This window comes from Streptomyces sp. NPDC014891 (genome assembly GCF_043081085.1).
Lineage (GTDB): Bacteria > Actinomycetota > Actinomycetes > Streptomycetales > Streptomycetaceae > Streptomyces.
Genome location: NZ_JBIBWF010000007.1, coordinates 108797 through 164546, shown reverse-complemented (window position 1 = coordinate 164546; position 55750 = coordinate 108797). Strand labels below are relative to the sequence as shown.

Sequence of the window (55750 nt, the reverse complement as noted above, 5' to 3'; positions counted from 1 at the left end):
CCGTCCACGCCTCCCAGACCCGGTCCGGCGGGGCGTCGAAGGTGCGGGTGATGACCAGCTCGCGGTCGGCCGGGGTCGTCAGGAGGGTGACCATGGTCCGTTCCCTTCACGCAGGGGCCCTTCCAGGATCGCCCCACCGCCCCCGCCCAGCACGTCCGGCACCTCCTCACGGGCGACACCTTCCGTAAACCAAGTGAACACGTTCAACAGTCGAGCGCTACAGTTCTGCCCACGCGGCCGTCTCGACCATGACGCAGCCGCCGTCTTCAGACCTGTGGGGGGTCCCTTTGCCGCGCTCAACGCGCAGGCTTCCGCACGCCTTCGTGCGTGCCGCAGCCGTCTTCGCTCTCTCGGCGGGCGTCATCACACCCGCCGTCGTCCACGCCCCGGCCGCACACGCGGCCGACGTGTCCGCCGTCTTCACCACCGACGACGCCCGGCTCGGCGTCCAGATCAGCGGAAGCCCGCTGTGGATCAAGGTCAGCGTGCTGGCCTCCACCGCCCCCGGCGCCGCCGTCCTCGCCTCCACCGACGATCTGCGCTGGCAGGACGGGAACACGGACGCGGGACGGCCCTACGGCTACGTCACCGACACCGCGCCGCGGATGCCGGAGGGCACCGCGTACGGCACCTACCCGGTCCTCGTCGAGTACCGGCAGTCCGGCGGCACCGTCCAGAAGTGGACCGGCGGCACGTACGCCCACAAGCTGCACACCGGCGTCTCGGACCTGTCCTTCGACCGGAAGACCACGAGCCTCACCGCCCGGAAGGTCGTCCTCTCCGGTCGCGCCACCACCTGGGACCCGGTCACCGGCACCGTGACCCCGGCCCGCGCCGGAACCTCCGTCAAGGTCACCGTCCACACCTACACCGACACCTGGAAGGAGCTGACCGGCACGGCCACCACCGGCTCGGACGGCTCCTTCACCCTGCCGTTCACCCCGAACGGCGCGATCACCCGCGGCACGGCGACCGTCGTCGCCCCCGCCGCCGACACCGTGCCCGGCGCGCCCGCCCCCGTCCCCGAGGTCGGCATCGAGAAGACCACCTACCGGATCGCGGCCCGGCTGGACAAGTACCGCGTCGCGAAGGACACGAACGTCACCGTCACCGGCCGCGTCGAGCAGCTGACCCCGGACGGCTGGAAGCCGTACCCCGGCGCCCCGCTCGTCACCACGAGCAGCCGGCCCGACTTCACCCTCGCGGTGAACGGGCTGATGGGCCGGGGGGTTTCGGCCGCCGACGGCACGTTCTCCTACGGGGCGCGCGCCACCTACGCGACGGGGGTCTACACCTCCCTCGCGCCGTCGGTCTACTACCGGTCCCGCGCGTACGACGAGGGGACCATCGCGGTCCCCCAGCCCTTCTCCTTCACCCACTGGGGCATCACGCTCGACGAGTACGGCAGGGTCCGCGGCACCGGCCGCATGACGACCCAGGCCTCCTGCGGTGACCAGACCGTCTCCCTCCAGGCCTCCCTGGACAACGGCCGCACCTGGCGGAACCTCGCCGGAGCCCGGGCGAGCGGCGGCACCGCCGGCTACTGCCCCTTCGAGGTCTCCTCCCAGGGCTACGTCAACGCGCTCTACCGGCTCCACCACGCCGAGACCGACCAGATGACCGCCCGGACCACCGGCAGCATCCGGCTCGGCCGCGTGCCGACCCGGTTCTCCGCGTTCGCCATCAGCCCCTCCCGCCCGTACGTGAACGCCAAGATGACCGTCTCCGGCACCCTCCAGCAGCAGAGCGGCGGCGTCTGGAAGCCCCTCAGGGGAGCCAAGGTCACCCTCCTGTTCAAGCCCAAGGGCGAGACCGAGTGGTACTGGGTCACCCGGAACGTCGCGACCGGCGCCGACGGGAAGTTCAGCTTCCGCGCCACCAACTACGGCGACGGCTCCTGGGCGTTGGTGAAGCAGTCCGCGAACGGCTACTTCTACAGCGAGACGAAGGCGAAGTACATCGATGCGCGCTGACCACCGGCGGACCACCGCCCCTCTCGCCACGGCCCTCGCCGCGGTCCTGCTCGGCGCAGGCGGCGCGGCCGCGACCCCGGCGCAGGCCGCCGGCACCCCCTCCTCCCTCGGCATCGGCCCCGCCGTCACCGACAGCCACCAGCGCGGCGCCTTCGGCGTCTCCGCCTGGACCGACACCCCCGGTGCCACGGTCACCAAGGTCTCCGCGACGCTCCGCAGGGGCGACACGGTCGTCGAGATCCCCTCGGTCCCCGCGTACGCGTGGGACAAGGGCCGCTTCGGCCTGGGTCAGGCCCCGCTGAAGCTGACCGAGGACGGCGGCACGATCCCCGCCCTCGGCCGGTACGCCATCGACGTCACGGCCACCGACTCCCTCGGCAACACCCTGACCCGCACCGACGCCGGCGTCCTCGACTTCACACTCAGGCCGCAGCTCGAGTTCGCCTTCTCCGCCCCCGGCTGGGACGACCGCACCACGGTCCCCACCGGCACCCTGACCGGAGTCCAGCCCGGCTCCGGGGACATCGTGCCGATCACCGGGCGGACGGTCGACGTCCAGCGGAGGACACCCCCGGCGAGCCCGGTGCAGTCACCCGTCACCGACGCCACCGGCACCTTCACCGGCGAGGCGTACCAGGACGTCCGCCCCGGCGACGAGTTCCGCGTGGCCTACACCGAGGACAGCGAGGAGGTCCACGGCAGCGCCGGATACACCCGCACCCTCTACACCTGGCGCCCGCACGTCGTGACCGTGAAGGCCGCCGCGGACCGCACACGGGTCCTCCCCGGGCAGCAGGCGACCGTCACCGGGCGGATGACCGACCCGGCCCGCGGCGCCGCACCGCTGGCCGGCCAGCAGCTCCAGATCGGCCCGGCCCGCGGCGGTTCCCTCGACCCGGTGTTCGCCAAGGTCGTCACGACCGACGCGGACGGCCGGTTCACCGCGAGGATCCCGTCCCTCCCCGGGCAGTACGTCGACAGCTGGACGGCCGTGCCGGTCGACCCGTACCAGAGCTTCGGCACCGCCTCGGTCGGGGGCCGGCTCGCCATGCCGCAGGAGGCACGGGTCCTCCTCAACTCCCGCTCCCTGGCGGCCGACGCCACGGTCACCGCGACCGGGACGCTGCGCGCCACCTACGACCCGGAGGCCTCCTTCGGCGCGGAGCCGCTCCTCCTGGAGGTCTCCTCCGACGGCCGGTCCGGCTGGCGGCGGATCGGCTCCGCCACGGCGGACCGCTCCTACGCCACCACCGTCCGGGGCAGCAGCCGCGGCGGCTGGTACCGGCTCCGGCACCCGGCGACGGACGCCCTCGGCGACGCCGTCAGCAACACCTTCCGCCTCGTCCGCACCGAGACCCGGATCACCGGCGCGAACGCCGGTCCCGAGCCGGTCCGCAAGGGCGCCTACGTCACCATGACGGGCACCCTCCAGCACTACACGAACCACAGCTGGCGGACGTTCGGCAGCGGCTCCGTGGCCCTGCAGTTCCAGGCCAGGGGCTCGACGACCTGGCGGCAGGTCGCCACCGGCCGGCCGGCCGCCGACGGGAGGATCTCGCTCCGGGCGAAGGCGACCGTGGACGGCACCTGGCGGCTCCGCTCCTACGGCGACGCCACGCACTTCACGTCGCCGTTCTCCTGGGCGGACTACCTCGACGTCCGCTGACCACGGGGCCGGGACCCGTTTCCGGTCCCGGAGGCCCCGGAAGCGCCCGAGGGCGGCACCCCCCTGCAGGGGAGTGCCGCCCTCGTTCCGTTCTCTCGCGGCCCGCTCACGCGTTCCGCGGTGAACCGCCGATCCCGGAGGATCAGAAGTCCATGTCACCGCCCGGCATGCCGCCGCCGGCCGGCGCGGCGGCCTTCTCCGGCTTGTCGGCGATGACGGCCTCGGTGGTGAGGAACAGCGCGGCGATCGACGCGGCGTTCTGCAGCGCGGAGCGCGTGACCTTCGCCGGGTCGATGATGCCCTCGGCGATGAGGTCGACGTACTCGTTGGTCGCGGCGTTGAGGCCGTGGCCGACGGGCAGGTTGCGGACCTTCTCCGCCACGACGCCGCCCTCGAGGCCGGCGTTGACGGCGATCTGCTTGAGCGGGGCCTCCAGGGCCAGCTTCACGATCGCGGCACCGGTGGCCTCGTCGCCGGCGAGGTCGGCCTCGAGCTTCTCGAAGACGGTCGACGCCTGGAGCAGGGCCACGCCACCGCCGGCGACGATGCCCTCCTCGACGGCCGCCTTCGCGTTGCGCACGGCGTCCTCGATGCGGTGCTTGCGCTCCTTGAGCTCGACCTCGGTCGCGGCGCCGGCCTTGATGACGGCCACGCCGCCGGCCAGCTTCGCGAGGCGCTCCTGGAGCTTCTCGCGGTCGTAGTCCGAGTCGGAGTTCTCGATCTCGGCGCGGATCTGGTTCACGCGACCGGCGACCTGCTCGCTGTCACCGGCACCGTCGACGATGGTGGTCTCGTCCTTGGTGATGACGACCTTGCGGGCGCGGCCCAGCAGGTCGAGGCCCGCGTTCTCCAGCTTCAGGCCGACCTCCTCGGAGATGACCGTGCCGCCGGTGAGGATGGCGATGTCGTTCAGCATGGCCTTGCGACGGTCGCCGAAGCCCGGGGCCTTGACCGCGACGGACTTGAAGGTGCCGCGGATCTTGTTGACGACCAGGGTCGACAGGGCCTCGCCCTCGACGTCCTCGGCGATGATCAGCAGCGGCTTGCCCGACTGCATGACCTTCTCCAGGAGCGGGAGCAGGTCCTTCACGGAGGAGATCTTGGAGTTGACGATCAGGAGGTAGGGGTCGTCGAGCGACGCCTCCATGCGCTCCATGTCGGTGGCGAAGTACGCCGAGATGTAGCCCTTGTCGAAGCGCATGCCCTCGGTGAGCTCCAGCTCGAGCCCGAAGGTCTGCGACTCCTCGACGGTGATGACGCCTTCCTTGCCGACCTTGTCCATCGCCTCGGCGATGAGCTCGCCGATCTGGGTGTCGGCGGCGGAGATGGAGGCCGTGGAAGCGATCTGCTCCTTGGTCTCGACATCCTTCGCCTGCTCGAGCAGGGCGCCGGAGACGGCCTCGACGGCCTTCTCGATACCGCGCTTGAGGGCCATCGGGTTGGCACCCGCGGCGACGTTGCGCAGGCCCTCGCGGACGAGCGCCTGGGCGAGAACGGTGGCGGTGGTCGTACCGTCGCCGGCGACGTCGTCCGTCTTCTTGGCGACTTCCTTGACCAGCTCGGCGCCGATCTTCTCGTACGGGTCCTCGAGCTCGATCTCCTTGGCGATGGAGACACCATCGTTGGTGATCGTGGGGGCGCCCCACTTCTTCTCGAGGACGACGTTGCGGCCCTTGGGGCCGAGGGTGACCTTGACGGCGTCAGCGAGCTGGTTCATGCCGCGCTCGAGACCGCGCCGGGCCTCCTCGTCGAACGCGATGATCTTGGCCATGTGAAGTGGTCCTCCCGGACATGGGGTGGATAACGCTCCAGGACCGCGCCGACGCCCGCGACGGACGGCCTCCGCGACTCCGCGTGGTTCCTTGCCCCACCCGGCCGGCGGCCTCGTCTGCCCGATCCTCGTAGCACTCTCACCTTCCGAGTGCTAACGCCAATGATTAGCACTCGCCCTATGAGAGTGCAAGCGACTCTCGATGATCGGGATACGGGGAGGGGGGTGACGGGAGGGGCGCGCGGGGGGCGTGGAACGGCTCCGGACCAGGCACGGAGCGGTGCGGGGGGGGCCGGGGAACGCGCGAGGGGTCCGCATCCCCTCAGGGATGCGGACCCCTCGACGGCGTTGCGTCGGTGGCCGATCGCGCCGCGCTCAGACGGCGAGCTTGACCATGTCCGCCTGCGGACCCTTCTGGCCCTGCGAGATCTCGAACTCGACTCGCTGTCCCTCTTCGAGGCTGCGGTAGCCATCCATCTGGATCGCGCTGTAGTGGACGAAAACATCCGCACCACCGTCGACCGCGATGAAGCCGTAGCCCTTCTCCGCGTTGAACCACTTGACGGTGCCCTGAGCCATGCCTAACTCCCCTATTACTGGCCCTTGCGCGGGACCCGCACTTCGCGGAACCCGGGTCAGACCCTGCGCCGGAACGCGTCGACCGCGGCTGAATGTATCTGCCCAACTGCCCTCTGCAACAGGTCATTCGAGCGAGAATTCTGGGCGTCCTGGAAAGACGAATTGGGGAGATTCCCTTGGATGACCGGGCAAGTCGGGCCCGGCAAAGCGCGCAGAAGGTACACAACGCGCACACACTTTGGCTGCTTCTTGTCGTGCGGGGACGCATTCTCATATGCGCCCGGCATGGGCAGCGGAGGGGACTTCCCCAACTCTACCGCGCTCAACCATGCAGAATTGCCCCTTCCGCTTTTACGCGCGGAAGGGGCAATTCAAGAGAGACGGGACGACCGGTGGTCCCGGAGGGGCTCAGCAGCCTCCGGCGACGGCCGGGATGATCGAGACGCCGGCGCCGGCCGGGGTGGCCGTCTCCAGGCCCTGCTCGAAGCGCACGTCGTCGTCGTTCACGTAGACGTTGACGAAGCGGCGCAGCTTGCCCTGGTCGTCGAGGACGCGGGCGGCGATGCCCGTGTGGTTCTTCTCCAGGTCCGCGATGACCTCGGCGAGGGTCGCGCCCTCGGCCTGGACCTCGGACTGCCCGCCCGTGTACGTGCGGAGGATGGTGGGGATGCGGACGTTCACGGCCATGTCTTCGTAACCTTTCAGTGGGCCTGGAGTGCGGACGGGCTCAGTGGGCGAGGCCGGCGTCGCGGAACGCGTCCAGGCTCGGGCGGATGGTGACGGTCGCCTGAGAGGTGTCGGCCACCGCGTCCAGGGTCTTGAGCCCGTCGCCGGTGTTGAGGACGACCGTGGTGAGGTTCGGGTCGATCAGGCCGTTCTCGACGAGCTTCCGCGTGACGCCGACGGTCACGCCGCCCGCGGTCTCGGCGAAGATGCCCTCGGTCTGCGCGAGGAGCTTGATCGCGTCCACGACCTGCTCGTCGTTCACGTCCTCCACGGCGCCGCCGGTGCGGCGGGCGATGTCGAGGACGTACGGGCCGTCGGCCGGGTTGCCGATCGCGAGGGACTTGGCGATCGTGTTCGGCTTCTGCGGGCGCACGACGTCGTGTCCGGCCTTGTAGGCCGCGGACACCGGGGAGCAGCCCTCGGCCTGGGCGCCGAAGATCTTGTAGGGCTTGTCCTCGACGAGGCCCAGCTTGATCAGCTCCTGGAGGCCCTTGTCGATCTTGGTGAGCTGGGAGCCGGAGGCGATCGGGATGACGAGCTGGTCGGGGATGACCCAGCCGAGCTGCTCGCAGATCTCGTACGCCAGCGTCTTGGAGCCCTCGCCGTAGTACGGGCGGAGGTTGACGTTGACGAAGCCCCAGCCCTCGCCCAGCGGGTCGCCGATGAGCTCGGAGCAGAAGCGGTTGACGTCGTCGTAGTTGCCCTCGATGGCGACGAGGTCACCGCCGTAGACACCGGCCATGACGACCTTGCCCTGCTCCAGGTCGTGCGGGATGAACACGCAGGAGCGGAAGCCGGCGCGGGCGGCGGCGGCGCCGACGGCGCCGGCCAGGTTGCCGGTGGAGGAGCAGGAGAGGGTGGTGAAGCCGAAGGCGCGAGCGGCCTCGATGGCCTGGGCGACGACCCGGTCCTTGAAGGAGTGGGTCGGGTTGCCGGAGTCGTCCTTGACGAAGAGCCTGCCGGGGGCGACGCCGATCTCGCGGGCGAGGTTGTCGGCCTGGACGAGCTTGGTCCAGCCCGGGTTCAGGTTCGGCTTGTCGGCGACGTCGGCGGGGACGGGCAGCAGCGGGGCGTAGCGCCAGATGTTGGCGGGGCCGGCCTCGATCTGCTTGCGCAGCGCCTCGGGGTCGCCGGTGGGGAGGTCGTAGGCCACTTCGAGCGGTCCGAAACAGAGTTCGCAGGCGAAGATCGGACCGAGCGGGAAGACTTCACCGCATTCGCGACAGGAGAGTCCCGACGCGGGACCGAGGTCGACCGAGGTGGCGGCGGGGGAAGCAGTCTGTACAGCCATGGAGGCGAGGCCCTTTCTCCTCATCTTTCCCATGACGAATTTTTCGCCATGAGACGGATTTGGCACCTTCCCTAGCCGGGGGCCTCGATGGAGTACGAGACGAACCGACTGGAGGGTTGCCGGGGCTTCAACGGGCCGTTTCCCTCTGCCCCTCTGGATGAGCGGTATTCGATTGTGAAGCGCGGTGGACTTTCGTTCCTGCGCTCCGACGCGGTCGGCACCCCGACGTGCATCGGGCATCCGCGTTGTTCAAGACTGTAACCGAAGGCCCGGACGCTTGGACCGGCCGTCCGAACCGCGAGATGGAGATCACGTGCTGGAAGAGGTGGAACGCTGGCTGGACCGGCGGTCCTGGTCCGTGGCGGACCGGCCGCTGGAGCGGATCCTCGCCGCCAAGCGGAACACGAAGGTCAGCGTCGTCCTGCCGGCGCTGAACGAGGAGGCGACGGTGGGGGACATCGTCGCCGTGATCCGGCGCGAGCTGATGTCGGAGGCGGTGCCGCTCGTCGACGAGCTGGTGGTGGTCGACTCGGGTTCCACGGACCGCACGGCGGAGGTGGCGGCCGCGGCCGGGGCGCGGGTGGTGGCGCGGGACGCGGTGCTCCCGCGGATACCGGCCGTGCCGGGCAAGGGCGAGGTGCTGTGGCGGTCGCTGATGGCGACGACCGGGGACGTGGTGTGCTTCGTCGACGCGGACCTGCGGGACTTCTCGGCGGACTTCGTGTCGGGGATCGTGGGTCCGCTCCTGACCGACCCGGACGTGGACTTCGTGAAGGCGATGTACGACCGCCCGTTCGGGGACACCCCGGGCCAGGGGGGCCGGGTGACGGAGCTGGTGGCCCGGCCGCTCCTCAATCTGCACTGGCCGCAGCTGGCCGGTTTCGTGCAGCCGCTGGGCGGCGAGTACGCGGCCCGGCGCTCCCTCCTCGAACGGCTCCCGTTCCCGGTGGGCTACGGGGTGGAGCTGGGTCTGCTCGTGGACGCCCTGCACACGGTGGGGCTCGACGCGCTCGCACAGGTGGACGTGGGGGTCCGCAAGCACCGGCACCAGGACGGTCTCGCGCTGGGCCGGATGGCGGCGGCGATCTACCGGACGGCGCAGCTGCGGCTCTCGCGGGGGCATCTGGTGCGGCCGCGGCTGACGCAGTTCGAGCGGGGCGAGAAGGGCTTCGAGCCGCGGACGTACGCGGTGGACACGGAGGAGCGGCCGCCGATGGCGGAGATCGCGGAGTACGCCCGGCGCCGCGTCGCCTGACCCCGCGGAGCCCCCGACCGACGCGCGGCCCCCGTGGCGCCGTCGCGCCGCCCGCCCCGCTGCCGCCGCCCCACGCCGCCCTGCCCGCGTGGCGAAACGCCCCATGATGATCCGTTTTGCATACATTCCTCTTTTATGCGCTTCAGACACCATCACCTGGGCAGGGGGCTCGCGGCCGCCGTGGCCGTCGGACTGGCGGCGGGCTCGCTCGCGTTCACCGCGGCGGGGCCGGCCGCCGCGGACGCCGTCGAACCGTTCGGCAAGCGGTACGACGCCTCCCTGTACGGCGACTTCACGATGACCGGCAACACGGTCATGGGCCGCCCGGGCCCGGACGGCGGCGGCACCTCGGTGACGCGGCGCACCGGCGCCGCCGGCCCGGGCGGCGGCCACGGCTCCAGCACCGCCCGGGTGCACGTCCCGGCGGGCGCCGAGGTGGCGTACGCCCGGCTCTTCTGGGGCGGCGACGACGGCACGTACCGGGCACCGGACGGCACGCGCCTGAAGCGCTGCGCCCCCACCGGCGCGGACGCCGGGCGCTCCCCCGGCGATCCCACGACGACCGCTCCGGTGATCAGGGTGGGCACGGGCGCGGCGACCCCGGTCTCGATCGACAGCATGGCGGCCGACCCGGCCGGCACCGACGGCCCGCACCACTACACGGGCGAGTCGGACGTGACGGCCGCCTTCGCGGGCACGACCGGGACGGACCGGCAGGTGACCGTCGGCAACATCTGGACGGCCGAGGGCCCGGGCTGCGAGGCGGGCTGGTCGCTCACCGTGGTCCACCGGTTCCCCGGCCCCGACCCCGTCCGCGCCCCCGAGCGGCGGAACGTGTACGTCTACGGCGGCCACGTCGTCCAGCGCCCGGGCTCCCCCGCGACCACGGTCACCGTGGACGGCTTCCGCCGGAGCGGCGGCGCGGCGCGGGCCGGCTTCGCCACGTACGCGGGCACCCTGAACCCCCCGGGCGACGCCCTCCACGTCGGCGGCGCCGGGATCCCCGGATCCCGCACGGGCGGGACCCACGGTGCCGGCGCCCCCCGCCGGGCCGACGGCCCGGGCGGCGGAGCGACGGCCCTCGCCCTGCCCGAGGACGCCGTCCCGCAGGGCGCCGTCTCGGCCGACCTGGCCCTCTCGGCGCGCGGCGCCGCCTTCGTGGCCTCCTCGCTCGCCTTCTCCGTGCCGGTCCCCGACCTGGAGATCACCAAGACGGTCAGCCCGCGCACGGCGAAGCCGGGCGACACCCTGACGTACACGATCACCGCGCGGAACACGGGCACCCTGGACCACCCGGATGCCCGCTTCGGCGACGACCTCACCGGGATCCTCGACGACGCCGACTACCGGGGCGACGTGCGGGCGGACCTGGGCACGGCGGCGTACACGGCGCCCCGGATCGGCTACCGGGGGACCGTCCCGGCCGGGAGGACGGCCACCGTCACCTACTCGGTGAAGGTGCGGAACCGGCCGGCCGGCGACGGCCGGCTCCTCGGCGGCGTGACGGCCGAGACGCCCCGCTCGACCTGCGGCGACGGCAGCACGGACCCGGCCTGCGCCGCGACCGCCGACCTCGACCGCCCGAAGCCCGCGGCGAAGCCGACGCCCACGCCGACCCCCACTCCCACGCCCACTCCCACGCGGACGCCGACGCCGACGCCGACGCGAGCGGACCCGACCCCGGCCGCCGAGGACCCCTCGCCCACCCCGGCGGACCCGACGCCGCCCCCCGCCGAGCCCACTCCGGCCGCCGCCGACGAGCCGGACTTCGCGCCCCCGGCCCCGGGCCCCCGGGGCACCGGCGGCGCGATGGCCGAGACCGGCGGCAACGGCGAACGCCTGTGGCTGCTGGGCGCACTGGCCCTCGCCCTCGCCGCGACCGGCGCGGTGGCCAAGGCCGCGATGCGCGGCCGCCGCGAGGGCTGACGCCCCCCGGGGAGGTCCGGCCACCGTCCGTGGCCGGATCCCCCCGACTCGTATACGTACGTTTGAGCGTTTACCGGACGGGCTAGGTTCGCCCCATGGCATCTGTGCTCGTGGCATCGAACCGTGGACCCGTCTCGTACGTGCGCGGCGAGGGCGGAGAGCTCGACGCCCGCAGGGGCGGCGGCGGCCTGGTCTCCGGGCTGAGCGCCGTCTCCTCGCAGGACAGCCTGTGGGTCTGCGCCGCCCTCGGCGAGGGCGACCGGGAGGCCGTCCGGCGCGGGATCGGCGAGCCGGGCGTCCGGATGCTGGACATCGACCCCGAGGTGTACTCCGACGCCTACAACGGCATCGCGAACTCGGTCCTCTGGTTCCTCCACCACCACCTGTACGACATCCCGCGCGAGCCCGTCTTCGACGCGGCGTTCCGGCGCCGCTGGGAGTCCTACCGCGCCTACAACCGCGCCTTCGCCGAGGCCCTGGCCGCCGAGGCGGACGACGGCGCCGCGGTCCTCGTGCAGGACTACCACCTCGCCCTGGTCCCCGGCATGCTCCGGGAGCTCCGCCCCGACCTGCTGATCAGCCACTTCACCCACACCCCCTGGGTGTCCTCCGCCTACCTGCGGATGGTGCCGGACGACATCGTCGAGGAGCTCCTGTGGGGCATGCTCGGCGCCGACGAGCTCGGCTTCCACACCTGGGGATGGGCCTCGGCGTTCATCGGCTGCTGCTCCCCGCTCGACGACTCGACGGGCACGGCGCAGGGCGTGTGGCCGAGCGGCGACCCCTGGCACGGGGTCACCTGGCGCCGGAACGGGGTCGGGAAGGGCCGCACCCGGGTCCGCGCCCACCCGCTGGGCGTCGACGGGGACGAACTCCGGGCCCTGGCCCACCGCCCCGTGGTCGACGAGGCCCTCGCCCGCCTCCGCGCCGAGGTGGGCGACCGCCGCACCATCGTCCGCGTCGACCGCACGGAGCTGTCGAAGAACATCCTGCGCGGCCTCCTCGCCTACCGGGAGCTGCTCACCACCCGCCCGGAGTGGCGCGGCCGAGTGGTCCACCTCGCCTCCGCCTACCCCTCCCGGCAGGACCTGGAGTCGTACCGGGCGTACACGGCGGCGGTGACGGAACTGGCCGAGGAGATCAACGCGGAGTTCGGCACGGACGACTGGCGGCCGGTGATCGTCTCCGTGGAGGACGACTTCGTCCGCTCCCTCGCCGCGTACCGGCTCGCGGACGTCGCCCTGGTGAACCCGGTGCGCGACGGCATGAACCTGGTCGCGAAGGAGATACCGGTCGTGTCGGAGGCGGGCTGCGCCCTGGTCCTGTCGACGGGCGCCGGCGCCTACCGGGAACTGCGGCAGGACGCGCTCACCGTGAACCCCTTCGACGTCTCGGAGACGGCCGAGGCCCTGCACACGGCCCTGTCGATGCCGCGAGAAGAACGGGCCGACCGCACCAAGCGCCTGGCGGCGGCCGCCACGGCCCTCCCGCCCCAGCGCTGGTTCCTGGACCAGCTGGACGCCCTGCGCGAGGAGCGCTAGGGGGTGTCCTGGCCCCCGCCACCGCGCCCGTCCGGCGGTGGCGGACCGGGCCCGCTCAGGCCCCCCGTACCGCCTCCGCCAGCGCCCCGAGGAACTCCACGACCCCCGGCGGGCCCGGCACGGCCAGGTCCGCGCGGTCGGCCAGCTCCGGGACCTCCGTGGATCCGCTGCACACGAGGAGGCCGGGGGTGCCGTCGGAGCGGAGCTTCTCGACGGCGGCGAAGGCCGGCAGGTCGCCCAGGTCGTCGCCCGCGTAGAGCACGGACCCGGCGTCCACCTCCCGCAGGTACTCCGCGAGCGCGACGCCCTTGTCCATGCCCGGGGGCCGGAGCTCCAGGACCATGCGGCCGGGCTCCAGGACCAGGCCGTGACGGGCTGCGAGGTCGCCCAGCGGACCCTTGAGCGCCTCGAAGGCGCCCTCCGGGTCGAGCGCGCGGCGGGTGTGCACCGCGACCGCACGCCCCTTCTCCTCGATCCACACGCCCGGCCACGCGCCGGCCCGGTCGAGGAAGCCGGGGAGCTCGGCCCGGACGGAGGCCACGCCCGGGTGGGGGGCCGCCGCCCGGACCGTGCCGCTGACGGCGTCCCAGCGTTCGGCGCCGTAGTGGCCGAGCACGACGAGGTGCTCCAGGCCGGGGACGCCGGCGAAGCCGCCGTACCGGACGGCGACCCCGGCGGGGCGGCCGGTCACGACGGCGACGGAGGCGACCTCGGGGGCGAGGGCGGCGAGCGCCTCGACGGCGCCGGGGTGGGCCCGGGCGCGTTCGGGGTCGGGGACGATCTCGGCGAGCGTGCCGTCGAAGTCGAGGGCGACGACGGCCTTCGCGGGCCGCGCGAGGAACGCCGCCAGACCGTCGCGGCCTGCGGACGTGGTCGGGTGCGGGAGACTGACCATGCTCCCGACCCTACCCAGGCGCGCCGCCCGCGTCAGGGCCACGAACAAGACGGGCGCCCGACAAGCGCCGGTACGCGCTCCGGGGCCGGTCCGGCATCACCCCGGTCCGGCACCGCCCCGGCACCGCCCCGCCGCCGCTATCTCCGCTTCCGCTTCTCCTCCCGCACCCGCCGCAGCCGGTTCACCGTCACCGGGTCGTGGGCGAGGGCCCTGGGATCGTCCAGGAGGGCGTTGAGCAGCTGGTAGTAGCGGGTCGGGGAGAGGCCGAGGGTCTCGCGGACCGCGCGTTCCTTGGCGCCGGGCCCGGGCCAGGAGCGGCGCTCGACGGCGAGGACGGCCCGGGCGCGCTCACCGAGCCCGCCCTCGTCGCCGCCGTCCGCCGCTTCCCGCTCCTCGGTCATGCGACCAACCTATTACCCGACGCCCCCGGCGCGGCAGCCGCGCGAGCGGCGGCCGCGCGAGCGGCGGCCGCGCGAGCGGCGGCCGCGGCCGTGCGCGACCTACTCGGCGTTCTCCGCCGCCGTCGCGGCCCGGCCGATCGAGCCGAGGACCTCGGCGGGGACTCCGGCGGGGGTGACGGCCTTGCCGATGTTCTGCTTCACGTTCTCGCTGACCTGGGCCCAGGACGTCTTGCCGACCGGCGGGAGCTGGCTCTCCGGGAGCGTCTTGAGGAAGACGCGCAGGTTGGCGTGCTCGGGCTCGGTCTCCATGCGGGTGGAGGCGGTGACGGTGACCGGCAGGAGGTCGTTGTCGCCGGCGAACTTCAGGACGTTCTCGTCGCTGAAGACGAAGTTGAGGAAGTCGCCGATCTCCTTGCGGTGGCCGTTCTGCTTGAAGCCCATGATCCAGTCGGCGACGCCCATCGCGCTGTCGGCCCGGCCGTCGACGCCCGGGAGCGGGACCTGGCCCACCTCGACGCCCTTCCTGGCGGCCTCCTTCAGGAGCGAGGGGTGGCCGTTGAGCATGCCGACCTCGCCGTTCGCGAAGGCGGCGAAGGCCGCCTTGCGGTTGAGCTTGCCGGGGGCGACCGGACCGGTCAGGCCCTTGCCGACCAGCTCGTCCTTGAGCCATTCGAAGGTCTTGATGTTGGCGTCGGAGTCGACCGCGTAGTGGTCGGTTCCGTCGGTCCAGCCGCCGCCGCCGCTGAGCATCCACATCAGCGCCTCGGCCTGGGCCTCCTCGGGGCCGAGGGGCAGCGCGAAGGGGGTGCGGACACCGTCGTCCTTGAGCTTCCCGGCGGCCTCGGCGAGCTCGTCCCAGGTGGTGGGGGCCTTGGCGCCGGCCTCGTCGAAGAGGGTCTTGTTGTAGAACAGCGGCCGGGTGGAGGCGACGAACGGCAGCCCGTACTGGACCCGCTTGTGCTCGCCGGCGTCGACGAGCGGCGCGAGGAAGTTGGACTGGACGGGTATGGAGAGGAGCTCGTCGGCGGCGTAGAGCTGGTCGGCGGCGGCGTAGTCGGCGTAGGCGCCGATCTGCGCGATGTCGGGGGCCTGGCCGGCCTTGACCATCTCGGCGACCTTGCGGTCGACGTCGTCCCAGGACTCGACCTGCACCTCGACCTTGATGCCGGGGTGATCGGCCTGGAAGGCCGAGACGAGGCCGGCCCAGTACTTCTTCGTGGAGTCGCCGCCGTTGAGGTCGTAGTCGGCGGCGACCAGTCTGAGGGTCACGTCGCCGGAGTCGCCTCCGAGCGAGCCACAGCCGGAGACCGTGGCGGTCAGTCCGAGTGCGGCGACGGCCGCGGTCAGTCCAAGGAATCGTCGCCGCTCCACGGCTTCATCCACCTTTTGCTCGTCGTTGAGCTGCATCGAGCCGCACGTTTGCTCTGCGCAGGGCCGTAAGTCTCTCGCGTGCGCGGGTATGAGGTCTACACCACTCGGGTATCACTTCCGCAACGCCGCCGGGACGATGGGCCCATGACGGGACCCGAATTTGTATCCGTACGCAACAATCCTCGGCAGTGGACTAGACCTTTTGGGTCCCCGAGGGCCAAACTGTCACCCGTGAGACACGTCATCGCCCTGGATGTGGGCGGCACCGGCATGAAGGCCGCCCTCGTCGGGGCGGACGGCACCCTGCTGCACGAGGCCCGCCGCGCCACCGGGCGCGACCGCGGCCCCGAGGCCGTCGTCGAGACGATCCTCGGCTTCGCCGCGGAGCTCCGCGCCCTCGGCCAGGAGCGGTACGGCGAGCCCGCGGCGGCCGCCGGAGTCGCCGTCCCCGGCATCGTCGACGCGGAGAACGGCATCGCCGTCTACGCCGCCAACCTCGGCTGGCACGACGTTCCCATGCGCGAACTCCTCAGCGGCAGACTCGACGGCATCCCCGTCGCCCTCGGCCACGACGTCCGCACCGGCGGACTCGCCGAAGGCCGGATCGGCGCGGGCAACGGCGCCGACCGCTTTCTCTTCGTCCCCCTCGGCACCGGCATCGCCGGCGCCATCGGCATCGGCGACCGCATCGAGGCCGGCGCCCACGGCTACGCCGGAGAGATCGGCCACATCGTCGTCCGCCCCGGCGGCACCGTCTGCGGCTGCGGCCAGCGCGGCTGCCTGGAGCGGTACGCCTCCGCCTCCGCCGTCTCCCAGGCCTGGGCCGAGGCGAGCGGCGACCCGAAGGCCGACGCCGCCGACTGCGCCAAGGCCGTCGAGTCCGGCGACACCGCCGCCCTGCGCATCTGGCAGGACGCCGTCGACGCCCTCGCGGACGGCCTGGTCACCGCCCTCACCCTGCTGGACCCCCGCACGCTCATCATCGGTGGCGGTCTCGCCGAGGCCGGGGAAACCTTGTTCACACCACTTCGGGCCGCGGTGGAGGAGCGAGTCACGTTCCAGAAGCTGCCCGCCATCGTCCCGGCGGCCCTCGGGGACACCGCCGGATGCCTGGGCGCGGGCCTCCTCGCCTGGGACCTGCTCGCCCACCAGACCCCCCAGCGCCCCACCGACTCGGAGGTTTCCGCCTGATGGCCGATCACAAGGTTCTCGCCGGCGCACACGTCGTGCTGCCCACCGGAATCGTCGAGAACGGACGCGTGATCGTCGAAGGCGACCGCATCGTCGGCAGCACGGCGCAGGACACCCCGGCCATCGACCTGACCGGGCACTGGCTCGTCCCCGGCTTCGTCGACATGCACAACCACGGCGGCGGCGGCGCGTCCTTCACCTCCGGCAGCGTCGACGAGGTCCTCAAGGGCGTCCACACCCACCGGCTGCACGGCACGACCACCGTCGTCGCCTCCTTCGTCACCGGCGAGATGGACTTCCTCACCCAGCGGGCCGGGCTCCTCTCCGAACTCGCCGAGCAGGGCGATCTCGCCGGCCTCCACTTCGAGGGCCCCTTCATCTCCCCCTGCCGCAAGGGCGCCCACGACGAGACGCTGCTCCGCGACCCCGACCCGGCCGACGTCCGCAAGCTGATCGACGCCGCCCGCGGCCAGGCCAAGATGGTCACCCTCGCCACCGAACTGCCCGGCGGCATCGACTCCGTGCGCCTGCTCGCCGAGCACGGCGTGATCGCCGCCATCGGCCACACCGACGCCAGCTACGAGCAGACCGTCCAGGCCATCGACGCCGGCGCCACCGTCGCCACCCACCTCTACAACGCGATGCCCGCCCTCGGCCACCGCGCCCCCGGCCCGATCGCCGCCCTCCTGGAGGACGAGCGGATCACCGTCGAACTCATCAACGACGGCACCCACCTCCACCCCGCCGCCCTGGAACTGGCCTTCCACCACGCGGGCCCCGAGCGCGTCGCCCTCATCACCGACGCCATGGACGCCGCCGGCTTCGGCGACGGCCGCTACATGCTCGGCCCCCTGGAGGTCGAGGTGAAGGACAGCGTCGCCCGCCTCGTCGAGGGCGGTTCCATCGCCGGCTCCACCCTCACCCTCGACCGCGCCTTCAAGCGCGCCGCCACCGTCGACGGCCTCCCCGTCGAATCGGTCGTCCAGGCCATCTCGGCCAACCCGGCCCGCCTGCTCGGCGTGTACGACCGCGTCGGCTCCCTGGAGCCCGGCAAGGACGCCGACCTCGTGGTCCTGGACGCCGCGTTCGACCTCAAGGGCGTCATGCGCAAGGGCGAGTGGATCGTCGAACCGAAGCCCTGAACACACCTCACACGCCTCTGATCAGGAGTCACGCGGAAGGGCGGTCGGCCGGGGGTCTGGGCCAACCGCCTTTCGTTTGGCATGATCAGTGCCCGTCGGAGCGCTCGTTCCGCAGGACTTCAGACGGAGTACGGGGGTTGGTCAGGTGATTCTCACGGTCACCCTCAACACGGCGGTCGACCTGACCTACCGGGTCCCCGCGCTCACCCCGCACGCCTCCCACCGGGTCACCCAGGTCATCGAGCGGCCCGGCGGCAAGGGGCTCAACGTCGCCCGCGTCCTCGCCGCGCTCGGACACGAGACCGTCGCCACCGGATTCGCGGGCGGCGCCACCGGCGCCGTGCTCCGCGAGCAGCTGGCCGCGACCCCGGTCCGCGACGAACTCGTCGAGACCGAGGGCCCCACCCGCCGCACCGTCGCGATCGTCGACACCGCGACCGGCGACACCACCCAGCTCAACGAACCGGGCCCGACCGTCGGCGCGGCCGAGTGGACCGCCTTCCGCGCCCGCTTCACGGAGCTCCTGGACGGCGCCGCGGCGGTCGCGCTCTGCGGCAGCCTCCCGCCGGGCATCCACGTGGGGGCGTACGCGGAACTCGTCCGCCTCGCCCGTACGGCCGGAGTCCCCGTCCTCCTCGACACCAGCGGGGAACCCCTGCGCCGCGGCATCGCCGCCCGCCCGGACCTCGTCAAGCCCAACGCCGACGAACTCGCCCAGCTCACCGGAGCCCGCGACCCGCTGCGCGCGACCCGCGAGGCACGCGGCCGCGGCGCCCGCGCGGTCGTCTCCTCGCTCGGCCCCGAAGGCCTGCTGGCCGCGACCCCGGAGGGCCTGTGGCGCGCGGCCCCGCCGGCCCCGGTGAAGGGCAACCCGACGGGCGCGGGCGACTCGGCCGTGGCCGGCCTCCTGTCGGGCCTGGTCGACGACGCCCCCTGGCCCGACCGCCTGACCCGAGCGGTCGCCCTCTCGGCGGCGACGGTCCTCTCCCCGGTGGCCGGCGAATACGACCCCGGGGCGTACGAGGAACTGCTGACCCGGGTCAAGGTCACCGAGGAGACGAACCGGCCGTGACGCACGGCCGGTCGCGGAACGGCTAGGACTCCTTCGGCGGTCCCACTTCGAGCCAGTCGAGCAGCACATCGCACTGGTTGCCCGTCTCACACGAGATCTTGATCTCGTTGTCGCCCTTCTTGAGGTTGACCGGCGCCCAGGTGGTCTGCCAGTTCTTCTCCAGGTTCGGGTCCGTGGAGTGGATGAAGTTCTTCAGGCCGAGGGGCGAGGTGTTCGGCTTGCCGTTCACCGTCAGGGTCGCGTTGGCGTCCACCGCCGGGATCGCGTACCGCACGGTCAGGGAGTACGGGCCCTCCGCCGGCATGTTCGCCTTCCACGTCACGGAGGAGCCGACCTGGTTGAAGCCCACGACGTACGTGCCGTTCGAGCCCTCGGCGCCCTTGACGTCCGTGGCCAGACCCGCGCTGCCACCCAGCTTGAGCGTCGCCGCGTCCTGCTTGGGCAGTTCCTCCGGGGTCTTGTCCGCGCTCGGTTCGGTGCTGGGCTCCTCCGACGGCTTCGCCGGGGTCGTCGCGGTCGTGCCGCCCGTGTTCGCCTGGTCGCCCTTGCCGTCGTCGCCGCCCGAGTTCGTGATCACCGCGGCCGCGATGCCCACCACGACGACCGCGACGACCGCGACCGCGCCGATGAGGATGCCCCGGGTGTTGGGGCCGCGACCGGAGCCGCCGCCGTGGTGGTGCTGCGGCGGGGCCTGCTGCTGCGGCACATAGGGCTGCGCGTGCTGCTGGCCGCCGTACTGGCGCTCGCCGACCGTTCTGACCTGGTTGTACGAGGTGCGAGGCACACCGGGCTGAGACGCGGCCGGGCCGGGGTAGCCGTAGCCTCCCCCGCGTGGGGGCTGGGCGCCGGCTGCCTGACCGTCCTCGTACAGGTAGCCGAACGGGTCGTCGTTCTCGGGCTTGTTCGCGCCGTCGTTACCGGCAGCCATCCGGGTTCCTCTCCATGCTCGCCAGCCGTCGCCGACCGGCCGAGCCTACCCCGAACGGACCAGCCCCCGAAGCGGCCCCGGGCCTGTCAGGAGCCTCAGCCGGCGCGCCGGTGGACCTTGGCGCGGGAGCGTTTCTCCACGTACATCCGCTGGTCGGCGGAGTTCAGGACCTCTTCCACGGTCATCCCGCATTCGGCCCAGCCGATGCCGAAACTCGCCCCCACCCGGACCGCCCGCCCGTCCACCCGGATGGGCGGGATGATCGCGTTGCGGAGGCGTACGGCCAGGTCCGCCGCGTCCGCCGCGCCGAGGCCGTCGGCGAGGACGACGAACTCGTCACCCCCGAGCCGGGCGACCGTGTCCCCGTCCCGGACGCCCGTGGTGAGCCGGCGCGCCACCTCGATCAGCACCGCGTCACCGGTGTGGTGCCCGAACCGGTCGTTGATCGACTTGAAACCGTCGAGGTCGCAGAAGAGGACCGCGAGGCCCTTCGTGCCGTCGTCCATGTCACCCCCCGAGGGGGCCACCATGTGGACGTGGTGGTCGTACGGGCCGGCCCCCGCCGGCTCGAAGCCGAAGCCGTGCTCGTGCTCGTGCTCGTACGGCGACTCGTACGGGGACTCGTAGGGACCGGGTCCGCCGGGGTCCTGTCCGGCGTCGTGGCCCGGGTAGGCGGCCGCGCGGTCCGGCTCGTAGCCGCCGTCCCGCGCCGAGTCGTACGCCCCGGACGCGTAGCCCCCGCCGTATCCCGCGGCCTGGTCGACCGACACGTGCGCCGCCGGGCGCTCGCACAGCCGGGCGGAGAGCCGCGAGCGCAGCTCGGCACTGTTCGGGAGGCCGGTGAGGGCGTCGTGCGAGGCGCGGTGAGCCAGCTGGAGCTCGTGCCGCTTGCGCTCCTCGATGTCCTCGACGTGGGTGAGGAGGAAGCGCGGGCCGTCGGCCGCGTCGGCGACGACCGAGTTGCGGAGGGACACCCACACGTAGGTGCCGTCGCGCCGCCCGAGCCGCAGCTCGGCCCGGCCGCCCTCGGCGGAGGTCCGCAGCAGCGTGCCGATGTCCTCGGGGTGGACGAGGTCGGCGAAGGAGTAGCGCCGCATCGCGGCGGCGGGCCGGCCGAGCAGCCGGCACAGGGCGTCGTTGGTCCGCAGGAGCCGGCCGTGCTGGTCGCCGCCCATCTCGGCGATGGCCATTCCGGAGGGGGCGTACTCGAAGGCCTGCCGGAAGGACTCCTCGCTGGCGCGGAGCGCCTGCTGCTCCCGCTCCAGGCGGACGAGGGCGCGCTGCATGTTGGAGCGGAGCCGGGCGTTGCTGATGGCGATCGCCGACTGGGAGGCGTACATCTGGAGCGCCTCCTGGCCCCAGGGGCCCGGGTGCCGGCCGTTGCGGGGGCGGTCGACGGATATGACGCCGAGGAGCTCACGGCCGGAGCCGGGCGGGGGGCCGCCGGAGCGGGCGGAGCCGAGCCGAGGCGAGTACATCGGGGCGTAGAGCCGGTCGTGCGGGTGCCACTCGTCCTCGAAGCGGGGCGCGGGGCCGTCGGTGTGCCACTGGGGGACGTCGTCCTCCATCAGCACCCATCCCTCGGTGTGCGGTATGAACCGCAGGTCGCCCCAGGCGGTGCCCATGGACAGGCGGCGGTCCCAGGAGGCGCGGGAGCCGACCCGGCCGGTGATCAGGGCCTCGGCGGCGGAGCTGCCGGCGAAGGCGGCGACGACGAGGTCACCGTCGGGGCGTACGAGGTTGACGCAGGCGAGCTCGTAGTTGAGACCGGCGACCACACCGTCGGCGACGGTCTGCAGGGTGTCCGCCAGGCTGCGCGCAGTGTTGAGGTCCGCCACGACCTGATGCAGCTGCCGCAGGGTCGAGAGACGGACGTACGGCTCCGACTCGGTCTCCATCGCTCGCTCTCCCCGAGACCTCGACAGCAACTCCAGGGTTCTCATCGGCTTCGTGGTGCACAGTCACCGTTCGTACTGCACTGTCACTGCCACTGAATCACAGCGAGCTGCGCACCCGGTACACAGGGTCAGCAAATACTGGTCGCTGTGACTCAAGTCACAGCAGGTCATGGCGGGTTCACGAGGGTTCCGCGGGGGACCGCGGGAAGGGGCCCGCGACAGGTCCTAGGACCGGCGGGGGTGGCGGCCTGGTCCCCCGGTCCGATGCGGCCCCCGGAGGTCCGGAGCTAGCGTGCGGATGTGCTCCAGAAGACTCCCGCCTCGCCCCCCGTGTCCGATCTGGCCATCCCTCATGCTGAGGGGGTGAGCAACGACGACTTCCGGGCGGCGATGTCCCGCCTCGCGGCCGGTGTGGTCCTGGTGACCGCGCACGACCCCGACGACGGCCCGCGCGGCGAGGACGTCGGCATGACCGCCACGGCCTTCGTGTCGGTCTCCCTCGATCCGCCCCTGGTCCTGGTCAGCCTGCGCAACGGCTCCCGGATGGACGACCTCCTCACCGAGGTGCCCGTCTGGGCGGTGTCGATCCTCGGCGAAGACCAGCGGCACATCGCCGGGCGCTTCGCCATGAAGAACCGCGTCAGCGACCGGCTCCTCTTCGCCGACCTGCCGTACGACCGCGGCGAGGAGAGCGGCGCCCCGCTCATGGGAGGCGCGCTGGCCACCCTGGAGTGCCGCACGGAGAGCCGGGTCGTGGCCGGCGACCACACGCTCGTGGTGGGCCGGGTCCTGACGGTCGCCGCCGGGGCGGCGGACGGCGGCCCGCTGACGTACTACCAGGGGAAGTACCGCCGTCTGTCCTGACCCGGCGGGGCGTGGACGCGGGCTCAGCCCCAGTCGCGGGACCGGCGCGTCCGCTTCGTCTCCGAGCGCTGCTTCTTCTCGCGCAGCCGTCGCTCGTTGATGCCGCGGGGGATCTTCGTGGGCCTGCGGGGCTTCGGCGGCGGGGCCGTCGCCTCGGCGAGCAGCGCGGCGAGGCGCACCGCCGCCGCCTCGCGGTTGCGCCACTGGGAGCGGTGCTCCGAGGCGCGGACCGTCACCACCCCGTTCACCAGCCGCCCGGCGAGGCGCTCCAGGGCGCGGGCCTTCCACACCTCCGGCAGGGCGCCGGTGGCGGCGAGGTCGAAGCGGAGCTCGACCTGGGAGTCGCTGGTGTTCACGTGCTGGCCGCCCGGACCCGAGGAACGCGAGAAACGCCACTGGAGCTCGGCCTCGGGGAGCGAGACGGAGCCTCGGATGGGATACGGACCGGCCATGCCCCCCATGTTCCCCGCTGTCCGCCGTCGGAGTCATCCTGTTTTCGCCGGGAGGACGACGGGAACCGTCCGGGGGCACCATGCGTTTCTCCAGGCAAGACACCACGATGAAAGGGACTTTCCATGGCTGTGAGCCTGTCCAAGGGCGGCAACGTCTCTCTGACCAAGGAGGCCCCGGGCCTCACCGCTGTCACCGTGGGCCTCGGCTGGGACGTCCGCACCACCACCGGCACCGACTTCGACCTCGACGCCTCGGCGATCGGCGTGGACGCCGCGGGCAAGGTCGCCTCCGACGCGCACTTCGTCTTCTTCAACAACAAGTCGACGCCGGACCAGACCATCGTGCACACCGGTGACAACCGCACCGGCGAGGGCGGCGGCGACGACGAGCAGATCAACGTCAACCTCGCGGGCCTCCCGCCGACCGTCGACAAGATCGTCTTCCCGGTCTCCATCTACGACGCGGTGAACCGCTCGCAGAACTTCGGCCAGGTGCGCAACGCCTACATCCGCATCGTGAACCAGGCCGGCGGCGCCGAGATCGCCCGCTACGACCTCTCCGAGGACGCCGCCGTCGAGACCGCCATGGTCTTCGGCGAGCTCTACCGCAACGGCGCCGAGTGGAAGTTCCGCGCGGTCGGCCAGGGCTACGCCTCGGGCCTGGAGGGCATCGCCCGCGACTTCGGCGTCAACCTCTGACCGACGCCCCGCGACATCCCCTGGAGCCCCGGCGGGCCTGCCGCCGGGGCTCTACCCTTGCCCCGTGATCGTCGAAGCCCTCGCGCCCAAGGCCCTGGAGGACGGTGCGGCCCTCCCCGGCCCCCTGCTCACCGAACTCACCGCGCTGTACGCCTCCGCCGAGGAGTTCCAGCAGCTGAGCGGCGACTTCCCGGACCCGGCAGACATCCGGCCCGAGCAGGTCGCGGCGGCCCTCGCCGACGAGCTCGCGCAGCCGACGGCCGAGGTGCTGCTGGCCCGGTCCGGCGGCCGGCTCGTGGCCGTCGCCGTCACCCTCGGCCGGCATCCCGACCCGGCGGAGCCCGACCCGTGGCTGGGGCTCCTCATGGTCCACGGGGACGAGCGCCGCGCGGGCCACGGCCGCCGGCTCGCCGCGTACGTCGAGGACGGCTTCCGCGCCGCGGGCCGTACGGGGCTGCGCCTCGCCGTCCTGGAGAACAACCCGAAGGCGCTGGCCTTCTGGACGGCCCTCGGATACGAGGAGACCGACCGCCGCCCGGACCTCGCCCACGGCCGCCCCTGCGTGGTCATGCGGAAGGCCCTGTGAGCCGCCTGGCCCGGTGAACCGGCGCCCCGCCCGGCCCGGCGGGCCGGGCCGCGATCGGCGGGGCCCCCTCAGGAGGCCGCGGCCGGCTTCTCCTCGCCGTACAGCCAGACGTCCCACAGCTGGTCGAGGTCGCGGCCGGCCACGCTCTCCGCGTACGCGGTGAAGTCGTCCGTCGACGCGTTGGCATGCCGGTACTTCGCGGGCCAGCCGCGCAGGATCTCGTCGAAGGTGCGGTCCCCGACCGTCTCCCGGAGCTTGTACAGCACCATCGCGCCCCGCTGGTACACGGGCGGGTCGAAGAGGTTCTCGGCGGCGGGCGGGGCGGCCGGGGGGAAGGCCCAGTTGGCCTCCTGGGCGAGCGCCCGCTCGAAGTGCGTCCGCGCGGGGACGCCCTCGTACTCCTCCGTGTACAGCCATTCGGCGTAGGTCGCGAACCCCTCGTTCAGCCACAGGTCCCGCCAGCTCGCGGGCGACACCGAGTTCCCGAACCACTGGTGGGCCAGCTCGTGCACCAGGGTCGTGCGGTCGAAGGAGGCCGCCGGGAAGACGGGCCGCGTCTGGGTCTCCAGGGCGTAGCCGAGGGTCCCGTCCACGGTGACGATCGCGCCGGCGCTGGAGAAGGGGTAGGGGCCGAAGCGCCGGGCCTGCCGGGCGATGATCTCGGGGATCTCGCCGCGGAGCGCCGCGGTGCGCGCGGCGACGGGCCGCTCGGCGGCGGTGAGCACGGGGATCCCGTCCGGGGCGGAGGAGCCGTCCGGAGCGGGGGAGCCGTCCGGGGCGGAGGTTCCGGTGGCGGTCGCGTCGGGGGTTCCGGTGGCGGTCGCGGACCCGTTCGCCACCGCGGTCGCCGTCTCGTACCGGCCGATCGCGACCGTCGCGAGATAGCTCGCCATCGGCTCGGTCGTGCGCCACTCGGTCGTGACCCTGCCGTCGGCCCCCGTCCGGCGGCCGGTCCTGGTGCCGTTGGAGATGCCTTCGAGCCCGGCCGGGACGGTGAGCCGCAGCTCGTAGACGGCCTTGTCGGAGGGGTGGTGGTTGCCCGGGAACCAGGTCATCGAGCCGGCCGGCTCGCCGACCGCCACGACCCCGTCGCCGGTGCGCAGCCAGCCCTCCTCCGAGCCGTCCGCGTCCGTGATCGGCTCGGGCACTCCTCCGTAGACGACGGTCGTGCGGAACTCCGCGCCCTCGCGGATCTCCTCGCGCGGCCGGAGCGTGAGTTCGTTCCCCGCCCGGTTGACCGCGGCGGGGGCGCCGTCGACGGACGCCCGGTCGACGGCGAGCCCGGCGAGGTCGAGGTTGAAGGCGCTGAGGTCCTGGGTGGCGCGGGCGGTGATCTCCGCGGTGCCGTCGAGCCGCCCGGTCCCGGGGTCGTAGGCGAGGGTGAGGGCGTAGCGGCCGACGTCGTAGCCGCCGTTGCCGAGCTTCGGGAAGTAGGGGTCGCGCAGCCCGGCGGCCCCCGGGGTGCCCCGGACGCCTCCGGTGGCCTCCGTGCAGCCGCCCGCGAGGAGGGCGAGGGCGGTCAGGGCGGCGGCGAGGCCGCCCGCGGCTGCTCCGGTCCGGCGGTGCCGGTCCGTCCGGTTGCGCTGGGTCACGTATCGATCCTAAGCAGGTCCGACACGGAGAAAGGCGACGGCGCCCGGCGGGGGTCCGGGCGCCGTCGCCGGCTGCGGGTCGCGGGCCGGCCGCGTCCGGGTTACCGGGCGAGGGAGGCGACGCCGGCCCGGGCGAACTTCTCGTCGAGGTCGCCGGAGGGGGCGCCGGCGACGCCGATGCCGGCGATGGGAGCGCCCTTGGCGGTGACGGGGGCGCCGCCGGCGAGGAAGAGGGTGCCGGGGATGTCCTTGAGGGTGGGGGCGTTGGTGAGGCGCTTGGCCAGCTCGGAGGTGGGGGCGTTCCAGGAGACGGCGGTGTAGGCCTTCCTCTGGGCGGACTCGTAGGACTGCGGGCCGGCGCCGTCGCCGCGGAGGGTGACGAGGGTGTTGCCGTTGCGGTCGACGACGGCGACGGAGACGCGCTGGTTCTCCTTCTCGGCGGCGTCGAGGGTGGCCTGCGCAGCCTTCGTGGCGGCCTCGATCGTCAGGTGCGTCGACTGCTGGAGGTTGCCGTTCCCGGCGTCGGCGCGGACCGCGGCGGCGGGGGCGGCGGCCGGGGCGGAGGCGTTCGCGGAGACCGCGCCGAAGGTACCGGCGGCGAGGACGACGGCGGCGGTGGCGCCGAAGAGGATCTTCTTCATGGGGGACTCCAGACGGGTGAGGTGCGGATGGGGAGGTGCTCGGGGAAGCCGTTCGAGCGGCGGGGAGGCGGGGCCGCTCCTTCGCTCTGTCATCCATCCTGTGGCCGCGACCCGGGGCGTACGGTCCACGGTCCGGCTGCCTCGCTCGCGCACACTGGAGGACGGCCGGGTCAGCCGATCGGCTGATGCCCCCGTGGTCCCCCCGGGTCAGGATGGACAGATATCCCCAGGTCAGGAAGGTGGGATCGTGACAGGGCCGACGGAGTCCGAGCAGGGCGGCAGGAAGCCGGCCCACCCGGAGGCGTCGCGGCACGGGCGCGCCTCCCGCTCGCCGGAGACCAGGCCGGAGACCGAGCGGGAGACCAGGCCGGAGACGACGCCGGAGACCGAGCCGGAGACCAGGCCGGAGACCAGGCCGGAGACGACGCCGGAGACCGAGCGGGACCCGGACGCCCCCTGGCTCGCCCGGGTCATGCACATCGCCTTCTTCCTCCTCCTCGGCGCGTCCCTCGCCCGCTTCCTGCTGCGCCACCCCTGGGAGGACCGCAGCCCCTGGATCGTCGCCCTCTCCGGCGCCCTCGCCTCCCTCTACCTCCTCGGCCCCGTCGTCGGCACCCGCGCCGCACCGCGCCGGATCGCCTGGCTGAGCACGGTCGTCGCGGTGTGGATCCTGCTCGTCGTCCTCGCGCCGAGCTTCGCCTGGTGCGCGGTGCCGCTCTTCTACACGGGCCTGCGGACCCTCCCCGCGCGGGCCGCGCTCGGCCTGGTCGCGCTGCTCACCGCGTTCGTGGTGTTCGCGCAGGTGCAGCTCGCCCACGGCGGCTGGGACCCGAACCTGATCGTCGCCCCGCCCGCCGTCGCCGCCATCGCCACCGGGGTCTTCGTCTACTCGGACCGGCAGGCGGCCCGCCAGCGGGCGCTCATCGACGACCTGATCCGCACCCGGCGCGAGCTGGCGGCGATCGAGCGCCGCGAGGGCACCCTGGCCGAGCGGCAGCGGCTGTCCATGGAGATCCACGACACCCTGGCGCAGGGCCTGTCCAGCCAGCAGATGCTGCTCCAGGCGGCCGACCGCACCTGGGACAGCGACCCGGCCACCGCCCGCCGCCACGTGCGGACGGCCGAGTCCATCGCCGAGCGCAACCTCGCCGAGGCCCGCCGCTTCGTGCACGACCTCGCGCCCGCCGACCTCGCCGAGGGCGGCGGCCTCGAAGAGGCCCTGCGGGGTCTCGCGGCCCGCGAGTCGGCGGCGTTCCGGGTCGACGGGACCGCGGTCCTCCTCCCCGAACGGGTCCAGTCGGCGCTCCTGCGGATCGCGCAGGGCGCCCTGGCCAACATCCGCGAGCACGCCGGCGCGGACTCCGCCGCCCTGACCCTCACCTACCTCGACGACCAGGTGGTCCTGGACATCGCCGACGACGGCCGGGGCTTCGACCCGGTCGACCGGGTCGGCGGGGTGCGGGGCCACGGGCTGCCCGCGATGCGCGTGCGGGCGCGGCAGCTGGGCGGCACCCTGACCGTCGAGTCCACGCCGGGCGAGGGCACGGTGCTCTCGGCCGCGATCCCGCTCCCCGGCGGCCACCCGCCCGCGGACCCGTCCCCGCCCCCGTCCCCCCAGGAGTCGTGATGTCCGTACGGATCCTCCTCTGCGACGACCACGTCGTCGTGCGCGCCGGTCTGCTGGCCCTGCTCGGCAGCACCCCCGACATCGAGGTCGTCGGCGAGGCCGGCAGCGGCGAGGAGGCCGTCGCCATGGCGGCGAAGCTGACGCCGGACGTCGTCCTGATGGACCTCCAGCTCGGCGCGGGCATCGACGGCGTGGAGGCGACCCGGCGGATCGCGCCGACCGGCGTCCACGTCCTCGTCCTCACCACGTACGACACGGACGCCGACATCACGCGGGCCATCGAGGCGGGCGCCACCGGCTACCTCCTGAAGGCCGAGCGGCCCGAGGAGCTGTTCGCCGCGATCCACTCGGCCGCCCAGGGCCGCACGGCGCTCTCCCCGCCGGTCGCCAGCCGGGTCATGGACCGGATGCGGGGCGCGGCCGGCCCGAGCCTCACCGACCGGGAACGGGACATCCTGGGCCAGCTGGGGCGCGGCCTCGGCAACCGGGAGATCGCCCGGGCCCTGTTCATCAGCGAGGCGACGGTGAAGACCCACCTCGGCCGGATCTACGCGAAGCTCGGCGTCGACACCCGCGCGGGCGCGGTCGCCGTCGCGAAGGAACGCCGCCTGCTCCCGTAGCCCGTCCCCCGGCGGACCGCGCCCCGACGCGTTCCACGGGCGCGCGGGGCTCGCGCACTGCTACTGTGCGTTTCCTTCCGACAGCAAGGTGTCACACCTCAGGCCCCGGTCAGTCCAGTGGGAGCGCACGTGAAGCTCGCGATCGTCGGCGGCGGACCCGCCGGCCTCTACCTCTCGATCCTGCTGAAGCGGCAGGACCCCGACCACGAGATCACCGTGTACGAGCGGAACCCGGCGGGTTCCACGTACGGCTGGGGCGTCACCTACTGGGCGGGGCTCCTCGACAAGCTCCGCGCGGGCGATCCCGAGTCCGCGGCCGCCGTCGCCGAGGCGTCGGTCACCTGGACCGACGGGGTCGCCATCGTCCGTGACGAGCGGACCGTCCACCGGGGCGACGCGGGCTTCGGCATCGGGCGCCGGCGGATGCTGGCGCTGCTCGCCGACCGGGCCGCGGAACTCGGCGTCCGCGTGGAGTTCGAGCACGGCATCACCGGCCCGGACGCGCCCGAGCTGGCAGGCGCGGACCTGGTGGTCGCCGCCGACGGCGTGAACAGCGTGCTCCGCGAGGCCCATCCCGGGCACTTCGGCAGCGCGGTCGCGAGCGGCCGCAACCCGTACATCTGGCTCGGCACCACCAAGGTCTTCGACTCCTTCAGCTTCGCCTTCAAGGAGACCGCGCACGGCTGGATCTGGTGCTACGCCTACGGGTTCAGCGGCGAGCGGTCGACCTGCGTCGTCGAGTGCTCCCCCGAGACGTGGACCGGCCTCGGTCTCGACGGCCTCGGCGAGGCCGACAGCCTCCGGCTGCTGGAGAAGCTCTTCCACGACCTCCTCGACGGGCACGAGCTGATCGGCCGCGACCGCGCCGACGACGCCGCCCGGTGGCTGACCTTCCGCACCCTCACCAACCGGGTCTGGCACCGCGGCAACCTCGTCCTCCTCGGCGACGCGGCCCACACCACGCACTACTCGATCGGCGCGGGCACCACCCTCGCCCTGGAGGACGCCCTCGCCCTCGCCGACGCCCTGCGCTCCGGCGGGGACCTCGACACCGCGCTCACCACGTACGGGAAGCGGCGCCGCGCCGAGCTCGTCTCGGCCCAGAGCGCGGCCCGTTACAGCGCCCAGTGGTACGAGAACCTGCCCCGCTACATGCGCCTGGAGCCGGCGCAGATGTTCGCCCTGCTCGGCCAGCGCCACTCGCCGCTGCTCCCCCACATCCCGCCGCAGCTGTACTACCGGATCGACCGCGCCGCCGAACAGCTGGAGCCGCTGCGCCGGTTCAAGCGCTGGCTGGGCCCGCGGGTGGCCAGGGCGGTCCACGGACGCCGCTGACCCCCCGGCAGGGATCGCGCGCCGCAGGGCCCACGGCACGCATCGGGCGCCGCCGGGCCCGCGGCCCGAGGACCGCCGAGCCGAGCGCACGAGGCGGCCACGACCGAGCCCCTCGCACGGATCCGGCGCGGCCGAGCCCACGGCGCGAGGACCGCCGAGCCCCCGCACGACCCGGGCGCCGCCGGGCCCACCGCACGCCGGCCCGGTGCCCCCGGCGGTCCTCGCGTACGGCGGGGCCCGGCGCCGTGACACCATCGGACCCGTGCTCGACATCGGCTACTCCCTCTCGCGTCGCTTCCCCGACCCGCCGCAGACCGACTACCGTCGCGCGGACGTCCACGCCCTGCGCCACGACCTGTTCTGCGGGGACGTGTACCTCGCCGACACCCGGGCGGACCGCGAGGTGTCCACAGCCTGGGGATGGGTCCCGGTGCTCGACTTCGCGTGGGCCCTGTGCGACATCGTCGAACAACTCGACCAGGACCCGCGCGGCAGCCGCTCCGCCACCCCGCAGTACGCCGAGCTGGACTTCACCGAGTCCTCCGACCGCATGCTCTTCGAGCGGCGCTTCGGCTGGGTCGACGTCGAGGCCGACTGGATGCCGGGCGACGAACCGCCGGTCACCTTCGACCACGCGGCGCTGCGCCGCGAGGCCCGCGACTTCCTGCACGACCTGATCGCCGACCTCACCGACATGCACGAGGGCCTCGCCGACAACCCGGCCGTCTGGGCCCTCCAGGCCCGCTTCCCCCGCCTGCCCTGACCCCGGAGGCACCGCCGCGCCGGACTACTCCTCGACCCGCACCCCCAGCTGCGCCGCGAGCACCGGCGCGAGGTCGAGGAGCTGCGCCGTCGAGATCACCGCGCCCGCCAGCGACTCCACACCGCGGGCGATCTCCAGCCGCTGGACCCCTCTCAGGTCCACGTCCCTGAGCCGCGCGCCGCCGAAGTCCACCCCCGTCAGCACACAGTCCACGAACTCCACCCGTTCCAGCACGGCGCCCCCGAAGTCGGGCTCGCTCAGCACGCACCCCTCGAAGACGACGTCCTTCAGCTTCGCCGACCGCAGGTTCAGATACTCGCTCTTCCCGCCCCGGACGACCACCCTCTCCAGCACGGCACCGTGCAGCTGCGTCCCGCCGAGCCGGGCGTCCACGAGCTCCACGTCCCGCAGCTGCGCCCCCGCGAGGACCGTCCCCACCCCCCGGACCCCCGTGAGCACCGAGTCGAGGAAACGGGCCCCGGTGAGCCGCGCCTCGTCGAGCCCGCACTCGCGCAGCGCGCAGTCCAGGAACCGCGCGCCCTCCGCCGACTGCCCCGAGAGGTCCAGCCCGGTCAGTTCCAGCCCGTCGTAGTCCCCGTCCGGTTCCAGCCCTCCCCCGTACGGCTCCAGGGGAGGCAGCCGCAGGTCGGGGCGCCGCGCCGCCGCCACCGCCGTCTTCTTCTTCCGAGTCGTCGCCATCCCTCCATGGTGATGTACGCCACTGACAGCGCCCCGATGTCACGAAACCCGGGCCTCGGCCGTCCCATGTGCGGGACCGGACACCAGGTCCGCACGAGGGACAGGGAGAGCGACATGCGCAAGCTCACGATCGTCGGCGGCGGCTTCGCCGGACTGACCGCCGCCATCACCGCCGCCGAGGCGGGCGTCAGGGTGACCGTCCACGAGGCGCACCGGACAGCCGGCGGCCGGGCCCGCACCTCCGAGGGCCCGCACCACACCAACGAGGGGCCGCACGCCCTGTACTCCGGCGGCCCGCACTGGACCTGGCTCAAGCAGCGCGGACTCCTCGGCCCGCTGGCCCCGCTGCCCGCCTCCGAGGTCCTCCGGCTCCGCTTCCACCGCGGCGGTTCCGTGCTCCGCACCCCGCCCCTGGCCATGGTCCGCCAGGCGCTGCGCAGCGCGGGCAAGGCCCCCGTGGACACCGACTTCCGCACCTGGGCCACCGGGCTCGCGGGCGAGCGCGCCGCGCACGCCGCCGCCGCGTACTCCGGGGTCGCGATCTTCCACCACGACCCGGGCTCGCTCTCCGCACGGTTCGTGCAGGAGCGGCTCCACCGGGCCTCCACCCTGCCGCCCGAGGCGCACTACATCCGGGGAGGCTGGGGCCGGCTCATCGAGCGGATGGTGGCGCGCGCGGGGGAGCTGGGCGCCCGGATCGAGACCTCGTCCCGGGTCGACAGCCTCGACGACCTGCCGCGCGACGAGGGGCCCGTGATCGTCGCGACCGCCCTGCCGGCCGCCGCCCGGCTGCTCGGCGACCCGTCGCTGACGTGGGAGAGCGGCCGTACCGTCCTGTTCGACCTGGCGGTGCGCACCCGGAAGGGCGACCCGTTCGTGCTCTCGGACCTGGACGCCCCGGGCTGGATCGAGCGCTTCACGGCCCAGGACCCGGCGCTCGCCCCGGCCGGGCAGCAGCTGATCCAGGCCCAGCTGCCGATCGGCCCCGGCGGGTCGAAGGCGGACGGCGTGGCCCACGCCGAGCGGCTCCTCGACCTGGGCTTCCCGGGCTGGCGGGAGCGGACGGTGTGGCGGCGCGAGTCGGTGTCCCAGGGCCGTACGGGGGCGGTCGACCTGCCCGGCACGACCTGGCGCGACCGGCCGGCCGTCGACCGGGGTGACGGCGTGTACCTGGTCGGCGACCAGGTGGCGGCGCCCGGCGTGCTCTCGGAGGTGTCGTTCACCAGCGCGGTGGAGGCGGTGTCGCTGGCGCTGCGCGCGCATCGGGACGGCGACCGGACGGGGCTTGACCTCAAGCATGCTTGAGGTCGGAGGCTGTTCCTCGTCGCACACCGACCGCCCGCACGACGAACGGGGAACACCATGCATGCCGTCCGCCTCCACGCCTTCGGCCCCGCCGAGAACCTCCAGTACGAGGAGACCCCCGACCCCGCACCGGGCCCCGGCCAGGTCCGCGTCCGGGTCGCGGCGGCCGGCGTGCACCTCCTCGACACCGCGCTCAGGGAGGGGATGACGGGTCCCTTCCCCGCGCCCGCCGAGCTGCCCACCGTCCCGGGCCGCGAGGTCGCCGGCACCGTCGACGCCCTCGGCGAGGGCACCGACCCCGGCTGGCTCGGCAGGCGCGTCGTCGCCCACCTCGGCATGGCCCCCGGCGGCTACGCCGAGCTCGCCGTCACCGACGCCGCCCGCCTGCACGCCCTGCCCGACCACCTGGGCGAGGCGGAGGCCGTCGCGATGATCGGCACCGGCCGCACCACCCTGGGCATCCTGCAGTTCACCGCGCTCGGCCCCGACTCGGTGGCGGTCGTCCCGGCGGCGGCCGGCGGCATCGGGACCCTGCTCGTCCAGTACGCCAAGAACGCCGGGGCCACCGTCGTCGGCCTGGCCGGCGGCCCAGCCAAGACGGCCCTCGTCGAGGAGAACGGCGCCGACCTGGCCGTCGACTACACGCTGCCGGACTGGCCGGAGAAGGTCCGCGCGTACCTGGGCGGGCGCACCGCGACCGTCGTCTTCGACTCGGTCGGCGGGGACACCGGCCGCGCCGCCGTCGACCTGCTCGGCGAGGGCGGGCAGCACCTCGTCTTCGGCTGGTCGGGCGCCGGTCTCCGCGACGGCGAACCGCTCACCTTCACCCCGGAGGAGCTGGCCGCGCGCGGCATCACCTCGGAGTCCGTCCTCGGCCCCGTCATGCTCCGGAAGGCCGGGGGCGACGTCCGCACCCTCGAACTCGCCGCGCTGGACGCCGCGGCGACCGGCACCCTCCGCCCGGCGGTCCACCGCTTCCCCCTCGCGGACGCGGCGGCCGCGCACCACGCCCTGGAGACGCGGGGCACGACGGGGAAGGTGGTCCTGATCCCCTGATCCCCTGATCCACGGGGTCCGGCCCCGCGGCCCGGCACCGGCACCGGCACCGCGGGCCGCCGCCCCGCCCGGCACCGACACACCGCGGGCCCGCCCGGCCGGGCACCGACACACCGCGGGCCCGTCCGGCCGGTCGTCGGCGTCGGACGGGCCCGCGGGCCGTACGAGGGCTCAGACCGCCCCGACCACGTCCCAGGAGTGCGCCTTGAACTCCTTCAGGAAGTCGGGGTGGTCCTCCCACATCCGGGCGACGGAGCGCAGCACGTCCCAGTTGTGCTCCAGCGCCTGGTCCACCACCGGCCGCAGCTCCGGCGCCGACTCCCGCTTCTCCACGAGGCCGTTGACCGCGGAGGCGGCCTGCACCGTGTACCGCGCGGCCCGCAGGGCCCGCGACGTGTCGTCCATGCCGAACCCGTGGTCGCTCCCGTTCGCCGGGTCGAAGAGCGGAGTCAACCGCGCCTCGATGAACGCCGTGATCCGCTGGAACCGCTGCTCGATGTCCGTATCCATGGGACCTTCCTACACCCCTGCGGCGCCGAGCTCGGCCAGCGCCCCGTCCGTCAGCCGGTAGACCGTCCACTCGTCCTGCGGGCGGGCGCCCAGCGACTCGTAGAAGTCGATCGACGGCTTGTTCCAGTTCAGGACGGACCACTCCAGGCGCTCGTATCCGCGCGCGACGCAGATCCGGGCCAGTTCGGTGAGCAGCGCCTTGCCGTGGCCGCCGCCGCGCGCCTCCGGACGGACGTACAGGTCCTCCAGGTAGATGCCGTGGACGCCGCGCCAGGTCGAGAAGTTGAGGAACCAGATCGCGAAGCCCACCACCTCGCCGTCCTCGTTCTCGGCGATGTGCGCGAAGGCGGCGGGCCGGTCGCCGAAGAGGGCCTCACGGAGTTGCTCGGGAGTCGCGCGGACCTCGTCGAGGGCCTTCTCGTACGCGGCGAGGTCACGGACGAGGGCGTGGACGACGGGAACGTCGGCGGGCGTGGCTGTACGGATCATGGGACCACCCTGCCCCGACGGGCCCGGTCCCGGCCAGGGGAATCTCACCCCCGGCCGCGGGAGCGCCCGGCGCCTCACCCCCGGGCCGCGCGCAGGATCAGCGCCACCTCCACCTGCTCCTCGTCGAGCGCCGGCTCGCCGTCCTCCACGTCCCACAGCCCGTTCTGCAGCACCCGCCCCAGCGTCCACGCCACCGCCCGCCCCCGGTCGCCGACGACCTCGGCGAGGAGGTCGAAGCGCCACAGGACGTCGGCCGGGTCGAAGCGGTCCATCAGGGCCGGCAGCAGGTCGAAGCCCGGATCGCCCGCGAGCGGCTTGGGATCGATCGCCAGCCACGGTTCGCGCTCGGCGGCCAGGACGTTCCCGAGGTGCAGGTCCCAGTGGAGCAGCCGGTCGCCCGGCTCGCCCACCACCTCCCGCACCGCCGCGGCGCAGTCCCGCAGCACCGCGGCGTCCTCCGCGCCGATGCGGCCGACCGCGTCCGGGACGTCCGCGAGCATCCCGACCGCGATGTCGCCGAGGCCCCGCAGTCCCGCCGGGGCCGGCAGCGCCACCAGCCGGTCGAGCAGCCCCGCGACGACGCCCATCGCCTCCCGCGTGTCGGCGACGGAGCTCAGCGGCCGGGCCTCGTCGAGCCGCTCCAGGAGCATGGTCCCCGTGGCGGCGTCGTGGTCGAGGAGCCGGACGACGCCACCGCCGTCCCACACGCGCAGCCCGACCGGCTCCCCCTCGGTCTCCTCGTCGAGGATCTGCATCTTCAGCGCGGCCGGCGTACCGTCCGCGACCCGCTCGACGGGCAGGACGAGCGAGGCCATGCCGTACATGGAGGGCCCGGTGACCCGGAGCCCCCACCGGTCGAGGAACTCCCCGGCCAGCTCGGGCAGCCCGGCGACGAACGCCCGTCCTGCCTCTCCGTTGTACTTCACCTGGGACGCGACGAGTTGCTCCGGTACGTGGATCACGCCACGACCCTAGGGGGTGTCTTGTCGATCAGGCCGGATCAGGGAGCGGGGTCTGGTGCGTGCGATCGCAAGGCGGAGGAGGGAGTCAACGCGGAGCGTTGGCGACTGACGACAACGCGGCGAGCGTGCGTGCCATACCCCGCGAGCCCGGCCTGGTCGACAAGACACCCCCTAGACACCGGCGTCGCGCAGCGCCTCCGAGAATCGGGCGGCGTCGTAGAGGGCGTCGCCGCCGGGCAGCGCGGCCCCGTCCACCAGTACGGTCGGCGTGCCGCCGACCCCCGACGCCTCGAAGGCCTTCTCGGCGTCCGCCACCCACCGCCGGTGCGTGTCCTCCCGGACGGCCCGGTCGAAGGCGGCGCTCCGCAGCCCCTCCACCCGGTCCGCGATCCGCAGCAGCTGCTCGGCGGTGAACCCGTCCCCGTGGCCGCCCGCCCCGGCGCCCGGCAGGGAGGCGAAGAGCGCCGCCTGGAACAGGGCGAACCGCCCCGGGCCCGCGTCCGCCGACGCCCGCAGCGCGTTCGCGGCCCGTGCCGAGGCCGCGCCGCCGGTCCGGTCGTCGAGGAAGGACGCGACGACGTACTCGACCCGCACCGTGCCCGCCGCGGCCTCGTCCGCGAGGACCGTCCCGCCGCTCCCCTCGAACTTCGCGCAGTACCCGCAGCGCGGGTCGACGTACACCGTGACCGTGTGGGGCGCGTGCTCGTCACCGACGACGATCTTCGTACCCCGCACGGCCGCGGGCAGCCGCGCGAGCACCTCCGCGCGGTCCGCCGGAGCCGCCGCCACCGCGGCGGCCGTCACCGCCCCGCTCTGCGAACACCCCACCGCTGCAAGGCCGATGAGGCCTGCCGAGAGGGCTGCGGCGACCAGCCGCCGGGTCCTGCGTACGGGCATGGGGAGGTCCTTCCGGAACGACGGAATCCGTGGCGGCCGCGCCTGCGCCGTCCTCCCCCGACGCTAGGCCGCGCCCCCACCGCGAACCGCCGGCGAAGGACCCGTATCCACGGGACCAAGGCCCCGGTAACCTCCCGCCCACGCACCCGGAAGAGGGATACACATGAGTACGGTCAACGGCGGCATCTCGTTCTGGTACGCGCAGGACGGCGCCCCCGCTCCCCGCGAACCGCTCCCCGGCGACACCAGCGCCGACGTCTGCATCGTCGGCGGCGGCTACACGGGCCTGTGGACCGCCTACTACCTCAAGAAGGCCGTCCCCTTCCTCGACATCACGGTCCTGGAGGCGAAGTTCTGCGGGTACGGCGCCTCCGGCCGCAACGGCGGCTGGCTCTACAACGGCATCGCCGGCCGCGACCGCTACGCCAGGCTCCACGGGCACGAGGCCGCCGTCCGCCTCCAGCAGGCCATGAACGCGACCGTCACCGAGGTCCTCGACGTCTGCGACACCGAGAAGATCGAGGCCGACCAGCACCGCGGCGGGGTCCTGGAGGTCGCCCTCTCCCCCGCCCAGCTGGCCCGCCTCAAGGAGTTCCACGCGGCCGAGACCGCCTTCGGCGAGACCGACCGCGAGCTGTACGGGGCGCGCGAGACCTCCGAACGCATCTGCGTCACCGGCGCCGTCGGCTCCTCCTGGACCCCGCACGGCGCACGCCTCCACCCGGTGAAGCTGGTCAAGGGCCTCGCCGCGGCCGTCGAGGCCCTCGGCGTCACCGTCCACGAGTCGACGCCGGTCACCGAGATCAGGCCGAAGCACGCCGTCACCCCGTACGGCACGGTCCGCGCCCCGTACGTCCTGCGCTGCACCGAGGGCTTCACGGCCTCCCTCACGGGCCAGCGCCGCACCTGGCTCCCGATGAACTCCTCGATGATCGCCACCGAGCCGCTCAGCGAGGCCCAGTGGGAGTCGATCGGCTGGGCGGGCCGCGAGACCCTCGGCGACATGGCGCACGCCTACATGTACGCCCAGCGCACCGCCGACGGCCGTATCGCCCTGGGCGGCCGGGGCGTCCCGTACCGCTTCGGCTCGAAGACCGACAACGACGGTCGCACCCAGCCGCAGACGATCGAGGCCCTGCGCGAGATCCTGGTCCGCTTCTTCCCGCAGCTGGCGGGGGTACGGGTGGACCACGCCTGGTCCGGCGTCCTCGGCGTCCCCCGCGACTGGTGCGCGACGGTGACGCTCGACCGCTCCACGGGTCTCGGCTGGGCGGGCGGCTACGTCGGCTCGGGCGTCGCCACGGCGAACCTGGCCGCCCGCACCCTGCGCGACCTCGTCCAGCAGGACTCGGGCCAGTCGGGCGCGACCGGCCTCACGACCCTCCCGTGGGTGAACCACAAGGTCCGCAAGTGGGAGCCCGAACCGCTGCGCTGGCTGGGCGTCCAGACGATGTACGCGGCCTTCCGGGGAGCGGACCGCCGCGAGGCGACGGGCCACGCGGCGACCACGGACCGGGTGGCGATCCTGGCGAACCGCCTCAGCGGCCGCTGAGGCGGGAGGAGGCTCGCGGAGGGCGGAAGCAGGGCGGACGCGGCGCGCGCAGGACAGAAGCAGAGGGCGGACGCGGCGCGCGGAGAACGGACGCGGGGGCGCAGGACAGAAGCGGAGAACGGACGCGGCTTGGGAAGAGGGGCGGGTGGCGCCCCGCCACCCCTCGCCGCCGAGCCCGCCCGTACGCGGAATGTGCGGGGGACGCGCGGCGCCCCCCGCCACTGCCTCTCTACTCCACCTCGATGCCGAAGTCCCCGACCAGTTCCTCCAGCCCGCCCCGGTAGCCCTTCCCGCCGAGGACGAAGTCCCAGTCGCCGCCGGCCCTCCGGCGGAAGGACCCGAGGACGAGCGCGGTCTCGCCCGGGCGTCCGTCGGAGACGACGAGCCGGTCCAGCTCCGTGCCGGAGTCGTCGCGCAGCCGGATGCCGGCGTCGGTGAAGCCGCGGAGGTCGGCCTCCGGGTTGGCCTCGGGGTCGACGGCGGCGACGAGGACGAGCCGGTCCGCCGACGCCGGCAGGGCGTCGAAGCCGACCCGGACGGCGGCCCGGTCACCGGGCGGCGCGGCGACCATGGCGACGGAACCGTCGGGCGTGGCCGGGTTGTTGAAGAAGACGAACCACTCGTCGCCGAGCACCCGCTGCCCCGAGCAGACGAGCGCGCACACGTCGAGCACCACGGATCCGGTCCAGTCCATCCCGAGGAGGTTGAAGTCCGCGTCGGCCTCGGCGGTGGGGCCGGCGGCCGGGGCGGCGGGCGCGGCGGGGGTCGAGGGGGCGGCGGCGGACGTCCCCGGCCCGGGCCCCAGCCGCCCGCGCAGTCCGTGCTGGTGCAGCAGGTCGACCAGTTCGGTCCCGGAGATGAGGGTGAGCGGCTTGCCGTTGGCGAAGGTGTAGGAGCCGGGCCCGAACCCGGAGGTGGTGACGAGGACGCCCTTGTTGGCGCCGGCGCCCTGCACGGTGCCGAAGAGGTCGCGCACCGCGGAGGGCGGGACGGTGTTCCGGTAGCGCTTCACCTGGACGAGGATCGACCCGCCGCTGATGGGGTCGGGGTCGAGGGCCTCGACGTCGACCCCGCCGTCGTTCGACCGCTGTGTGGTGACGGCCTGGAGCCCCCGGGCCCGGAACAGTTCGGCGACGAGCCCCTCGAAGGCGACCGGGTCCATGGCCAGCAGATCGGGCTCGTCCCCGTCGCCCTGGACGACGACCTCGGCCCCGACCTGTTCGGGGGTCAGCAGGGGTACGACGGAGGCGCGTTCGTCGGGCTTGGTGGCGAGGCGCCCGTCGAGCGCGCCGGTCACGCACTCCACGGCCGCGACCAACTCCAGGTTGAGCCGCTCGAAGACGTCCCGTCCGACGGCGACCGAGGCGACGCAGACCCGCCCGGCGAGGCCGGTGGCGGGATCGACGCCGCCCACGTACCCGTTGAGGGTGACGGCGTCCAGGGCGCCGGAGCGGTCGGCGCGGAACAGCTCGTGCAGGGCGAGGAGGACGCTCTGCGCCAGCACGTCGCGGTAGAGGCCGCGCCGCTGGCCGACGGGCCGCGGCACGTCCCTCTCCTGGTCGGTGCTCGGAAGGTACTTGACCCCCTTGGCCTCGGGGACGACCTCGTACCCGGGCAGGTCCCAGTCGAGCACGAGCCGCCGCCGGCCCCGCTCGTAGGCGGCGGACACCTCCCGGGGAAACCCCTCGGGCCAGGCGGTGGAGGCGAAGAGGACGGCGGAGAAGTACTCGACGACGGTCTCGGCGTCCCCGCCGCCGAGGGCGGCCTCGGTGCCGGCGACCCCGCGGTTGTGCGCGCGGATCTCGGCGAGCCGCGCGGCCGCCCACTCGTCGTACGCGGTCCGGTAGGCGGCCAGTTGCTCGACGCGCCGCGCCTCGGCGGCCTGGGCCGCGTACCAGTCCCGCTCGTAGCGGGCGCGGGCGTCCCGCTCGGCCTGCGCCCGCCCGGACGCGGTCCAGGCGGCCTCGGGCCGGTAGTGGCTCTGGTCCGGCATGCGGACGGGATCCCCGAGGGGGCCGGGCGAGAAGGGCTCGATGTCCTCGGTCCTGCGCAGACCCGCCACGCTGAAGGCGGGTGCGCGGCACCCGGTGGCCAGCAGCCCTTCGAGCTCCCGCACCCGCGCGTCCAACTCCTGGGTGCGGCGCAGGGCGTCGGCCTCCCGCCGCTGCCGGTAGGCCGCCTTCTGCTCCCGCTGCATCCGGGCGACGTCCCGCTCGTACGCCCGCTGCACCCGCTCGGCGTCCCGCTGCTGCCGCAGCACGGCCTGGTGCTGCCCCTCCCGCTGCCGCTGCGCCACCCGCTGCTGCTCGGCCCACGTGCCGATCAGCCCCCCGGAACGCCGCCCCATCAGCCCCACCCCTCCCGCGTCACACCCCGGCCACCAGTACGCCCCCGTACCGATCAAGTGTCCCGGACGGCCCGCCCGGACGACACACGAACGGACAAAAGGCCCTCCGCACCGGCCTCGACCGGCACGGCCGCGCGCACCACCCGCCCGGACGCCACACCCACCCGCCCGTCACTCCCGGCCAGCGGGCGATCACCCACCGCTAGGATCGCCGCCGTTGCCGCAGCACGAGCGGCGGACCGAGACAGGGGCATCCGCATGGCCGTCATCGTCACCTTCGAGTTCCCCGGCGCCGGACAGGAGCTCTACGACGCGGTCATCGACCGCGTGACCCGAGGACAGGGCTTCACCCGGTTCGCCGATGTGCGCAACCCTGGCCTCATCTCCCACGCGGCGGGCCCGGTCGAGGGCGGTTTCCGCGTCACGGAGGTCTGGGAGAGCGAGCAGGCCCTCGCGGCCCACGCAAAGACCTTCGGACCGATCCTGGCGGACCTCGGCCACACCGACGTACGGCCCACGATCCACCCGGCGCACAACGTCGTCGTGCGCTGACGAGGCACGACGACCGGCGGGGGCCGCCCCCTCCCGGCCGAGCGCCCCCCGACCGCGGACGACGGCCGGGGGGCGCTCCCTTGTTATCGTCGATGCGTTCGATCGGGCGAGGGGGGACGCGTGAAGCAGGAGGCGAAGACACTCGCCGGAGCGTGGGGGTTCTGGCTCCTCTGCGCCGTCCTGACCTCCGACGATGGGGACGGCGGGGACTTCCTCGACGTGGCCTCCCTGGTGATCTTCGCCCTGGTCACCCTGAGCACCCTGGCTACGACGGCCCGCTCCCTCCATCGCCTCGCGACCGCCCGGCGCGGGCGCGCGAAGGCCCCCGGCGCCCCGGCGGCCGACCGCGGGGAGACGGCCCCCGGAGCCCCCTGACCCGCGGACGGGCCCGCCGGACCGTCGGACGTCCGTGCGACGATCACGCGCGTGACGGCAACCGATGAACTCGTCGCCCGCGTGGCGGCGAAGGCCAGGACCACCACGACGACCCTGCCCGCCCCGGCCCGCCCCGAGGAGGTGACCGCGGCGGAGGAGGCCCTCGGCTTCCCGCTCCCGCCGCTGCTCGCCGCCCTCTACCGCGAGGTCGCCAACGGCGGCTACGGCCCCGACTACCAGCTCCTTCCGCTGGTGGGCCCGGGACGCACGGCGACGGGCGAGTACCGGTCGGAACGACGGGCATCGGCCGCGGCCGAGACCCCGTACTGGCCGGCGGGCGTGCTGCCGATCCTCGACTGGGGCTGCGCGATGTACGCGGCGGTGGACTGCCTCGACGAGGCCGCCACGGTGCTCCTCTTCGAACCGAACGCCATGACGGACGACGGGGCGGCCGCCTGGTTCGTGGACGCCGGGAGCCTGGCCGAGTGGCTGGAGACCTGGCTCACCGGCACGGCCTGGTACAGCGAGGACGCGGACGACCACGAGGATCTCCCGGAACCGACCCCGTGGCCGTCGGCGGCCTCCCGCATCAGGGGGTGACGGGGGGACCGGGGCCCCGTGGTGAACGGACCCGGCCCCGGGCCCGGCACCGGGCCGCCGGGCTACTCCGCGGTGAGGGCGTCCGCGACGGCCCGCATGTCCCGGGCGACGGCATCGGCCTCGGCCTCGGCGAACCGGTCGGCCTTCGCGGGGTGGTCGGCGTAACCGATCACGGTGGCGCCCGCGGCGTGGGCCGCCTGCACGTCCGCGAGGGAGGCGCCGATCAGGGTGCAGCTCGTGACGTCGATGTGCATCTGCTCGGCGGCCGTGATGAGCGGGAACGGGTTCGGCTTCATCAGGTGCAGCTGCTCCGCGGGCCGGCCGACGATCCGCGTGACGTGCTCCTCCAGACCGTGCAGCCCGAGGAAGGCCCGTACGCACTCGGCGGAGTTGTCGCTCACCACGGCGACCCCGCGCCCCGCCGAACGCGCCGCCCGGAGCGCCTCGGCCGCGCCCGGCGTCGGGGGACCCGCCAGCGCGACGGCCCGGACCTCGGCGGCCGTGAGCGCCTGCTCGACCCGCTGCCCGAGCTCGGTGTCGACCTCGTGCGCGATGCGCAGGACCTCGACGGGATCGTCCGTCCCGGAGGCCCTCGCACCCGCCGCCTCGTCCTGGGCGGAGAGCAGGGCGGTCAGCTCCCGCGCGACCTCGGCCGCGGGCGTCCCCGCGAACACGTCGCAGAGCGGCCCGTCGAAGTCGAAGAGGACGACGCGGGCGTTCGCCAGGGTCTCGATGAGCGGGTCGGCGTGCGTCACGGTCGAAGTCCCTTCAGATGGTCTCCCCCACCTGCTGCCCCGATCGGAGCAGCCTGCACCTCCACCCCGGCACCGGGGCCCCGCCATGGCCGCAGCCTCCCACGACCCGAGGGTTCCGAGGTGCCGCCGTGAGGCGGAGTGAACCGTTCGGACCACCCCGCCCGGCCGTCCTGCCGGGGCAGCGGTGAGAACCGACGACGGCGCTCCCGCCGCCCCCCTCGGGGGATCAGGCGGAAAGTTCCAGTCCGCTCCAGCTGCGTTCGCCGCCCTCCGCCCACGAGTCCAGCAGCTGCCGGGCCTCGGCCTCGGGCGCGGCGAGCCAGACGGTCTGGGAGCCGCCGTGCGTGGGCGTGCCGGACTCGTCCCAGTCGACGCGGCCCTCGCTGCAGCAGGCGCAGATCATGTGGGAGCTGCTCGCCGGCTCGGCACCGAAGTCCCGCGCGAAGAACGAGGCGACCAGGGCGTCGACGACGACGCCGGCGCGCGGAAGCACCTCTCAGCCCGGACCATCGGACGGACCCGGTCCTTCTGCAGGGGCCGGCGATCCACCGTCCCGCCCCTGCGCACCGACTGGACCCTGGGGGCGAGCCCGCAACGAGATCTGGGAATTCGGCCTACGCCGCCCATCTGCCTGCCACACTCATGCCCGAGGCCCCTAACTGACGGCCCATCACTCCGGTGGGTGCAGGTTGGGGGCAGAACTGGGGGCTCGGTATGTCGTACCCCGTAGAACGCCCGAAAGGGAAGGCTCGCATGCCTCCGGGACGTGACATACGGAGGGATGCATCCCACTGCAAGAAGTGTGGACTGAGACTTCCCAGGTCCACGCAGGGGCAACTGACCCAGTGCCCCTGCGTGGACACCAAGTAGGAACGGCCGTGGCGCCAGTCATCAAAGTTGTCAGAAGCTGATGTCGGCCCCCGCATTGCGGTCTTCGCAGAGGGCAGGGCCGTAAAGCGATGGGGTCTGCCCCCGGCGTGACGGAGGATGGCACTCATGTGCGCCCTCTTCGACCCCCCTGAGTCACGCCGCGTCCCGCCGGGCGAGTACCCGGCGTGGGACCAGGCTCTCGCCCTCCTGAACCGGGACCTCGCGGCGACGCTTCCCCAGGTGGAACCCCTGCAACTGCTGGCCCTTTCGTCCTACGACGCGGACGAGCCGGAGAACGTCTACGTCGCCATGGCCAACGGCGAGTGGCAGGGCAACGCCTTGGACTGGGACTCACAGGACGACCTCGACTCCGCCTTGGCGAGCGTCGCCGATGCCGCGCAGGAGACCGTCATGGAACTGCTGTGGCAGGCATGGCCCCTGTGCCCCGAGCACGGCCTGGGCATGCACCCGAGGGAGGACACGGAAGAGCGCCTGTCCTGGTGGTGCGCAGGAGAACGCCCACACCACGGCCCGGCCCACATCCACACGGCCGTGGGAGCGCTCGGAGCTTCGAAAGCGTCGATCCGTACACGGTCCTGAGAACCGTCGTGGCGCGACCGACATCCACCGTCGTTGACGCCGTCCGTGGATGTCGGCCTCGCGGGTCGGCAGCCCCCGTCAGCGCTTCTTCCGAAGCTTGCGCATCTTCGCCTCGGCTTCTTTCTTCTTCCGCTGCTCCACTCCGTACGCGGACCACGGTCCTTGATGCCTGGCGCACCGGGAGCTACCGATGATCGCCTTGCTTCGGCATCGGCCGCCGCTCTTGGTGGGTGCACTGCACTTCGACTGAGTCATCCCGTCCCCTCCTCAGGGCCCACGGCGGGCCCCCTTCCCCACGCTGCCCGCAGACCCGACGCACGGCGAGGGCGCAGAGCACGGCGGTGGAAGCACAGGCCGGGCGTCGGGGAGCGTCGAGGTCGCTCAGAACGTACGGAAAATGGAGGGGCCCCACTCCTGTGGAAGGACCGGGTCATGAGGACGTAGGCAGGCCCGTGCGGTGTCTCCGTATGGAGAGCCTCCCACTGGTCCAGGTCGTGAGCGCAGTACCGGCGCCACAGATCCACCATCTGCGCGACCTCTTCGTCGGTGAGACGCCCCCGGTCCTGCCCGTCTGTCATGGACGCCCGCAGGCGCGTCTACAGGGCCCCTGCCGGTTCGACCGCTTACCCACCCCTGTACAGGAAAACGTCGTGGGCGCCCGACCAAGATCGGCCGGGCACCCACGACGTTCCCGCCTGGAGCCCCCTGTCGGGTTCGAACCGACGACCCCCGCTTTACAAGCTCGTGCGGGCTGTAGCCGCTGAGGGCGGATCGCAGCTCGCGGACACCACGAAGGGTCGTAGAGGACTGCTGTCATCCACCGTCGTTGATGTCAGCTGTGGATGTCAGCGCCCGAGGTGCGCTGCACGTCAGGCGTCGTCCTGGGACTGCTCCAAGCCGTTCATTACGGCGTTGTGGAATCGGAGCTCTTCGACGCGGCACGGCGCGGCGCGGCGAAGAACATCTCCTGCGCTTCGGCGAGCCCACAACCGGCGACCTGCAAGGTGACCATGACGGCATCCACCCCGTCACAACCGCGCTGCTTCAAGAACTCCTGCAAGGCTGCACCGTCGTGGCTCTCGGCCCAGACGGGCCGCACGACCTCGGCCATGCCGGCTATCCGGGCCCTTCGTTCTGCGTCCATCACGGCGCCTCGCAACGTCCATCAGGCATGCCTGGGGCCTTCGGTTGGTACGGGCGCAAGCAACGGGAACTCCCGGTCATCCGTCGCTCGATCGCCCGTCTTTGCAGCACCGGGATTGCAGCCGGTGCCGACGATAGTCCGTGTAGCGCTACGCCTGCTGCCGGTTAATGGGGATCTCGTAGACGATCTCGCAGAGCGCAGCGGGTACGACGATGTCCGCCGTCTCCACGGGCCGCCCCTGGTCGCTGTAGTAAGTCCGCCGGATGTGCGTAACGAGCGAGGCCTTCTGAATCCCGAGGAGTGACGCCTCCTCGATGGTCGCCTGCCGCGGCTCGGGCTGCTCGACGGCGTGGCTGACGGTGACGCCGATCTGGGCCATCCGGTTCACGACACCGGCCCCGGCGTGCGGCCCTCCCTCGGGAAGGACGACGAGAGTCCCGCCAGTGAGGTCGTACGGCTCCCAGCTCGTGGACAGCTGAACGGGCCGTCCGTCGGCGAGGAACTCGTACACGGTCCGGACGCACAGCTCGCCCTCACCGATCCCGAGTCGTGCAGCGATCTCCGCCGGCGCAGGCACCTTCGCATCGGTCCGGCTTTCCCAGCCGCCATTCCGTCCCACAGCCTTCATGTCGGCCCGGAACGGCGACCCGGCAGGCTGCTCGCGCGCCGCAGACCGAACCATCCGCACCCGCTGGCGAGGCTCGGCCACATAGGTCCCGGACCCGGCCCGCCCCTCCAGCACGCCCTGGGAGATCAACAACTCCTGGGCCCGGCGAACGACGTTCTCGCCCACCCCGCAGTCCTGGCCGATCTGGGCCCGAGAGGGCAGCCGGTCTCCGGGAGTCCACTCGTGCTCCGCGATCCGCCGCCGCAGTTCGTCGGCGATGCGGAGGTATGGCGGCTGCTCAGACATATGGAAAATCTAGTCCACTAGCTCTAATCTAGTTAACTAGCTTCACTCAAAGTGATCGCTGGTGACGGAGGCTGCCCTGTGCCTGCTCCAGAAGTAAGCGCGGATGCCCTCGCCGCCCGGCTGTCCGCCATCGGACTCACCACACGCGTGCAGGAACACACCAGACACACATCGATCGAAGCGGAGGTACCGGAGACCCTCCCCGCCGAGACATGGCGGGAGGTCCTGGAAGTCGTGGCACAGGCAGACCGCTTCGGTCTCCTCGCCACCAGCCTGGGCGGCCGAACTCTATGGGCCGCAGTGAGCAAAACGGTCCCCGCGACAGGCGACGTCCGGGGACCCGGCCATCAGCGATAGGAGCTGATCAGCATGTTCAACCGTATCCGCCGCGCCCTCACGCGTACCAGAGCGCGGCACCTCCCGACGGGCCGGCATCGCCGCCCCTTAGCACCCGTCCGAGCGCCGATCGTTCATCACAGCCTCTACGACTGGCCCACGGCACTCAACGCGACGCGCGGAATCTGTACCGACGTGCTCGCAGGCGAGGACAGCGCGCCCGTCTGCCCGTACGTACTGGCCAGCGAGAAGCGCGAGTTGCAGCGCTCGGCGTCCGCACCGGCGGAGGCCCTCTAATGCCGGGTCTCCCCCAGCCGCGCGTAACACGCTCCGTCGCCTCCTACCGATCGAGCGCCTGCCGCATCGGCACTCATCACGACTGCGCCCACTCCTCCCCCGCTGCGGCACCGGTTGGGATCCCGGTGGTCTACGAAGCGTGCGAGTGCACCTGCCACCCGACCGACGACGGAAAAAACACACGGCGGGAGGTAACCCAGTGAGGGGATGGGCACCCAGCGGTGCCCTTGCCTCCAACGTCGAGATCACCTCGGCCACCGTGCAGCTCGGAGACGTCATCCAGATCGGCGGTCAGCCGTGCCGGGTGGCCAACCTCTTCCAACTCCCCGGCGGCGCCAAACGCCTTCTCTTCGAAACGGGCGAGCTTCTGACGATGCACTCCCGGACTCGACTCATCGCCCTGCGAATGCTGAGGGGCGGTGACTCCCGCCGTGCCTTCGCGCCGCCACGCCATCGCCGCTGAACTGCGAGTCCAGATCTCGACGGGCAACCTCAAGGCCGGCGAACGCCTCCCCTCGGAAACCCAGCTCGCCACCCACTACAAGGTCAGCACGCCGACGCTGCGAAACGCTCTCGCGCTCCTTCAGGCCGAGGGACTCATCGAAAAGGTGCACGGCAAGGGGAACTTCATCCGTCCCCCTCTCCGGCGCATCACGTACGCCGGCGGCGGCCGCACGCCCTTCGATCCCGCACTCCAGGTCAGCATCCGCACGACCAACCTCCGAGCGCGCGGACACCTCAGAGCCCTGCTGAGGGTCTCGTCGAACAGCCCTCTGACCGAGTTCCTCTGCATCACCCACGAGGGAAAGTCACCTCACAGCCTGGCCCGCATCTACGTCCCCCGCGACCTGGCGCCGACCGCCCAACTCGGCCCGACGCCATGGCTCCAGGGAGTGGAGCCGACATCGGCCGAGATCCGAGAGACGGTCATCGCCCGGCTCCCCACGCCAGAGGAAGCGACGACCCTCCGAATCAGTTCCACACTGGCGGTCCTCGCGATCACCAGCGTGGCAACTAACGCCACCGGCCGCGTAGTGGAAGCCGCGTTCCTGGTCCTTCCCGGCGATCGCGCAGACGCGGTCTTCACCACCCACACCACGACCAAAGAAAGGGAGGCGGAAAGATGATGCCCCGCAACGAACTGCGGCTCCTCCCCTGGTCAGGCCCCGACGGCAAGCCCTGCTTCCTGAGCACCGACGACGCCAACGGCCACCTGTCCCGCCTGGCGGACAACACCGAAGCGATCCAGCTCGACCTGGCGGCCGAGCTACTGGACCACGCATCCGACGTACTCGGCGCCACTGACACCGCCCCGGACGAGCTGTGCGCCCTGGCGCAGGACCTCGCGGAATCCTTGCGGGACACACTGCGCGTGGCGGAGAGCCGCGGCCACCGCCTGCCGCTACCCAGCCCGGACACCCATCGCAACGACACCGAGGGCCCGACGCTGCCGGCGGCTGCCTTCGGCTAACGAACAACACACCCGCAGCGATGACGAGAAGCCCCGGCCTCAGTCCGGGGCTTTTCTGCATGCTGTTCCGGAGACGGACTCTTGGCGGAGGCTAGATGCACGGGCATGGCCGAAATGCGACCACTGCTGCGCGAACAGGCCCTCTCATGCCACCATCTAGCAACAGTTCAGAGCCAGACAGGGTGGGGACACGTTGCCTGAACAGTTGGAGCTGACGGCTGCCGAGCTAGTCGTGACAACGCCGCAACCCGACGATGCCGGCGCCGATACGCTAGACCGCTACGACTGGCAGGCGTCTATGGCGGCCGCGGATGGCCTGCAGATGTATCACGACGCCTTGGGGTCGGAAAAGACTCTTCAGGATGACGCGAACCGTCGAATCCTTTGCGAATTCCACGAGGACTGGGTTGCTCTCAAGGGAGACGCTGCAGAGCTCGTTTCCGCCAAGCATCGCGACCCATCAGTGGACGCATATAGAACAGTAAATCAGCTCGCCGATGCGGGCGGCCTTGCGCATCTATTTCTACGCTGGCGCGCCCTTAGAGAAAAGCCTACATGCCGACTCGTTACTACAGGCGGGATCGCTAGCGGAGATCCGCAAGACCTCGTAGCCGCCATGAAATCGATGCGGGACCTGCGTCTCACCAAGCAAGAAACCACTCCCGAAGGGGATGTCGCCCAGCTAGTCGAAAAGCTCCACTCGGCGATTATCACTCACGGCGGCAAACATCTACCCAAAGAATGGACGGAAGATAACACTAATAGAATCCCGGAGGAAATTCAGCGACACCAGGTAGCGCGATTTCTCTCCATGCTGGACATCCAGCACAGCCTAACCAGGCGGGCTGACATCGGCTTCGCTGCCCCTTCAAAATTCGCAAAACCGATCATTGAGCACCTAGGGTACGACGTACCTCCCGAAGCTGTATGGAATGCAGTTTACGGGCTCTTCTTCACGCGAATGCGAGCCGCTGGCCCAAGGCCGGACGCGATCATCTCTCCTGTGTTGGCGTTCGCCAACGGATCTCAACCTCCCACGACGGGAGACCGGGAACGATCCCTCGCCAGCCGCATCGTCACGATGCAAGACATCGATGTAGCAGTTATGACGGCAATGGCCAATCCCGCCGCCTATGGTTCTCTGGACTCACCCCTAAGGTTGAGTCGATCAGCAGTTAAGATGCGAAAAGGGGATTGTTCGGAAAACAGCATCGAGCGCAGCGAGCAACTCAGAAAAGACTACCTCCGCTACTGGCGCGACCGTCTGACAGGCGACCCGACGGCTATGGCCGAGCGCGAGAGACTACGTCGCCTCCTCCTTCGCGTAAGCGATAAGGCGGATACACCTCTGTTGCGCTCGAACGGCGCATGGGGAGCGGATTTCTGGAACTCCATTCAAGACTTCCTGGATGAAATCCCAGAGGACAGAATTCCACTAGGCATGGACGCTGACCTGATGCTGGGTGGAATCAGCGACCTAGCAAACGCTTGCCAGATTTGGTTCAGCGACCGGTTCGACGTAGGAGGAGAAATCACCCGCCTCCGCGAGGAGAACCGCGGAAGTGCCGCGTGAAGACCAGCTATGAAGACCTAGAGCTACTGCTCTTGAGGGAAGACTCGGCGTACCATCAAGCCAGGGTCCTCGTGCTAGTAGACGCCGTGGTCAGATCGTCTGGGCACTCGAAGAAGCTGGATGGTCTTACCAAACTCGCAAAGCTCGATTTCCTTTTGCGGTATCCAGCCCTTGCCCCGCAGGTACTCGACGCTCTATCCGAATCTGATCCTCGACTCAACCTTTCTCAGGAGGACATCTCAGCTCCGACTGAAGTCGAATCGCCAATGATTCGATACAAATACGGGCCCTGGGATGACCGCTACTATTCCGTCATTGGCGCCCTGATCGGCCGCGGGCTCCTGCGGTACGTCAAAGGAAGGAAAGGAAGCGTAGCCCTATCCACAACAAAAGAGGGCAGACGCCTCGCACAAGACTTGAGCGCGGCGCCTGAGTGGAAGGCGCTGGGCGAGCGTAGCGAGGCCATTGCCGATGCTTCATCAGGCATGACCGGAAATGCCATCAAAGAGCTCATCTATCAAAGGCTAGAAGAACTGATGGACCGTCCGCATCGGCAGGTAATCAGATGACGATCAAGTTTCGCCTGAACGCAGTTGTCCTTCATACAACCGAGGGCGAGGTGCGGCACGAGTTCTCAGCTGACCTAACCGTGCTCGAAGGGCCTACCGGGGCCGGCAAGACGACGTTGCTTGAGCTGATCAAGTATGGTTTTGCTGCTGGTGAAGCTCGTCTCGCTTCGGTTGCTACAGAATCGGTCAACGATGTAGCGCTCGACGTGAGTATCGCCGACGAACACTTCCTGTTTCTTCGCAGTCTCGATGCAGCGAAGAGCAAGAACGTACGCATCGTGGATCTCCGCACGGGGGAGCGACTTCCTGATCACACAATCGGTGATGGGGAGCTGAGCTTCAATGGGTTCCTTTTGGGGAAGCTAGGACTCCCGGACGATATCAAGGCCGCAGCACAGAAGAGCCGGAGCAGCAAAGCCGGAAGCCGTGTGACCTTTGGCGATGTCTTCAAGTACCTCTACGTTCCGCAATACGCCGTCAACAGAGATATCGCAGACAGTCGCGACGGATACTACGACCCCAAAAGAAAGGCCGTATTCGAGCTCCTATTCAAGCTAACGGACCCGGAAATTCTCGCAATGCAGTCGAATGTCAATATCCTTAACGGAAAGATTGACAGTGAGGGTGCAAATCTGGAGACAGTCCTAACATTCCTGAATGACAGCAACACGAGCAGCCGGGAAGAGGTGGAACAGGCACTCGGGGAAGCCATTTCAGAACAAGAGAATTCCCAGGAAGAGCTCAACTCGCTCCGTGAAGAGTTGGACCCCGTTGTGGACCGCCAAACGCAGGTGTATCGAGATCTCCTGACGGATGCAGAAAGGACGCTCGCTGAAGCCCGTTCCGCAGTGCAAGACTTGCTTCGTGAACGCGGGGAAATCTCGCTGGAAAAGAGGCGCGTCAAGGCGGACAGTGCACGCCTTGAGCGGATGCGTGATGCTGGAGCGAGGCTTGCAAATATCGAGTTCGCAGCCTGTCCGCGCTGTATGCAGTCACTCAAAAATAGGGACGCAGGGCACGATGTATGTCGACTCTGCCTACAGCCCGACCCCGTTGCATCCGGTCAGCCAACAGGCAGCTACGAACTTCAGCAGCTTCAGTTGCAGATGGATGAGATGGAAGCACAACTTGAGGTGACGGAACATCATCTCCAGCGAGCATATCGAGCGGTCGATGATCGCGAATCGTTGGTGAAGAATCTCACCGAGACTCTTGAGTCGCGAACTGCGAATCGAATTACCCCCCGACTACAGGCATTCAGTGATGCCTCGGATCGCCTGGCGACTGCTCGCACCCGCCAGGAGGCCTATGATCTGGCGCTACAGCAGTGGGACCGCGTGGCCGACATCGAGCGCGAGGTGCAGGGCCATCGCACTGAGCAGGAACGCCTGAAGGCGGAAATTGCAGCACGCAAGACCGCATTGGCTGAGCATAAAGACTCCGTCCTTAGTCGCATTGAGGAGGAGTTTCGGAAGACCGTTGCGGGACTGAAGATTGCCACAGTTGAGTCCTGCGGGTTCGATCGCGAGAACTACCTCCCTCTAATCAATGGGAAGGTTTTCACTAAAACACTGATGAGTGGCGGGGGGTCGATGACTGCGACTCAAATCGCCTATTGGACCTCCCTTATTACCGTCGCGCGAGAAGTCGATTGCCGCTATCCATCTATTCTTGTGATCGATGGACCTCGCCTAGCCCTGAACACTGCCACTGAGACCTGTGCTGCGATCTACAAACGTCTCGTAAAGTTGGCAAACGAGGTTCCGGGTACGGTGCAACTCATCATCTCGGACAATGAACTCCCCGACGAATACCAGGGCGAATTCGCTCGAATTAGGGTCGACTATCACCATCCGACGGTCACCACAGTTCCGCATCCAGGAGAGGGACTTGTCGACCCCATTGCATCAGTCGATGAATAGTCACTGGGACCGGAGCCCGCTGAAGACAGATGTCAGCGACGCGGCTTTGGGCTGTAGCTGCTTGGGAGTGCTCATGGACCCGCAAGCTTCCGGCTCATCGGACAGTCTGGCTTCGCCTAAGGGCTGTCCCGTAACTGGGGTTACGGACAGGTGTCAGGCGCTCGGGTTCCTCCACAGATGCCGCTCGTCCAGGGTCCCGAACCGCACGTCTCCGCGTTCAAGGTCGACGAGGATGGGCCAGCAGTCCAACAGCTGCTCTCTCGCATCACGCGAGGCGAGGTACTGCACAGAGTTGTAGGGCACGATCAGGAGCCCGTTGCTCGCACGAACCCGCTCTGCGTCGATGGCCAGAGGCGGCTCGTCATCGCGCTGGCTGCGGGCGAGAAACGCCACCGCGAGTTGCAGGGCCTCGTCCTGCTCCATGATCCGTCTCCAGTCCGTCGGCTCGAAGAAGGAACCCTAACCGGCCTGGGATGATCTTGGCGTGGCTGGTGTGATCACGGCGTCGGAGCCTTCCTGGATAGCCCCGTTCACCGGGCTCAACCCACGGCAGTTCGGCAAGCTGGTGACGGTGCTGCGACGCACAGGTGCGGACGCGGTCCGCAGGGGCCGTCCGTGGAGACTTCCGCTGGAGGACCGGGCCCTGCTGGTCGCGGCCTACTGGCGCACGAACCTCACGATGCGGCAGCTCGCCCCGCTGTTCGGAGTATCCAAGTCGGCGGCGGACCGCATCATCGACCACCTCGGACCGATGCTCGCTCTCCAGCCCCGCAAGCGGTTCGCGAAGGACACCGTGCTCATCGTGGACGGCACCCGGGTCCCCACCCGGGACCACACGATCGCCGAGCGGTCGAAGAACTACCGGTACTCCACCAACCACCAGGTCGTCGTCGATGCCGACACCCGCCTGGTCGTGGTGGTCGGCCGGCCGCTTGCCGGGAACCGCAACGACTGCAAGGCATGGGAAGAGTCCGGCGCCAAGACCGCCGTCGGCAAGACCCTCACGATCGCCGACGGCGGCTATCCCGGCACCGGACTCGTCATCCCACACCGTAGAGAGCGCGGCCAGAGCGAACTTCCGGCCTGGAAAGAGGAACACAACAAGTCCCACAAGCAGGTCCGGGCCCGTGTCGAGCACGTCTTCGCCCGGATGAAGACCTGGAAGATCCTCCGCGACTGCCGCCTCAAAGGAGACGGCGTCCACCACGCCATGCTCGGCATCGCACGGATGCACAACCTCGCCCTCGCCGGATAGGCCAGCGGGCCGCACGGCGGCCCACCATGCCCGAGACGACTCGGAGATCATTTACGGGACAGCCCTTAGTCTGCGGCTGCCCCATCACCGTCTTCTTCGCCGTCCTCGTCCCACATGTCGATCTGCTCCTCGATCATGTGCCACTCGTGCTCCGCGAGCAGCGAGACCATGAGCATGATCGCGACGATGCAGTGCCCGTCGTTCATGTGCTCCAAAGGCAAGCGATGCATGACCGCGTGTCGGGACAGGTTCTGAGGGATCGGATCGTTCTTCTCCGGGAAGTACCGACTGAACAGGGACTCGATCGGCGTTAGGACAACCTGCTCATGCGGCCACCATTGCGGGTGCGGCTCACGAGCTGCTGCGCTTGTGAGCCCGGGGTATTTTTTACTTCGGTCAACACGAGAAACGATGAACATCAGGTCTTCAGCTGCCGCCAGAGCGAGACATGCGGCAGCGAGGAGGTGACCGTCATCCCACGCGGCAAGAACCCGCCTGGCTGTTTCGGGATAGTCGGTAAGCCAGCCGTCGGAGTCGCTCGGGACTTCGTGCCGGCATGCGGTGCGTATCCGCTCCTGGTGCCGCAGGAGGACAGCAAGCTTCGCTTCGTGCTCATCGTCGGCCTGAACAAGCTCGCGGAGAACATCGGCAGGCGGGACCCGGGCGACGGGTATGCCGTGATCCCTGGCAAGTGCGTGAAGCTGGCTCAAGGTTGCACCAGAGCCCCACCAGTTCCGATGTCGAATCGAGTGGTACCAACTAGGGACGGGCTGTGGGCCATCGGTGCTGGCGTCGTACTTGTCCCACAGATCGCCCCACTCTGCCAGCTCTTCAAATCGTACGGATGTTCTCCCGGCCGACGGATCACCGCTGTAAGTCATACCAGGTATGGTCTCCCAGCCTCGGCTCAAGGCACCTCGATTTTCGCAAACCGGGAGCACGAGCAAAGTCCTCTGGCGCCGGATCGTATTGGCGAAGGCACCCTCAACGCCCCCCAACTCCCATCCCGTCTGCCGTCGACCCACACACCGTGGAGCAGGCGCGGTGCCGGGCGTCCAGGTGGAGCGCGCCACTGTACGAACGACCTGGACGCCCGGTGCCGTGTCTGCTCGGCTCTGCCTGGGTCGACGGCAGACGGGATGGGAGTTCCCCCACCTCGGCACCCCACGGCCGGCACCCGCCCACGGAGCCCCCTCCATCCCGGAGTTTGAGCGCCCCCCGCCGGAGGCATCGTCCTGAGCCGCACTCGCGTACCTCTTCGGCCGCATCGCGGGTTCGTCACCCATCAACCCGAGCTGTCAGGCGTGCGGCCGGCGGTCGGGCTGGAGCGGGGCGGAGACAGGAGCGCAGGCCCGGGCGACGGGCCGCGCGCGCCGCGCTGTGCGCGGCGGGTGCCTTGATGAAGTAGGGAAACTCTTACCGCGCTGGCTGCTGGCGTTCGGCTCGGAACTGGTCGAGCAGAGTGAAGAACAGCTCGATAGCTGGTGTGTCGATGGCCTCTGCCTCACGCTCGATCGCTACCGCCCAGCCCTGGGCATTGAGGCCGCCGTTGCGCAGGCCGAGCCATGCGTCGAAGGGGGATAGGTTGCCTGGCGTCCAGAAGGGGAAATCCTCTTCGGCGTTGTACACCGCCATCGCCACTCGGTATCCAGCGAGCATGGCGCCCAGATGCGTCAGCGAACCGTGGCGAACCCATCCCTCGGGATGCAGGCGGACCCTGTTCAGGAAGTCGTAGACGTTCTCGAACTCGTTCAGCTGCTTCGGCTTCGTCATTCCGACTTCTCCAAGAGGTGCTGGCCGTCGTGGCTGCGGATGTGCGGGCCCTTGTTGTCCAGGGCGTCGAGGAGGCGGACCGCGTACACCTCGGTCATGCGGGCGGCGATCTCCTCCGGGGTG

The 55750-nt window shown here is 71.5% G+C and carries 57 protein-coding genes, 1 tRNA gene and 1 riboswitch (2 of these 59 cut by a window edge); of the genes, 30 read left to right on the top strand and 28 right to left on the bottom strand.

Translation table 11 applies throughout. The features are described 5' to 3' along the window. On the bottom strand, positions 1-94 hold the start of the coding sequence (locus tag ACF09E_RS21435; RefSeq protein WP_392206543.1) for an SRPBCC domain-containing protein. 377 nt of this gene lie to the left of the window's left edge; 94 of the gene's 471 nt are visible here — the first part of the coding sequence; the start codon lies at positions 92-94; the stop codon falls past the left edge of the window. 229 nt (positions 95-323) lie between these two features. On the opposite strand from ACF09E_RS21435, the gene ACF09E_RS21430 reads away from it, so the two are divergent. Continuing rightward, positions 324-1973: a hypothetical protein gene (locus ACF09E_RS21430; protein ID WP_392206542.1), complete on the top strand. Its 1650-nt coding sequence runs from the start codon at positions 324-326 to the stop codon at positions 1971-1973. Beyond that, positions 1963-3639: a hypothetical protein gene (locus tag ACF09E_RS21425; protein WP_392206541.1), complete on the top strand. Its 1677-nt coding sequence runs from the start codon at positions 1963-1965 to the stop codon at positions 3637-3639. The genes ACF09E_RS21430 and ACF09E_RS21425 overlap by 11 nt, the downstream gene beginning before the upstream one ends. Positions 3640-3781: 142 nt before the next feature. Here ACF09E_RS21425 and groL read toward each other — a convergent pair whose 3' ends face one another. The 4 genes from groL to thrC all read right to left on the bottom strand — a co-directional run bounded on the left by groL (position 3782) and on the right by thrC (position 8030). Further along, on the bottom strand, positions 3782-5410 hold the full coding sequence (groL, locus tag ACF09E_RS21420) for a chaperonin GroEL (protein WP_361863050.1): 1629 nt from the start codon (positions 5408-5410) through the stop codon (positions 3782-3784). A gap of 375 nt (positions 5411-5785) precedes the next feature. Further along, the gene (locus ACF09E_RS21415; RefSeq protein ID WP_015035246.1) at positions 5786-5989 is read right to left on the bottom strand and encodes a cold-shock protein; all 204 of its coding nucleotides are present in this window, start codon (positions 5987-5989) and stop codon (positions 5786-5788) included. A gap of 408 nt (positions 5990-6397) precedes the next feature. Then, the gene (locus ACF09E_RS21410; protein ID WP_017238235.1) at positions 6398-6676 is read right to left on the bottom strand and encodes a MoaD/ThiS family protein; all 279 of its coding nucleotides are present in this window, start codon (positions 6674-6676) and stop codon (positions 6398-6400) included. Between the two features lie 40 nt (positions 6677-6716). Then, a complete protein-coding gene (gene thrC / locus ACF09E_RS21405; protein WP_392206727.1) occupies positions 6717-8030 on the bottom strand; it encodes a threonine synthase in 1314 nt (437 codons plus the stop codon). Then, positions 8024-8170, bottom strand: a riboswitch (SAM riboswitch). It overlaps the preceding gene by 7 nt. Before the next feature lie 149 nt (positions 8171-8319). Between thrC and ACF09E_RS21400 the strand changes: the two genes are divergently transcribed. The 3 genes from ACF09E_RS21400 to ACF09E_RS21390 all read left to right on the top strand — a co-directional run bounded on the left by ACF09E_RS21400 (position 8320) and on the right by ACF09E_RS21390 (position 12728). Beyond that, a complete protein-coding gene (locus ACF09E_RS21400) occupies positions 8320-9261 on the top strand; it encodes a glucosyl-3-phosphoglycerate synthase (protein ID WP_388792362.1) in 942 nt (313 codons plus the stop codon). Between the two features lie 135 nt (positions 9262-9396). Beyond that, the gene (locus ACF09E_RS21395; protein WP_392206540.1) at positions 9397-11187 is read left to right on the top strand and encodes a hypothetical protein; all 1791 of its coding nucleotides are present in this window, start codon (positions 9397-9399) and stop codon (positions 11185-11187) included. A 95-nt stretch (positions 11188-11282) separates the two neighbouring features. Next, a complete protein-coding gene (locus ACF09E_RS21390) occupies positions 11283-12728 on the top strand; it encodes a trehalose-6-phosphate synthase (protein WP_392206539.1) in 1446 nt (481 codons plus the stop codon). Positions 12729-12783: 55 nt separating this feature from the next. On the opposite strand, the gene otsB is transcribed toward ACF09E_RS21390, so the two are convergent. From otsB to ACF09E_RS21375, 3 genes are all read right to left on the bottom strand, one after another. Further along, positions 12784-13623: a trehalose-phosphatase gene (gene otsB, locus ACF09E_RS21385; protein ID WP_392206538.1), complete on the bottom strand. Its 840-nt coding sequence runs from the start codon at positions 13621-13623 to the stop codon at positions 12784-12786. Between the two features lie 137 nt (positions 13624-13760). After that, positions 13761-14024: a DUF3263 domain-containing protein gene (locus ACF09E_RS21380; RefSeq protein WP_361856804.1), complete on the bottom strand. Its 264-nt coding sequence runs from the start codon at positions 14022-14024 to the stop codon at positions 13761-13763. 99 nt (positions 14025-14123) lie between these two features. Next, positions 14124-15431: an ABC transporter substrate-binding protein gene (locus ACF09E_RS21375; protein ID WP_392206537.1), complete on the bottom strand. Its 1308-nt coding sequence runs from the start codon at positions 15429-15431 to the stop codon at positions 14124-14126. A gap of 195 nt (positions 15432-15626) precedes the next feature. On the opposite strand from ACF09E_RS21375, the gene ACF09E_RS21370 reads away from it, so the two are divergent. From ACF09E_RS21370 to ACF09E_RS21360, 3 genes are all read left to right on the top strand, one after another. Next, complete coding sequence (locus tag ACF09E_RS21370; RefSeq protein WP_361856798.1) at positions 15627-16586, top strand: ROK family protein; 960 nt, start codon at positions 15627-15629, stop codon at positions 16584-16586. Then, on the top strand, positions 16586-17728 hold the full coding sequence (gene nagA / locus ACF09E_RS21365) for an N-acetylglucosamine-6-phosphate deacetylase (protein WP_392206536.1): 1143 nt from the start codon (positions 16586-16588) through the stop codon (positions 17726-17728). The genes ACF09E_RS21370 and nagA overlap by 1 nt, the downstream gene beginning before the upstream one ends. 145 nt (positions 17729-17873) lie before the next feature. Then, a complete protein-coding gene (locus ACF09E_RS21360; RefSeq protein ID WP_392206535.1) occupies positions 17874-18800 on the top strand; it encodes a 1-phosphofructokinase family hexose kinase in 927 nt (308 codons plus the stop codon). A 22-nt stretch (positions 18801-18822) separates the two neighbouring features. Here ACF09E_RS21360 and ACF09E_RS21355 read toward each other — a convergent pair whose 3' ends face one another. Continuing rightward, a complete protein-coding gene (locus tag ACF09E_RS21355) occupies positions 18823-19728 on the bottom strand; it encodes a CBM35 domain-containing protein (RefSeq protein ID WP_392206534.1) in 906 nt (301 codons plus the stop codon). Between the two features lie 95 nt (positions 19729-19823). Then, positions 19824-21626: a diguanylate cyclase CdgB gene (gene cdgB, locus ACF09E_RS21350; RefSeq protein WP_392206533.1), complete on the bottom strand. Its 1803-nt coding sequence runs from the start codon at positions 21624-21626 to the stop codon at positions 19824-19826. A 300-nt stretch (positions 21627-21926) separates the two neighbouring features. On the opposite strand from cdgB, the gene ACF09E_RS21345 reads away from it, so the two are divergent. Beyond that, positions 21927-22490 (top strand): flavin reductase family protein, encoded by a 564-nt coding sequence (locus tag ACF09E_RS21345; RefSeq protein WP_392206532.1) that lies wholly within the window; start codon positions 21927-21929, stop codon positions 22488-22490. Between the two features lie 23 nt (positions 22491-22513). On the opposite strand, the gene arfB is transcribed toward ACF09E_RS21345, so the two are convergent. Next, complete coding sequence (arfB, locus tag ACF09E_RS21340) at positions 22514-22951, bottom strand: alternative ribosome rescue aminoacyl-tRNA hydrolase ArfB (RefSeq protein ID WP_392206531.1); 438 nt, start codon at positions 22949-22951, stop codon at positions 22514-22516. Between the two features lie 114 nt (positions 22952-23065). Here arfB and ACF09E_RS21335 point away from each other — a divergent pair, with 114 nt between their 5' ends. Together ACF09E_RS21335 and ACF09E_RS21330 are read left to right on the top strand one after the other, a co-directional pair. Then, the gene (locus tag ACF09E_RS21335; protein WP_392046835.1) at positions 23066-23641 is read left to right on the top strand and encodes a TerD family protein; all 576 of its coding nucleotides are present in this window, start codon (positions 23066-23068) and stop codon (positions 23639-23641) included. Between the two features lie 64 nt (positions 23642-23705). Continuing rightward, complete coding sequence (locus ACF09E_RS21330) at positions 23706-24227, top strand: GNAT family N-acetyltransferase (protein ID WP_392206530.1); 522 nt, start codon at positions 23706-23708, stop codon at positions 24225-24227. A 68-nt stretch (positions 24228-24295) separates the two neighbouring features. Here the strand turns inward: ACF09E_RS21330 and ACF09E_RS21325 are convergent, their stop codons facing one another. Next, positions 24296-25819 (bottom strand): M1 family metallopeptidase, encoded by a 1524-nt coding sequence (locus tag ACF09E_RS21325; protein ID WP_392206529.1) that lies wholly within the window; start codon positions 25817-25819, stop codon positions 24296-24298. Positions 25820-25920: 101 nt separating this feature from the next. Beyond that, positions 25921-26460: a heme-binding protein gene (locus ACF09E_RS21320; RefSeq protein ID WP_392206528.1), complete on the bottom strand. Its 540-nt coding sequence runs from the start codon at positions 26458-26460 to the stop codon at positions 25921-25923. Between the two features lie 472 nt (positions 26461-26932). Between ACF09E_RS21320 and ACF09E_RS21315 the strand changes: the two genes are divergently transcribed. From ACF09E_RS21315 to ACF09E_RS21300, 4 genes are all read left to right on the top strand, one after another. Further along, entirely contained in the window at positions 26933-28087 is a 1155-nt protein-coding gene (locus ACF09E_RS21315) for a sensor histidine kinase (RefSeq protein WP_392206726.1), read from the top strand. After that, positions 28087-28707: a response regulator transcription factor gene (locus tag ACF09E_RS21310; protein WP_361853297.1), complete on the top strand. Its 621-nt coding sequence runs from the start codon at positions 28087-28089 to the stop codon at positions 28705-28707. The genes ACF09E_RS21315 and ACF09E_RS21310 overlap by 1 nt, the downstream gene beginning before the upstream one ends. Positions 28708-28836: 129 nt before the next feature. Further along, the gene (locus ACF09E_RS21305; protein WP_392206527.1) at positions 28837-30042 is read left to right on the top strand and encodes an FAD-dependent monooxygenase; all 1206 of its coding nucleotides are present in this window, start codon (positions 28837-28839) and stop codon (positions 30040-30042) included. Between the two features lie 262 nt (positions 30043-30304). Next, positions 30305-30805, top strand: coding sequence for a hypothetical protein (locus tag ACF09E_RS21300; protein WP_392206725.1), 501 nt, complete (start codon positions 30305-30307; stop codon positions 30803-30805). A gap of 24 nt (positions 30806-30829) precedes the next feature. Here ACF09E_RS21300 and ACF09E_RS21295 read toward each other — a convergent pair whose 3' ends face one another. Then, positions 30830-31504: a pentapeptide repeat-containing protein gene (locus ACF09E_RS21295; RefSeq protein WP_392206526.1), complete on the bottom strand. Its 675-nt coding sequence runs from the start codon at positions 31502-31504 to the stop codon at positions 30830-30832. Between the two features lie 114 nt (positions 31505-31618). Here ACF09E_RS21295 and ACF09E_RS21290 point away from each other — a divergent pair, with 114 nt between their 5' ends. Both ACF09E_RS21290 and ACF09E_RS21285 read left to right on the top strand, forming a co-directional pair. Beyond that, complete coding sequence (locus ACF09E_RS21290; protein WP_392206525.1) at positions 31619-32809, top strand: FAD-dependent oxidoreductase; 1191 nt, start codon at positions 31619-31621, stop codon at positions 32807-32809. 57 nt (positions 32810-32866) lie between these two features. Further along, positions 32867-33865 carry a zinc-binding dehydrogenase gene (locus ACF09E_RS21285; protein ID WP_392206524.1) on the top strand — a complete coding sequence of 333 codons (999 nt, stop codon included), beginning with the start codon at positions 32867-32869 and terminating at the stop codon, positions 33863-33865. Positions 33866-34036: 171 nt separating this feature from the next. Here the strand turns inward: ACF09E_RS21285 and ACF09E_RS21280 are convergent, their stop codons facing one another. The 4 genes from ACF09E_RS21280 to ACF09E_RS21265 form a co-directional block, all read right to left on the bottom strand. Then, positions 34037-34375, bottom strand: coding sequence for a hypothetical protein (locus tag ACF09E_RS21280; protein WP_361853279.1), 339 nt, complete (start codon positions 34373-34375; stop codon positions 34037-34039). A gap of 9 nt (positions 34376-34384) precedes the next feature. Beyond that, on the bottom strand, positions 34385-34864 hold the full coding sequence (locus tag ACF09E_RS21275) for a GNAT family N-acetyltransferase (protein ID WP_392206523.1): 480 nt from the start codon (positions 34862-34864) through the stop codon (positions 34385-34387). 74 nt (positions 34865-34938) lie between these two features. Next, the gene (locus tag ACF09E_RS21270) at positions 34939-35826 is read right to left on the bottom strand and encodes an aminoglycoside phosphotransferase family protein (protein WP_392206522.1); all 888 of its coding nucleotides are present in this window, start codon (positions 35824-35826) and stop codon (positions 34939-34941) included. A 171-nt stretch (positions 35827-35997) separates the two neighbouring features. Beyond that, positions 35998-36723, bottom strand: a complete 726-nt coding sequence (locus ACF09E_RS21265) for a DsbA family protein (RefSeq protein WP_392206521.1) — start codon at positions 36721-36723, stop codon at positions 35998-36000. Positions 36724-36886: 163 nt separating this feature from the next. Between ACF09E_RS21265 and ACF09E_RS21260 the strand changes: the two genes are divergently transcribed. Next, on the top strand, positions 36887-38275 hold the full coding sequence (locus ACF09E_RS21260; protein ID WP_392206520.1) for an NAD(P)/FAD-dependent oxidoreductase: 1389 nt from the start codon (positions 36887-36889) through the stop codon (positions 38273-38275). A gap of 229 nt (positions 38276-38504) precedes the next feature. On the opposite strand, the gene ACF09E_RS21255 is transcribed toward ACF09E_RS21260, so the two are convergent. Then, the gene (locus ACF09E_RS21255) at positions 38505-40622 is read right to left on the bottom strand and encodes a restriction endonuclease (RefSeq protein ID WP_392206519.1); all 2118 of its coding nucleotides are present in this window, start codon (positions 40620-40622) and stop codon (positions 38505-38507) included. Between the two features lie 258 nt (positions 40623-40880). On the opposite strand from ACF09E_RS21255, the gene ACF09E_RS21250 reads away from it, so the two are divergent. From ACF09E_RS21250 to ACF09E_RS21240, 3 genes are all read left to right on the top strand, one after another. Further along, the gene (locus tag ACF09E_RS21250) at positions 40881-41174 is read left to right on the top strand and encodes a hypothetical protein (RefSeq protein ID WP_392206518.1); all 294 of its coding nucleotides are present in this window, start codon (positions 40881-40883) and stop codon (positions 41172-41174) included. A gap of 120 nt (positions 41175-41294) precedes the next feature. Beyond that, positions 41295-41549, top strand: coding sequence for a hypothetical protein (locus ACF09E_RS21245; protein WP_392206517.1), 255 nt, complete (start codon positions 41295-41297; stop codon positions 41547-41549). Positions 41550-41600: 51 nt separating this feature from the next. Continuing rightward, positions 41601-42149: an SMI1/KNR4 family protein gene (locus ACF09E_RS21240; RefSeq protein WP_392206516.1), complete on the top strand. Its 549-nt coding sequence runs from the start codon at positions 41601-41603 to the stop codon at positions 42147-42149. Between the two features lie 62 nt (positions 42150-42211). Here the strand turns inward: ACF09E_RS21240 and ACF09E_RS21235 are convergent, their stop codons facing one another. Together ACF09E_RS21235 and ACF09E_RS21230 are read right to left on the bottom strand one after the other, a co-directional pair. Then, positions 42212-42904, bottom strand: coding sequence for an HAD family hydrolase (locus tag ACF09E_RS21235; protein WP_392206515.1), 693 nt, complete (start codon positions 42902-42904; stop codon positions 42212-42214). Positions 42905-43130: 226 nt separating this feature from the next. Further along, on the bottom strand, positions 43131-43397 hold the full coding sequence (locus ACF09E_RS21230) for a hypothetical protein (protein WP_392206514.1): 267 nt from the start codon (positions 43395-43397) through the stop codon (positions 43131-43133). A 503-nt stretch (positions 43398-43900) separates the two neighbouring features. Between ACF09E_RS21230 and ACF09E_RS21225 the strand changes: the two genes are divergently transcribed. Continuing rightward, positions 43901-44374, top strand: a complete 474-nt coding sequence (locus ACF09E_RS21225; protein WP_392206513.1) for a hypothetical protein — start codon at positions 43901-43903, stop codon at positions 44372-44374. A gap of 696 nt (positions 44375-45070) precedes the next feature. Here ACF09E_RS21225 and ACF09E_RS21220 read toward each other — a convergent pair. The 3 genes from ACF09E_RS21220 to ACF09E_RS21210 form a co-directional block, all read right to left on the bottom strand. Next, a tRNA-Tyr gene (locus ACF09E_RS21220) sits at positions 45071-45142 on the bottom strand. A 136-nt stretch (positions 45143-45278) separates the two neighbouring features. Beyond that, positions 45279-45485 carry a hypothetical protein gene (locus tag ACF09E_RS21215; protein ID WP_392206512.1) on the bottom strand — a complete coding sequence of 69 codons (207 nt, stop codon included), beginning with the start codon at positions 45483-45485 and terminating at the stop codon, positions 45279-45281. A gap of 181 nt (positions 45486-45666) precedes the next feature. Then, positions 45667-46431, bottom strand: a complete 765-nt coding sequence (locus tag ACF09E_RS21210; protein WP_392206511.1) for a GntR family transcriptional regulator — start codon at positions 46429-46431, stop codon at positions 45667-45669. A 78-nt stretch (positions 46432-46509) separates the two neighbouring features. Here ACF09E_RS21210 and ACF09E_RS21205 point away from each other — a divergent pair, with 78 nt between their 5' ends. The 7 genes from ACF09E_RS21205 to ACF09E_RS21175 all read left to right on the top strand — a co-directional run bounded on the left by ACF09E_RS21205 (position 46510) and on the right by ACF09E_RS21175 (position 52599). Further along, positions 46510-46788, top strand: coding sequence for a hypothetical protein (locus ACF09E_RS21205; RefSeq protein WP_392206510.1), 279 nt, complete (start codon positions 46510-46512; stop codon positions 46786-46788). 475 nt (positions 46789-47263) lie between these two features. Then, positions 47264-47527, top strand: coding sequence for a hypothetical protein (locus ACF09E_RS21200; protein WP_392206509.1), 264 nt, complete (start codon positions 47264-47266; stop codon positions 47525-47527). Then, positions 47484-48191: a GntR family transcriptional regulator gene (locus ACF09E_RS21195; RefSeq protein ID WP_392206508.1), complete on the top strand. Its 708-nt coding sequence runs from the start codon at positions 47484-47486 to the stop codon at positions 48189-48191. The genes ACF09E_RS21200 and ACF09E_RS21195 overlap by 44 nt, the downstream gene beginning before the upstream one ends. Further along, positions 48188-48535 carry a hypothetical protein gene (locus ACF09E_RS21190; RefSeq protein ID WP_392206507.1) on the top strand — a complete coding sequence of 116 codons (348 nt, stop codon included), beginning with the start codon at positions 48188-48190 and terminating at the stop codon, positions 48533-48535. Before ACF09E_RS21195 ends, ACF09E_RS21190 begins: the two co-directional genes overlap by 4 nt. Before the next feature lie 193 nt (positions 48536-48728). Continuing rightward, positions 48729-50108, top strand: a complete 1380-nt coding sequence (locus tag ACF09E_RS21185; RefSeq protein ID WP_392206506.1) for a hypothetical protein — start codon at positions 48729-48731, stop codon at positions 50106-50108. Continuing rightward, positions 50105-50677 (top strand): hypothetical protein, encoded by a 573-nt coding sequence (locus ACF09E_RS21180; protein ID WP_392206505.1) that lies wholly within the window; start codon positions 50105-50107, stop codon positions 50675-50677. The genes ACF09E_RS21185 and ACF09E_RS21180 overlap by 4 nt, the downstream gene beginning before the upstream one ends. Next, positions 50674-52599 (top strand): AAA family ATPase, encoded by a 1926-nt coding sequence (locus ACF09E_RS21175; protein WP_392206504.1) that lies wholly within the window; start codon positions 50674-50676, stop codon positions 52597-52599. Before ACF09E_RS21180 ends, ACF09E_RS21175 begins: the two co-directional genes overlap by 4 nt. A 153-nt stretch (positions 52600-52752) precedes the next feature. On the opposite strand, the gene ACF09E_RS21170 is transcribed toward ACF09E_RS21175, so the two are convergent. After that, positions 52753-53022, bottom strand: a complete 270-nt coding sequence (locus ACF09E_RS21170) for a YrhB domain-containing protein (protein ID WP_392206503.1) — start codon at positions 53020-53022, stop codon at positions 52753-52755. Between the two features lie 61 nt (positions 53023-53083). On the opposite strand from ACF09E_RS21170, the gene ACF09E_RS21165 reads away from it, so the two are divergent. Continuing rightward, complete coding sequence (locus ACF09E_RS21165) at positions 53084-53854, top strand: transposase (protein WP_392206502.1); 771 nt, start codon at positions 53084-53086, stop codon at positions 53852-53854. Between the two features lie 65 nt (positions 53855-53919). Here the strand turns inward: ACF09E_RS21165 and ACF09E_RS21160 are convergent, their stop codons facing one another. The 3 genes from ACF09E_RS21160 to ACF09E_RS21150 all read right to left on the bottom strand — a co-directional run. Continuing rightward, the gene (locus tag ACF09E_RS21160; RefSeq protein WP_392206501.1) at positions 53920-54735 is read right to left on the bottom strand and encodes a hypothetical protein; all 816 of its coding nucleotides are present in this window, start codon (positions 54733-54735) and stop codon (positions 53920-53922) included. A 535-nt stretch (positions 54736-55270) separates the two neighbouring features. After that, positions 55271-55627 (bottom strand): hypothetical protein, encoded by a 357-nt coding sequence (locus ACF09E_RS21155; RefSeq protein ID WP_392206500.1) that lies wholly within the window; start codon positions 55625-55627, stop codon positions 55271-55273. After that, positions 55624-55750, bottom strand: partial view of an NUDIX hydrolase gene (locus ACF09E_RS21150; protein WP_392206499.1) — the final stretch only. Its footprint extends 344 nt past the window's final position; the window shows 127 of its 471 coding nt (coding positions 345-471); its start codon lies beyond the right edge, outside the window; it ends in the stop codon at positions 55624-55626. Before ACF09E_RS21150 ends, ACF09E_RS21155 begins: the two co-directional genes overlap by 4 nt.

Bases quoted from the DNA above. Each gene is read 5' to 3' on its own strand.
- ACF09E_RS21285 (WP_392206524.1), top strand. From the start codon at position 32,867: ATGCATGCCGTCCGCCTCCACGCCTTCGGCCCCGCCGAGAACCTCCAG.
- arfB (WP_392206531.1), bottom strand. From the start codon at position 22,951: ATGGGGGGCATGGCCGGTCCGTATCCCATCCGAGGCTCCGTCTCGCTC.
- ACF09E_RS21215 (WP_392206512.1), bottom strand. From the start codon at position 45,485: ATGGCCGAGGTCGTGCGGCCCGTCTGGGCCGAGAGCCACGACGGTGCA.
- ACF09E_RS21250 (WP_392206518.1), top strand. From the start codon at position 40,881: ATGGCCGTCATCGTCACCTTCGAGTTCCCCGGCGCCGGACAGGAGCTC.
- ACF09E_RS21415 (WP_015035246.1), bottom strand. From the start codon at position 5,989: ATGGCTCAGGGCACCGTCAAGTGGTTCAACGCGGAGAAGGGCTACGGC.
- ACF09E_RS21155 (WP_392206500.1), bottom strand. From the start codon at position 55,627: ATGACGAAGCCGAAGCAGCTGAACGAGTTCGAGAACGTCTACGACTTC.
- ACF09E_RS21275 (WP_392206523.1), bottom strand. From the start codon at position 34,864: ATGATCCGTACAGCCACGCCCGCCGACGTTCCCGTCGTCCACGCCCTC.
- ACF09E_RS21315 (WP_392206726.1), top strand. From the start codon at position 26,933: ATGCACATCGCCTTCTTCCTCCTCCTCGGCGCGTCCCTCGCCCGCTTC.
- ACF09E_RS21210 (WP_392206511.1), bottom strand. From the start codon at position 46,431: ATGTCTGAGCAGCCGCCATACCTCCGCATCGCCGACGAACTGCGGCGG.
- otsB (WP_392206538.1), bottom strand. From the start codon at position 13,623: ATGGTCAGTCTCCCGCACCCGACCACGTCCGCAGGCCGCGACGGTCTG.
- ACF09E_RS21265 (WP_392206521.1), bottom strand. From the start codon at position 36,723: ATGCCCGTACGCAGGACCCGGCGGCTGGTCGCCGCAGCCCTCTCGGCA.
- cdgB (WP_392206533.1), bottom strand. From the start codon at position 21,626: ATGGAGACCGAGTCGGAGCCGTACGTCCGTCTCTCGACCCTGCGGCAG.
- ACF09E_RS21255 (WP_392206519.1), bottom strand. From the start codon at position 40,622: ATGGGGCGGCGTTCCGGGGGGCTGATCGGCACGTGGGCCGAGCAGCAG.
- ACF09E_RS21425 (WP_392206541.1), top strand. From the start codon at position 1,963: ATGCGCGCTGACCACCGGCGGACCACCGCCCCTCTCGCCACGGCCCTC.
- ACF09E_RS21390 (WP_392206539.1), top strand. From the start codon at position 11,283: ATGGCATCTGTGCTCGTGGCATCGAACCGTGGACCCGTCTCGTACGTG.
- ACF09E_RS21320 (WP_392206528.1), bottom strand. From the start codon at position 26,460: ATGAAGAAGATCCTCTTCGGCGCCACCGCCGCCGTCGTCCTCGCCGCC.
- ACF09E_RS21335 (WP_392046835.1), top strand. From the start codon at position 23,066: ATGGCTGTGAGCCTGTCCAAGGGCGGCAACGTCTCTCTGACCAAGGAG.
- ACF09E_RS21375 (WP_392206537.1), bottom strand. From the start codon at position 15,431: ATGCAGCTCAACGACGAGCAAAAGGTGGATGAAGCCGTGGAGCGGCGA.
- ACF09E_RS21170 (WP_392206503.1), bottom strand. From the start codon at position 53,022: ATGGAGCAGGACGAGGCCCTGCAACTCGCGGTGGCGTTTCTCGCCCGC.
- ACF09E_RS21175 (WP_392206504.1), top strand. From the start codon at position 50,674: ATGACGATCAAGTTTCGCCTGAACGCAGTTGTCCTTCATACAACCGAG.
- ACF09E_RS21380 (WP_361856804.1), bottom strand. From the start codon at position 14,024: ATGACCGAGGAGCGGGAAGCGGCGGACGGCGGCGACGAGGGCGGGCTC.
- ACF09E_RS21190 (WP_392206507.1), top strand. From the start codon at position 48,188: ATGATGCCCCGCAACGAACTGCGGCTCCTCCCCTGGTCAGGCCCCGAC.
- ACF09E_RS21295 (WP_392206526.1), bottom strand. From the start codon at position 31,504: ATGGCGACGACTCGGAAGAAGAAGACGGCGGTGGCGGCGGCGCGGCGC.
- thrC (WP_392206727.1), bottom strand. From the start codon at position 8,030: ATGAGGAGAAAGGGCCTCGCCTCCATGGCTGTACAGACTGCTTCCCCC.
- ACF09E_RS21355 (WP_392206534.1), bottom strand. From the start codon at position 19,728: ATGGCTGCCGGTAACGACGGCGCGAACAAGCCCGAGAACGACGACCCG.
- ACF09E_RS21395 (WP_392206540.1), top strand. From the start codon at position 9,397: ATGCGCTTCAGACACCATCACCTGGGCAGGGGGCTCGCGGCCGCCGTG.
- ACF09E_RS21290 (WP_392206525.1), top strand. From the start codon at position 31,619: ATGCGCAAGCTCACGATCGTCGGCGGCGGCTTCGCCGGACTGACCGCC.
- ACF09E_RS21260 (WP_392206520.1), top strand. From the start codon at position 36,887: ATGAGTACGGTCAACGGCGGCATCTCGTTCTGGTACGCGCAGGACGGC.
- ACF09E_RS21310 (WP_361853297.1), top strand. From the start codon at position 28,087: ATGTCCGTACGGATCCTCCTCTGCGACGACCACGTCGTCGTGCGCGCC.
- ACF09E_RS21160 (WP_392206501.1), bottom strand. From the start codon at position 54,735: ATGACTTACAGCGGTGATCCGTCGGCCGGGAGAACATCCGTACGATTT.
- ACF09E_RS21280 (WP_361853279.1), bottom strand. From the start codon at position 34,375: ATGGATACGGACATCGAGCAGCGGTTCCAGCGGATCACGGCGTTCATC.
- groL (WP_361863050.1), bottom strand. From the start codon at position 5,410: ATGGCCAAGATCATCGCGTTCGACGAGGAGGCCCGGCGCGGTCTCGAG.
- nagA (WP_392206536.1), top strand. From the start codon at position 16,586: ATGGCCGATCACAAGGTTCTCGCCGGCGCACACGTCGTGCTGCCCACC.
- ACF09E_RS21410 (WP_017238235.1), bottom strand. From the start codon at position 6,676: ATGGCCGTGAACGTCCGCATCCCCACCATCCTCCGCACGTACACGGGC.
- ACF09E_RS21225 (WP_392206513.1), top strand. From the start codon at position 43,901: ATGTGCGCCCTCTTCGACCCCCCTGAGTCACGCCGCGTCCCGCCGGGC.